At 45.3% G+C, this 57671-nt stretch carries 52 protein-coding genes, 3 tRNA genes and 1 other RNA gene (1 of these 56 running past the window's edge); 44 read left to right on the top strand and 12 right to left on the bottom strand.

The features are described 5' to 3' along the window. From tkt to mscS, 5 genes are all read left to right on the top strand, one after another. Positions 1–1289 carry the 3' portion of a transketolase gene (gene tkt / locus AB6E78_RS10735; RefSeq protein ID WP_372133410.1) on the top strand. The gene continues 706 nt to the left of window position 1, outside the view, so only the last 1289 of its 1995 coding nucleotides appear in the window; its start codon lies off the left edge, out of view; it ends in the stop codon at positions 1287–1289. Positions 1290–1500: 211 nt separating this feature from the next. After that, the gene (epd, locus tag AB6E78_RS10730; RefSeq protein WP_032545627.1) at positions 1501–2550 is read left to right on the top strand and encodes an erythrose-4-phosphate dehydrogenase; all 1050 of its coding nucleotides are present in this window, start codon (positions 1501–1503) and stop codon (positions 2548–2550) included. A gap of 166 nt (positions 2551–2716) precedes the next feature. After that, the gene (locus tag AB6E78_RS10725) at positions 2717–3880 is read left to right on the top strand and encodes a phosphoglycerate kinase (protein WP_017059064.1); all 1164 of its coding nucleotides are present in this window, start codon (positions 2717–2719) and stop codon (positions 3878–3880) included. A 155-nt stretch (positions 3881–4035) separates the two neighbouring features. Next, a complete protein-coding gene (gene fbaA / locus AB6E78_RS10720) occupies positions 4036–5112 on the top strand; it encodes a class II fructose-bisphosphate aldolase (RefSeq protein WP_010435694.1) in 1077 nt (358 codons plus the stop codon). A gap of 377 nt (positions 5113–5489) precedes the next feature. Beyond that, on the top strand, positions 5490–6356 hold the full coding sequence (gene mscS, locus AB6E78_RS10715; RefSeq protein ID WP_017063201.1) for a small-conductance mechanosensitive channel MscS: 867 nt from the start codon (positions 5490–5492) through the stop codon (positions 6354–6356). A gap of 96 nt (positions 6357–6452) precedes the next feature. Here mscS and AB6E78_RS10710 read toward each other — a convergent pair whose 3' ends face one another. Beyond that, complete coding sequence (locus AB6E78_RS10710; RefSeq protein ID WP_017059061.1) at positions 6453–7082, bottom strand: LysE/ArgO family amino acid transporter; 630 nt, start codon at positions 7080–7082, stop codon at positions 6453–6455. A gap of 142 nt (positions 7083–7224) precedes the next feature. Between AB6E78_RS10710 and AB6E78_RS10705 the strand changes: the two genes are divergently transcribed. Together AB6E78_RS10705 and AB6E78_RS10700 are read left to right on the top strand one after the other, a co-directional pair. Further along, positions 7225–8121: a LysR family transcriptional regulator ArgP gene (locus AB6E78_RS10705; RefSeq protein ID WP_017068706.1), complete on the top strand. Its 897-nt coding sequence runs from the start codon at positions 7225–7227 to the stop codon at positions 8119–8121. Between the two features lie 111 nt (positions 8122–8232). Continuing rightward, positions 8233–8946, top strand: a complete 714-nt coding sequence (locus AB6E78_RS10700) for an oxidative stress defense protein (protein ID WP_017059059.1) — start codon at positions 8233–8235, stop codon at positions 8944–8946. Between the two features lie 112 nt (positions 8947–9058). On the opposite strand, the gene serA is transcribed toward AB6E78_RS10700, so the two are convergent. The 5 genes from serA to zapA form a co-directional block, all read right to left on the bottom strand. After that, positions 9059–10288 (bottom strand): phosphoglycerate dehydrogenase, encoded by a 1230-nt coding sequence (gene serA / locus AB6E78_RS10695; protein WP_017059058.1) that lies wholly within the window; start codon positions 10286–10288, stop codon positions 9059–9061. Between the two features lie 261 nt (positions 10289–10549). Next, entirely contained in the window at positions 10550–11206 is a 657-nt protein-coding gene (gene rpiA / locus AB6E78_RS10690; RefSeq protein ID WP_048605825.1) for a ribose-5-phosphate isomerase RpiA, read from the bottom strand. A gap of 102 nt (positions 11207–11308) precedes the next feature. Beyond that, the gene (locus AB6E78_RS10685; protein ID WP_017059056.1) at positions 11309–11908 is read right to left on the bottom strand and encodes a 5-formyltetrahydrofolate cyclo-ligase; all 600 of its coding nucleotides are present in this window, start codon (positions 11906–11908) and stop codon (positions 11309–11311) included. 6 nt (positions 11909–11914) lie between these two features. Next, positions 11915–12097: non-coding RNA, 6S RNA (gene ssrS / locus AB6E78_RS10680), on the bottom strand. 11 nt (positions 12098–12108) lie between these two features. Then, a complete protein-coding gene (gene zapA, locus AB6E78_RS10675; RefSeq protein WP_004735366.1) occupies positions 12109–12417 on the bottom strand; it encodes a cell division protein ZapA in 309 nt (102 codons plus the stop codon). A gap of 308 nt (positions 12418–12725) precedes the next feature. Here zapA and AB6E78_RS10670 point away from each other — a divergent pair, with 308 nt between their 5' ends. Genes AB6E78_RS10670 through AB6E78_RS10660 form a run of 3 tightly spaced genes read left to right on the top strand, consistent with a single transcriptional unit; the run spans position 12726 to position 15739 of the window. Next, positions 12726–13301, top strand: coding sequence for a YecA family protein (locus AB6E78_RS10670; protein WP_017059055.1), 576 nt, complete (start codon positions 12726–12728; stop codon positions 13299–13301). A 24-nt stretch (positions 13302–13325) separates the two neighbouring features. Further along, on the top strand, positions 13326–14504 hold the full coding sequence (ubiH, locus tag AB6E78_RS10665) for a 2-octaprenyl-6-methoxyphenyl hydroxylase (protein WP_017059054.1): 1179 nt from the start codon (positions 13326–13328) through the stop codon (positions 14502–14504). 11 nt (positions 14505–14515) lie between these two features. Continuing rightward, positions 14516–15739, top strand: a complete 1224-nt coding sequence (locus tag AB6E78_RS10660; RefSeq protein ID WP_017063203.1) for an FAD-dependent 2-octaprenylphenol hydroxylase — start codon at positions 14516–14518, stop codon at positions 15737–15739. Between the two features lie 111 nt (positions 15740–15850). Here the strand turns inward: AB6E78_RS10660 and AB6E78_RS10655 are convergent, their stop codons facing one another. The 3 genes from AB6E78_RS10655 to ygfZ all read right to left on the bottom strand — a co-directional run bounded on the left by AB6E78_RS10655 (position 15851) and on the right by ygfZ (position 18052). Then, positions 15851–16057 (bottom strand): DUF1107 domain-containing protein, encoded by a 207-nt coding sequence (locus tag AB6E78_RS10655; protein ID WP_009847660.1) that lies wholly within the window; start codon positions 16055–16057, stop codon positions 15851–15853. Between the two features lie 557 nt (positions 16058–16614). Next, complete coding sequence (locus tag AB6E78_RS10650; RefSeq protein ID WP_048605859.1) at positions 16615–17076, bottom strand: aminoacyl-tRNA deacylase; 462 nt, start codon at positions 17074–17076, stop codon at positions 16615–16617. A 4-nt stretch (positions 17077–17080) separates the two neighbouring features. Beyond that, a complete protein-coding gene (gene ygfZ, locus AB6E78_RS10645) occupies positions 17081–18052 on the bottom strand; it encodes a tRNA-modifying protein YgfZ (RefSeq protein ID WP_102398276.1) in 972 nt (323 codons plus the stop codon). Positions 18053–18219: 167 nt separating this feature from the next. Between ygfZ and AB6E78_RS10640 the strand changes: the two genes are divergently transcribed. Together AB6E78_RS10640 and AB6E78_RS10635 are read left to right on the top strand one after the other, a co-directional pair. Further along, positions 18220–18480, top strand: a complete 261-nt coding sequence (locus AB6E78_RS10640; RefSeq protein ID WP_004735374.1) for a succinate dehydrogenase assembly factor 2 — start codon at positions 18220–18222, stop codon at positions 18478–18480. After that, entirely contained in the window at positions 18428–18847 is a 420-nt protein-coding gene (locus AB6E78_RS10635) for a protein YgfX (protein ID WP_372051302.1), read from the top strand. Before AB6E78_RS10640 ends, AB6E78_RS10635 begins: the two co-directional genes overlap by 53 nt. A 101-nt stretch (positions 18848–18948) precedes the next feature. On the opposite strand, the gene nadB is transcribed toward AB6E78_RS10635, so the two are convergent. After that, a complete protein-coding gene (nadB, locus tag AB6E78_RS10630) occupies positions 18949–20565 on the bottom strand; it encodes an L-aspartate oxidase (protein WP_017059049.1) in 1617 nt (538 codons plus the stop codon). A gap of 389 nt (positions 20566–20954) precedes the next feature. Between nadB and rpoE the strand changes: the two genes are divergently transcribed. The 11 genes from rpoE to acpS all read left to right on the top strand — a co-directional run bounded on the left by rpoE (position 20955) and on the right by acpS (position 30217). Further along, positions 20955–21533, top strand: coding sequence for an RNA polymerase sigma factor RpoE (gene rpoE / locus AB6E78_RS10625; protein WP_017068700.1), 579 nt, complete (start codon positions 20955–20957; stop codon positions 21531–21533). Positions 21534–21559: 26 nt separating this feature from the next. Next, positions 21560–22183, top strand: a complete 624-nt coding sequence (locus tag AB6E78_RS10620) for a sigma-E factor negative regulatory protein (RefSeq protein WP_017063205.1) — start codon at positions 21560–21562, stop codon at positions 22181–22183. Beyond that, the gene (rseB, locus tag AB6E78_RS10615) at positions 22180–23142 is read left to right on the top strand and encodes a sigma-E factor regulatory protein RseB (RefSeq protein WP_017059047.1); all 963 of its coding nucleotides are present in this window, start codon (positions 22180–22182) and stop codon (positions 23140–23142) included. Before AB6E78_RS10620 ends, rseB begins: the two co-directional genes overlap by 4 nt. Continuing rightward, complete coding sequence (locus tag AB6E78_RS10610) at positions 23139–23609, top strand: SoxR reducing system RseC family protein (protein WP_017059046.1); 471 nt, start codon at positions 23139–23141, stop codon at positions 23607–23609. Before rseB ends, AB6E78_RS10610 begins: the two co-directional genes overlap by 4 nt. A 137-nt stretch (positions 23610–23746) precedes the next feature. Beyond that, on the top strand, positions 23747–25540 hold the full coding sequence (gene lepA / locus AB6E78_RS10605; RefSeq protein WP_017059045.1) for a translation elongation factor 4: 1794 nt from the start codon (positions 23747–23749) through the stop codon (positions 25538–25540). Positions 25541–25637: 97 nt separating this feature from the next. Continuing rightward, positions 25638–26534 carry a signal peptidase I gene (gene lepB / locus AB6E78_RS10600; RefSeq protein ID WP_017068697.1) on the top strand — a complete coding sequence of 299 codons (897 nt, stop codon included), beginning with the start codon at positions 25638–25640 and terminating at the stop codon, positions 26532–26534. Positions 26535–26560: 26 nt separating this feature from the next. Next, positions 26561–27238 carry a ribonuclease III gene (gene rnc / locus AB6E78_RS10595; RefSeq protein WP_017066012.1) on the top strand — a complete coding sequence of 226 codons (678 nt, stop codon included), beginning with the start codon at positions 26561–26563 and terminating at the stop codon, positions 27236–27238. Further along, positions 27231–28202 carry a GTPase Era gene (gene era / locus AB6E78_RS10590; RefSeq protein ID WP_017059042.1) on the top strand — a complete coding sequence of 324 codons (972 nt, stop codon included), beginning with the start codon at positions 27231–27233 and terminating at the stop codon, positions 28200–28202. Before rnc ends, era begins: the two co-directional genes overlap by 8 nt. 102 nt (positions 28203–28304) lie before the next feature. Further along, the gene (gene recO, locus AB6E78_RS10585) at positions 28305–29033 is read left to right on the top strand and encodes a DNA repair protein RecO (protein WP_019826299.1); all 729 of its coding nucleotides are present in this window, start codon (positions 28305–28307) and stop codon (positions 29031–29033) included. Next, positions 29030–29767, top strand: coding sequence for a pyridoxine 5'-phosphate synthase (gene pdxJ, locus AB6E78_RS10580; protein WP_017059040.1), 738 nt, complete (start codon positions 29030–29032; stop codon positions 29765–29767). The genes recO and pdxJ overlap by 4 nt, the downstream gene beginning before the upstream one ends. 69 nt (positions 29768–29836) lie before the next feature. Continuing rightward, entirely contained in the window at positions 29837–30217 is a 381-nt protein-coding gene (acpS, locus tag AB6E78_RS10575; RefSeq protein WP_017059039.1) for a holo-ACP synthase, read from the top strand. A 125-nt stretch (positions 30218–30342) separates the two neighbouring features. On the opposite strand, the gene barA is transcribed toward acpS, so the two are convergent. After that, on the bottom strand, positions 30343–33156 hold the full coding sequence (gene barA / locus AB6E78_RS10570) for a two-component sensor histidine kinase BarA (protein WP_017059038.1): 2814 nt from the start codon (positions 33154–33156) through the stop codon (positions 30343–30345). 165 nt (positions 33157–33321) lie between these two features. Here barA and rlmD point away from each other — a divergent pair, with 165 nt between their 5' ends. From rlmD to rpoS, 13 genes are all read left to right on the top strand, one after another. Further along, entirely contained in the window at positions 33322–34641 is a 1320-nt protein-coding gene (rlmD, locus tag AB6E78_RS10565; protein ID WP_136978438.1) for a 23S rRNA (uracil(1939)-C(5))-methyltransferase RlmD, read from the top strand. Between the two features lie 134 nt (positions 34642–34775). Beyond that, positions 34776–36998, top strand: a complete 2223-nt coding sequence (gene relA / locus AB6E78_RS10560) for a GTP diphosphokinase (protein WP_017059036.1) — start codon at positions 34776–34778, stop codon at positions 36996–36998. A gap of 208 nt (positions 36999–37206) precedes the next feature. Then, entirely contained in the window at positions 37207–38004 is a 798-nt protein-coding gene (gene mazG / locus AB6E78_RS10555) for a nucleoside triphosphate pyrophosphohydrolase (RefSeq protein WP_102428520.1), read from the top strand. A 150-nt stretch (positions 38005–38154) separates the two neighbouring features. Further along, positions 38155–39795, top strand: coding sequence for a CTP synthase (locus AB6E78_RS10550; protein WP_372133416.1), 1641 nt, complete (start codon positions 38155–38157; stop codon positions 39793–39795). Positions 39796–39876: 81 nt separating this feature from the next. After that, positions 39877–41175 (top strand): phosphopyruvate hydratase, encoded by a 1299-nt coding sequence (gene eno, locus AB6E78_RS10545; protein ID WP_017059033.1) that lies wholly within the window; start codon positions 39877–39879, stop codon positions 41173–41175. 401 nt (positions 41176–41576) lie between these two features. Further along, entirely contained in the window at positions 41577–41858 is a 282-nt protein-coding gene (gene ftsB, locus AB6E78_RS10540; protein WP_010435786.1) for a cell division protein FtsB, read from the top strand. Further along, positions 41858–42559 carry a 2-C-methyl-D-erythritol 4-phosphate cytidylyltransferase gene (gene ispD, locus AB6E78_RS10535; protein ID WP_017059032.1) on the top strand — a complete coding sequence of 234 codons (702 nt, stop codon included), beginning with the start codon at positions 41858–41860 and terminating at the stop codon, positions 42557–42559. Before ftsB ends, ispD begins: the two co-directional genes overlap by 1 nt. A gap of 2 nt (positions 42560–42561) precedes the next feature. Beyond that, positions 42562–43041, top strand: coding sequence for a 2-C-methyl-D-erythritol 2,4-cyclodiphosphate synthase (gene ispF / locus AB6E78_RS10530; protein ID WP_004739053.1), 480 nt, complete (start codon positions 42562–42564; stop codon positions 43039–43041). 22 nt (positions 43042–43063) lie between these two features. Then, positions 43064–44110, top strand: coding sequence for a tRNA pseudouridine(13) synthase TruD (truD, locus tag AB6E78_RS10525; protein WP_017059031.1), 1047 nt, complete (start codon positions 43064–43066; stop codon positions 44108–44110). A gap of 81 nt (positions 44111–44191) precedes the next feature. Then, entirely contained in the window at positions 44192–44935 is a 744-nt protein-coding gene (surE, locus tag AB6E78_RS10520) for a 5'/3'-nucleotidase SurE (RefSeq protein ID WP_017059030.1), read from the top strand. Then, positions 44936–45562, top strand: coding sequence for a protein-L-isoaspartate(D-aspartate) O-methyltransferase (locus AB6E78_RS10515; protein WP_017059029.1), 627 nt, complete (start codon positions 44936–44938; stop codon positions 45560–45562). Between the two features lie 34 nt (positions 45563–45596). Next, positions 45597–46511, top strand: coding sequence for a murein hydrolase activator NlpD (gene nlpD, locus AB6E78_RS10510; protein WP_372103687.1), 915 nt, complete (start codon positions 45597–45599; stop codon positions 46509–46511). 98 nt (positions 46512–46609) lie between these two features. Continuing rightward, positions 46610–47590 (top strand): RNA polymerase sigma factor RpoS, encoded by a 981-nt coding sequence (gene rpoS / locus AB6E78_RS10505; RefSeq protein ID WP_017059027.1) that lies wholly within the window; start codon positions 46610–46612, stop codon positions 47588–47590. Positions 47591–47730: 140 nt separating this feature from the next. On the opposite strand, the gene mutS is transcribed toward rpoS, so the two are convergent. Next, positions 47731–50292, bottom strand: coding sequence for a DNA mismatch repair protein MutS (mutS, locus tag AB6E78_RS10500; RefSeq protein ID WP_372133419.1), 2562 nt, complete (start codon positions 50290–50292; stop codon positions 47731–47733). A gap of 124 nt (positions 50293–50416) precedes the next feature. Here mutS and pncC point away from each other — a divergent pair, with 124 nt between their 5' ends. The 8 genes from pncC (at position 50417) to AB6E78_RS10460 (ending at position 57522) form a co-directional block, all read left to right on the top strand. Then, entirely contained in the window at positions 50417–50911 is a 495-nt protein-coding gene (gene pncC, locus AB6E78_RS10495) for a nicotinamide-nucleotide amidase (RefSeq protein ID WP_029235458.1), read from the top strand. Positions 50912–51050: 139 nt separating this feature from the next. After that, positions 51051–52091: a recombinase RecA gene (gene recA, locus AB6E78_RS10490; RefSeq protein ID WP_017056586.1), complete on the top strand. Its 1041-nt coding sequence runs from the start codon at positions 51051–51053 to the stop codon at positions 52089–52091. A 332-nt stretch (positions 52092–52423) separates the two neighbouring features. Then, positions 52424–55006, top strand: coding sequence for an alanine--tRNA ligase (gene alaS / locus AB6E78_RS10485; protein ID WP_017063223.1), 2583 nt, complete (start codon positions 52424–52426; stop codon positions 55004–55006). A gap of 220 nt (positions 55007–55226) precedes the next feature. Further along, on the top strand, positions 55227–56408 hold the full coding sequence (locus AB6E78_RS10480) for an aspartate kinase (RefSeq protein ID WP_081090215.1): 1182 nt from the start codon (positions 55227–55229) through the stop codon (positions 56406–56408). Between the two features lie 92 nt (positions 56409–56500). Continuing rightward, positions 56501–56698 carry a carbon storage regulator CsrA gene (gene csrA / locus AB6E78_RS10475; RefSeq protein ID WP_004415691.1) on the top strand — a complete coding sequence of 66 codons (198 nt, stop codon included), beginning with the start codon at positions 56501–56503 and terminating at the stop codon, positions 56696–56698. Between the two features lie 474 nt (positions 56699–57172). Further along, positions 57173–57265 (top strand) — tRNA-Ser (locus AB6E78_RS10470). Between the two features lie 43 nt (positions 57266–57308). Beyond that, positions 57309–57385, top strand: a tRNA-Arg gene (locus tag AB6E78_RS10465). Positions 57386–57429: 44 nt separating this feature from the next. After that, positions 57430–57522 (top strand) — tRNA-Ser (locus AB6E78_RS10460). The last annotated feature ends 149 nt before the right edge of the window (positions 57523–57671 follow it).

Raw genomic sequence — 57671 nt, 5'->3', positions numbered from 1 at the left:
GTCCAACGCTTATCTGTACTAAAACTATCATCGGTTTTGGTTCTCCAAACAAAGCGGGTACGCATGACTGTCACGGTGCTCCACTAGGCGCTGATGAAATCACAGCAACTAAAGCAGCATTGGGTTGGGAACACGGTCCTTTCGAAATCCCAGCAGATATCGCAGCTGAGTGGAATGCGAAAGAAGCAGGCGCAGCGAAAGAAGCAGCGTGGAACGCGAAGTTTGACGCATACGCAGCGGCTTACCCAGAGCTAGCAGCTGAATTCAAACGTCGTACTAACGGCGAGCTACCCGCTGAGTGGGAAGAGAAAGCAAACGCAATCATTGCTGATCTTCAAGCTAACCCAGCAAACATCGCTTCACGTAAAGCATCTCAAAACGCACTAGAAGCGTTTGGTCAAATGCTTCCAGAATTCATGGGCGGCTCTGCTGACCTTGCGCCTTCTAACCTGACTATGTGGTCTGGTTCTAAGTCTCTTGAAGCAACTGACTTTTCTGGTAACTACATCCATTACGGTGTACGTGAATTCGGTATGACGGCTATCATGAACGGTATCGCTCTGCACGGTGGTTTCGTGCCATACGGCGCAACGTTCCTAATGTTCATGGAATACGCGCGTAACGCAATGCGTATGGCTGCTCTGATGAAAGTTCAGAACATCCAAGTTTACACGCACGATTCTATCGGCTTAGGCGAAGATGGCCCTACTCACCAACCGGTTGAGCAGATCGCTTCTCTACGTCTGACTCCAAACATGAGCACATGGCGTCCATGTGACCAAGTTGAATCTGCAGTGGCTTGGAAACTGGCTATTGAGCGTAAAGATGGTCCTTCATCTCTAATCTTCTCTCGTCAAAACCTTGCACAACAAGATCGTAATGCTGAGCAAGTTGCTAACATCGCTAAGGGTGGTTACATCCTGAAAGATTGTGAAGGCAAGCCAGAGCTAATCATCATTGCAACTGGTTCTGAAGTTGAGCTTGCAGTTGAAGCTGCTGCACAACTAACCGCTGAAGGTAAAGCTGTACGCGTAGTATCTATGCCTGCAACTGACGCATTCGACAAGCAAGACGCTGAATACCGTGAGTCTGTACTTCCATCTGATGTTACAGCGCGTATCGCAGTAGAAGCTGGCATCGCTGACTTCTGGTACAAATACGTTGGCTTCGGTGGCAAGATCATCGGTATGACAACGTTCGGCGAATCTGCACCAGCAGGTGAGCTATTCAAGATGTTCGGTTTCACTACTGAAAACGTAGTAAACACAGCGAAAGAGCTTCTTGCTTAATCATTGACTGATGGCCTGTGCTAACAGTTAAATGAAGGAAAAACCGAGCGCTGAGCTCGGTTTTTTGTATCTGGGATTTGTTTCTTCTAGGCTTATCTCTACAAGCAACAGATTAACCTGTCCTAACTAAACGGGGTTATTCAAGTAATGCCTTTTGGGTAGGATTCAGTTATCATCTGTTGCACGAAATTTTGGTTAGATGTACGGAAATATGCTAAAAGTCGCGATAAACGGATTTGGACGAATAGGGCGTAATGTATTACGCGCTGTCTATGAAAGTGGCAAAAGCCAACAAATCAAAGTAGTAGCTGTTAATGAGCTTGCTCAGCCTGACGCTATGGCTCACCTATTGCAGTACGACACCAGTCACGGCCGCTTCGGTAAGAAAATCTCTAACGATCAAGAGCACATTTATGTCCATCATGGCATTGGTGCTGAAGACAAGGGTGAGTTTGATACCATTCGTATCTTACATCTTGCTGATATTGAGCTGTTGCCTTGGCGTGACCTTGAGGTGGATATCGTTCTCGATTGTACCGGTGTTTATGGTTGCCGAGATGACGGCCTCGCGCACATTGCTGCAGGGGCGAAAAAGGTACTGTTTTCTCACCCCGGTGCCAATGACCTCGATAACACCATTATCTATGGTGTGAACCACGATACCATCGAAGCGGACCACCAAATCGTTTCCAATGGTTCGTGCACCACCAACTGTATTGTCCCTATCATTAAGGTTCTTGATGACGCCTTTGGTATCGAGTCCGGTACGATTACGACTATTCACTCTTCAATGAATGATCAACAAGTTATCGATGCGTACCACAGCGATTTGCGTCGTACTCGAGCAGCAAGCCAATCGATCATTCCTGTCGATACCAAGTTGCATAAAGGTATTGAAAGAATCTTCCCGAAATTTTCCAACAAATTTGAAGCTATATCTGTGCGTGTGCCGACGGTAAACGTAACAGCGATGGATTTAAGTGTCACAATTAATGCAAATGTGAAAGTTAATGACGTAAATCAAACCATTGTTAATGCATCCCAGTGTACATTACACAATATAGTTGACTATACTGAAGCGCCGCTCGTTTCCATCGACTTTAATCACGATCCCCATAGCGCAATCGTTGATGGTTCACAAACGCGAGTGAGCAACGGCCACTTAGTTAAAATGCTAGTGTGGTGTGATAATGAATGGGGCTTTGCGAACCGAATGCTGGATACGGTTCTTGCAATGCAAGCTTCTGAAGGCAAGAAGTAAGACCTAGAAGCAAATGTGCGGATTATTTATTTTTTAGCTTGAAATAAATACTAAGAGTCCACATATTATTAGTAGTGAAAGAATTACCAGTTGAATAATTTATAGGCTTAGCAGGGTTGCTGAGTTTCCAAAACTTTATATTTATTTAAATTTGAGAGGACAAATCATGTCTGTGATCAAGATGACTGACCTGGAACTTGCAGGTAAACGCGTATTTATCCGTGCTGACCTAAACGTACCAGTAAAAGACGGTAAAGTAACTTCAGATGCACGTATCCTTGCATCTCTACCAACTATCAAACTTTGCCTAGAAGCTGGCGCAAAGGTAATGGTTACTTCTCACCTTGGTCGTCCTACTGAAGGCGAATACAACGAAGAGTTCTCTCTAGCTCCTGTAGTTAACTACCTAAACGACGCACTAGACTGCGAAGTTAAACTAGCTAAAGATTACGTAAACGGCCTAGAGCTAAACGCTGGTGAACTTGTTGTTCTTGAAAACGTTCGTTTCAACAAAGGCGAGAAGAAGAACGAAGAAGCACTTTCTAAGCAATACGCTGCACTATGTGACATCTTTGTAATGGATGCATTCGGTACAGCTCACCGTGCTCAAGCTTCTACACACGGCGTTGGTACTTACGCTCCTGTAGCATGTGCTGGCCCTCTTCTAGCTGCTGAGCTTGAAGCGCTTGGTAAAGCAATGGACAACCCAGCTCGCCCACTAGTGGCTATCGTTGGTGGTTCTAAAGTTTCTACTAAACTAACCGTTCTAGAATCTCTTTCTAAAATTGCTGACCAGCTTGTTGTTGGTGGTGGTATCGCGAACACATTCATCGCTGCTGAAGGCCACAACGTAGGTAAGTCTCTATACGAAGCTGACCTAGTTGAAACGGCTCAAAAGCTAATGAAAGAGTGTGCTATCCCAGTAGCAACTGACGTTGCATGTGCTAAAGCATTCGACGAAAACGCAGAAGCTGAAATCAAGCACGTTTCTGAAGTTCAAGACGACGACATGATCTTCGACCTTGGTCCAGATTCAACTGCGGCACTAGCTGAAATCATCGGCAACGCGAAAACAATCCTTTGGAACGGCCCTGTAGGCGTATTCGAATTCAAGAACTTCGAAGCGGGTACAGCTGGTATCTCTAAAGCAATCGCTGAGTCTGCAGGTTTCTCTGTAGCAGGTGGTGGTGACACGCTAGCAGCTATCGATAAGTTCGGTATCAAAGCTGACGTTTCTTACATCTCTACTGGCGGTGGCGCTTTCCTTGAATTCGTTGAAGGTAAAGTACTTCCTGCAGTAGCAATGCTTGAAGAGCGTGCTAAAGCATAATTGATTTAGAAAGGCGAGATGTGAATCTCGCCTTTTAACGTTTGCTGCATATCACACTTTTTTGCTAGAATGGCATAAGTTGTGAGCAAACGATTGCAAGTTTTTAAACTTAAGTTTTTTAATCTTAAAACGATAGAATAAATAGGACTATTTCCATGTCTAAGATCTTCGATTTTGTAAAACCTGGTGTGATTTCTGGCGATGACGTACAGAAAGTATTTGAAGTAGCAAAAGAAAACAAATTTGCTCTTCCTGCTGTAAACGTTGTTGGTACTGACTCTGTAAACGCAGTACTAGAAGCAGCTGCTAAAGTTAAAGCTCCAGTAGTTGTTCAGTTCTCTAACGGCGGCGCTGCATTCTTCGCAGGTAAAGGCGTTAAACTTGAAGGTCAAGGCGCACAAGTTCTTGGCGCTGTAGCTGGTGCAAAATACGTACACGCTGTAGCTGAAGCTTACGGTGTTCCAGTTATCCTGCACACTGACCACGCTGCTAAGAAACTTCTTCCATGGATCGACGGTCTACTAGACGCTGGTGAAGAGTTCTTCGCACAAACTGGTAAGCCTCTATTCTCTTCTCACATGCTAGACCTTTCTGAAGAGTCTCTAGAAGAGAACATCGAAACATGTGCTAAGTACCTAGAGCGCATGGCTAAAATGAACATGACAATCGAGATCGAACTTGGTTGTACTGGTGGTGAAGAAGACGGCGTTGATAACTCTGATATGGACGCATCTGAGCTTTACACTTCTCCAGAAGACGTAGCATACGCTTACGAGAAACTAATGGCTGTTAGCCCACGTTTCACTATCGCTGCATCTTTCGGTAACGTACACGGTGTTTACCAAGCTGGTAACGTTGTACTTACTCCAACTATCCTACGTGACTCTCAAGCATACTGTGCAGAGAAGTTCGGTATCGCACCTAACGCTCTAAACTTCGTATTCCACGGTGGTTCTGGTTCTTCTGAAGCAGAAATCCAAGAGTCTATCGGCTACGGTGTTATCAAAATGAACATCGATACTGATACACAGTGGGCAACTTGGGACGGTATCCGTCAGTACTCTGCTGACAACTTCGATTTCCTACAAGGTCAAATCGGCAACCCAACTGGCGAAGCTGCTCCAAACAAGAAGTACTACGATCCACGCGTATGGCTACGTGCTGGTCAAGCTTCAATGGTTGCTCGTCTAGAGAAAGCATTTGCTGACCTTAACGCTGTAGACGTACTATAATTCTTTGAATTAAGTACTCTTTAAGTTTTAAAAACCCGCTCATTGAGCGGGTTTTTTTATATCTGATAAAAACTTGTACTAAATATGTGAAAAACCTAGCGTGCGGTGAATAAATTTCGTAGTCTTTTAGTTATCGGTATTTGTGTTTATCGGTAAGTTTTAATAATTCAAAAGCTTACATAAATATGACTTTGCAATCTGTCAAAGATAGGATATCGTGCCGAAAAACTGAACTTGGTTCAGTTTATAAAAAGGACTTGGCTTTAATTTACTTTTAACACAATGACTTAACGGTAATTACACTGTTTATTATATTGCAGAGTAAATGAGGCTTAAGGCAGTTTAGCCCATAGCATATTATATAGAGGATGCACATTATGGCTGATAGTTCGACAGCGATTGAGACTCCACTTGTGGATGGTTTGTCTCAAGCAGAGCAGTGGTTAACAAATAATTCAGATTTATTTATCCAATATGGCGTAAATATCATTTCAGCACTGATAATTCTATTTATTGGTAACCTTATTGTTAAAGCAGTAGCGAATAGCGTGTCTAAGGTTCTTCAGAAGAAGAAAATGGACCGAGCAGTTGTGGAGTTCGTCCATGGTTTAGTTCGTTACTTGTTGTTTGTGATTGTTTTAATTGCTGCACTTGGTCGTTTAGGTGTTCAAACGGCATCTGTAGTTGCTGTTATTGGTGCGGCTGGTTTAGCCGTTGGTCTTGCACTACAAGGCTCACTATCTAACTTTGCTGCTGGTGTACTTATCGTTGCATTCCGTCCATTTAAGTCTGGTGACTATGTGGAAATTGGTGGTGTGGCAGGTTCAGTTGATTCTATTCAAATCTTCCAAACGGTTCTAACAACGCCAGACAACAAAATGGTTGTAGTACCTAACGGTAGCGTTATCGGCAGCCCAATCACAAACTATTCTCGTCATGCGACGCGCCGTATTGATCTAATGATTGGTGTTTCTTACAACGCTGATCTTCAGAAGACAAAAGCGCTACTGACTAAGATCTGTGAATCTGATGAGCGTGTACTGAAAGAACCTGGCGTTCAAGTTGGTGTTCATACGCTTGCTGATTCTTCAGTTAACTTCGTTGTTCGTCCATGGGTTAGCACTGCTGACTACTGGAATGTTTATTTCGACCTGATGCAAGCAATCAAAGAAGGCTTGGATAACGAGGGTATCGAAATTCCATTCCCGCAAATGGATGTACACATGAATAAAGTAGAAGCTTAATTCCTAGTTAGTTTTTATAACTATAAGCTTTTATAAGGAAAGGCGGATAACTTAGGTTATCCGCCTTTTTTGTTGGTTTCATGAAGCTAAATAGATTTACCAGTATTGCTCAATAAGTCCATCGGTAAGCACCGTTGCTATGGCGAACATCATGGTTGCGACTGCGATATCAATGCCTTTCTTAACCTTAGGTTTAGATAGCGTCGGGCCTAGTTTTGCAGCGCCTAATGACAAAGAATAGAACCAGACGAACGAAGCCAATATAGTCCCCATAGCAAATGCAATTCTGTCGTTGCCTTCAAATTGCCCACCAATGGATCCAAGAATTACCACGGTATCCAAATAGAGATGTGGGTTTAATACTGTTACTGCCAATGCCCCTAAAATAACGGTGCGCTTGCCACGCGCTAATATCTCACCTTTCGACTCATCACTGGTGCGCACTTTGAATGCACTGCGTAGTGAGAGCAAACCATACACAGTCAGAAAAGCGATGCCACCTAGTGTCACTGAGGTAAGCAGTAATTCATTTTGCGACAAGATCGCTCCGCCGCCAAAAATGCCTAATGAGATAAACAGAGTATCGAGCAGGCTACAAATCGTTGCTGTCGTTAAATGATGATTGCGTTTTATCCCTTGATTTAGGACGTACGCATTCTGAGCGCCAATAGGGATAATCATACTTGCCCCTAGACCAAAACCTTGTAATAAAACCCAAAAACTCATTTTAACCTCCACTTATTTAACGATATTTACGTGCTATATGGCGAAGATACTCTGACCCTTTAAATAAGTATAATTAATGATTTTAATCCATTATTAGAGTTGCTAATGTGGTGATGAGTTAGCTTAAAAAGGAAGCAAATTGATGCGCGGATTGGATTATAAATGGATTGAAGCACTGGATGCTGTAGTAAAACAACGTAGTTTCGAAAGGGCTGCTGAGCAGTTATATATCTCCCAGTCGGCGGTATCTCAACGCATCAAACAGCTGGAAAAGTGGTTGGCTCAGCCAGCCTTGGTGAGAGAAAGCCCGCCTAGGCCAACGCCTGCGGGTAAAAAACTACTGGGCTTATATCGCCGTGTTCGTTTGTTAGAGCACGAGCTTGTGCCTGAGTTGATGAATGAAGAGGGTAATCAACCACTATCGATATCCATAGCCACCAACGCTGATAGTTTGGCGACATGGTTGCTACCAGCTTTGTCGGATGTGATTAAGTCTCGCCAAGTCGAGTTGAACCTCGCGATTCATGGTGAGTCGAGAACCATTGAAAAGATTAAAAGTGGCGAGGTGGCCGGTGCAATCAGTTTGGAGTCTCAAGCGATTCCTGGCTGCAGTGCTGACTATCTCGGTAGGATGGATTATGTGTGCGTGGCTAGCCCTGACTTTCATCAGCGTTACTTTGCAGAGGGCGTAAACTACGCCACCTTAAGCAAAGCACCTGCGGTTTCCTATGATCAATACGATGATCTGCATAAGAAGTTTCTGCATGATCATTTTAACGTCCCGAGAGACAGTGTGATCAATCATACAGTCGGCAGTTCAGAAGCATTTGTGCGCTTGGCATTATCGGGTGTAGCCTATTGCTTGATCCCCCGATTACAGATTATCGATGAGCTCGAGTCTGGTGCTCTGATTGATATTACCCCTGGCTTTCTGCTCTCTTATCGCATCTATTGGCACCATTGGCAGCTTGAGAGCGGAGTATTAAAAGAGGTATCCCAAGCAATATTGAGTTTTGCTCACAATCACTTACCTCAGTAAACTGTTGGTTTTTTCAGCGTCAAAGTTCTGTTAGAAGTGTGTGCTCTGGATTGGCTAAACGATAAATTGCTCTATGATGAAAGGACATTTGTTTAGCATAGGTCATACCTAATGAAGCTTGTACCAAAGATGTTAGCAACGTCTCTTACTCTTACTGCGGCGTTGAGTGCTGTGAGTTTTCCATCATTGGCTGACTCTCCATCCTTTCCTCATATTTCAACGACAGGCTATGGTGAAGTGATCGCTACACCTGATATGGCGACATTCTCTGTGAGAGTCGTGGAATCGACGATGACTGCTGAACAGGCTAAAAATACCGTTGATAAAGTCGTGACAGGCTTTCTAAACAAGCTGCATCAAGCTGGTGTTGATGAGGCGAGTGTACACAGCTCTAACCTGTATTTATCTCCTCAATATCATTACCCGAAAGATGGCAAACCGGAACTGGTTGGCTACCGCGCCTCACGTAATGTGACCGTTCAAGTGACTGAGCTAGCTAATCTTAATGAGTACATGGATATTGCGATTGGAGAAGGCATTAATCAGATCGACAACATCCAACTGCAAGTTCGCGACCAAGCTAAGTATCAAGAGCAAGCGCGCTTAGAAGCCATTAAAGATGCGACATCAAAAGCTAAATCATTGGCGAGTGGTTTTGAGCGCGAGTTAGGTGATGTATGGCGCGTGGATTACAACGCCCAATCTTCTCAGCCAGTACTCATGCGTTCAATGGCGATGGATGCAAGAACAGAATCGAACTCTTATGAAGACTCAACGATCACCATTCGTGATCGCGTGAATGTGATCTACCAGATCGAAGAGTAATGACAGTGCTATAGAAGGTTTTGGATCATGACGACCTAATTACCTACGATAGGCCAAATGCTAAAAAGGCTCTCATGATGAGAGCCTTTTTTATGCATTTTGAGTGCGATGATTAGTGAAGAAGACGAGCACGGATTGTGCCTTCGATCTCTTTCAGTTTAAGCAGTGCTTCTTCAGAGCGATCGGCTTCTACATCGATAACGACATAACCCATATCAGCCGCAGTCTGTAGGTATTGACCCGCGATGTTGATCCCTTCCTCAGCGAAGATGGTGTTGATCTGAGTTAGGATGCCTGGGCGGTTTTCGTGAATGTGTAATAAACGAGACGTTCCAGTATGCAGTGGTAGTGATACCTCAGGGAAGTTAACACTTGATAGCGTAGAGCCGTTATCAGAGTATTTCGCTAGCTTACCAGCAACTTCAACACCAATATTCTCTTGTGCTTCTTGAGTTGAACCACCCACGTGAGGCGTTAGGATCACGTTATCGAACTGCATTAATGGAGACTCAAACGGGTCTGCATTGGTTTTTGGTTCTGTTGGAAAAACATCAATAGCCGCACCTGCAAGGTGTCCAGACTCCAGAGCGCCACACAGAGCAGGAATATCGACTACCGTGCCACGAGCTGCGTTGATAAAGATAGAACCAGGCTTCATGCGCTCGAACTCTTCTTTACCCATCATGTCTTTTGTTTCGTTGGTTTCAGGTACATGCAAAGAGATTACGTCACACTTGTTCAGTAATTCCGTCATGGTATGAACTTGCGTTGCGTTACCCAGAGACAGTTTGTTTTCAATGTCGTAGAAGTAAACACGCATGCCAAGGTTTTCAGCAATAATACCCAGTTGAGTACCGATGTGACCGTAGCCAATAATACCTAAACGCTTACCACGGGCTTCGTAAGAGTTGTCGGCACTCTTTTTCCAGATGCCACGGTGTGCAAGCGCGTTCTTTTCTGGAATGCCACGTAGTAGCAATAGAACCTGACCAAGAACGAGCTCAGCAACGCTTCGAGTGTTTGAGAACGGTGCGTTGAACACAGGGATACCGCGTTTTGCTGCTGCTTGAAGGTTGACTTGGTTAGTACCAATACAGAAACAACCGACGGCAACTAGCTTTTCAGCTGCATCAATAACTTCTTGGGAGATATTAGTGCGAGAACGAATACCAATGAAATGAGCATCTTTTACTGCTTCAAGAAGTTCATCTTCCGGTAGCGAGCCTTTGTGGTACTCAATGTTTGTGTAACCAGCGGCTTGCAGTACTTCTACAGAAGAAGGGTGAAGACCTTCTAGAAGTAGAATTTTAATTTTTTCTTTTTCCAGTGAAACTTTGGCCATTGTTCTCGTCCTTAAAATGGAAAGGTTGGGCAAATGCGGCGCACGTGCTACAAAATGGCTGAAAGGGGAACAAATTCACCACTTTGTTAGGAGACAAACGTTTTCCCTGTGCGTCTTCTGAACAATAAAGTAACAAAAAAAAAATGTTTTGGGTAAGAAAATTACGGAATAAGACATAATTTTACAGCAATAAAGCAAAAAAAACGGCGCCCTAGGGCACCGTATGTAATGAAGTAACAGAAAAACTCAATCTTCTATTATTTATTCTTCGATTTTTGCACCTTCAGGCGTGCCGGTGATAACCACATCAGCACCACGGTGAGCGAACAGACCAACCGTCACCACACCAGCTATACCATTGATGATATCTTCTAGTTGTTTCGGGTTTTCGATCGCCATGCCGTACACATCTAGGATCACGTTGCCGTTATCGGTTGTGCAGCCTTCGCGGTAAACTGGGTCACCACCAAGCTTAACCAACTCACGTGCCACGTATGAACGTGCCATTGGGATTACTTCAACAGGCAGTGGGAATTTACCCAACACATCAACTGCTTTAGTGCCGTCAACAATACACACAAACTTATCAGAGATAGCCGCTACGATTTTTTCACGAGTCAAAGCAGCGCCGCCGCCTTTGATCATATCGCGTGAAGCGTTAATCTCGTCTGCGCCATCAACATAGATGTCTAGTTTGAATACGTCGTTGCACTCAAATACTTTGATTTCTAGTGCTTCTAGTTTTTCAGTAGAGGCTACAGAGCTTGAAACCGCACCTTTGATTTTGTCTTTCATTGTGCCAAGTGCGTCGATGAAGTGATTTACTGTAGAGCCAGTACCTACACCTACAATGCTGCCTTCTTCAACATATTGAAGTGCTGCCCAGCCAGCTGCTTTTTTCATTTCATCTTGAGTCATGCCATTCTCCTGAATAAGGTCTTGCGCTTTGAATTAATCGTTCGCGTATTGAAGTTAACGTTTAAATATCGAGGTTAACGTTTGCGGCGCGATTATAGCGCTTTAATGGTTGTTTTCCCATTGCCAAGTTTTACTCGGAGTCACGATTTTAGGTAACGGAATGTCCCATTCTTCAATCGGTAGCGTATCAACATGTTGGCAATCATGAGCCAAACCAATAGGAGCTGCACCTTCGCCCGTCTCGAACCACTTTGCCAAGGTGCGATCGTAATATCCGCCGCCCATACCTAAACGATGGCCATGGGAGTCAAAGCCGACAAGGGGCGTAAGAATAAGGTCGAGTTGCTGACAAGGTTTAACCAGCATTTGATTGAGCTGAGGTTCGACAATACCGTACTTATTCAAGACCGTCGGTGTGGTTGGCGAGTAGTGTAAAAACAGCAGGTGCCCGGCAGAGAAGGGGTGCAATACTGGTAAATAAGTTTGCTTACCTTGCGCCCATAACCATTCGATTAAAGGCTGAGTATCGAGTTCGCCATCGATAGAGATATAGAGGGCAATATGCTGAGCAGACTGAATTTCATCAAGCTGCATGCACTGCTTAACTAAGTCGATACCGGATTGAGTTTGTTGGTCGCCAGATAAGGCATTGCGTTTGATACGGATCTGTTTGCGAAATTCGCTGCGTGTGAGCGTCTTCATAAGAAGGGATACCCCAAAGTGCCGTTGAGAATAGATGGCCCTTGAACCAGCGAGTTCAAGGCGGATCAGCAATGATTACCGTAGGCTTCTCGGCGGACCGAGCATGCTCAATAGCACTCAAGTACTAACCCTTAGGGATTGCTTATCGGCTCGGGGACGTGAATCCTCTGACAAACACTCCAGGGTAAATTTTGTGTACGCTATTGCTGTCCGTGCTTAACTTTACTGAGGACATCTGAAAGTGATGTCGTGAGCTGTTCCATTCGCTCGGTCAGTGCGTTTTGTTCATCATTTGCTTCAAACTTCTTGGTTTGTAATTCGTAGCAAATATTCAGAGCTGCGATAGTCAGCAGCTTCACTTCATTGGTTACCTTAGTACGTTCAGCCATCTCTTTCAATCGATTATCAAGATCGGCCGCCGCTGCAATCAATGACTCTTCTTGCCCTGGTGGACAATTCACTCGAGTCAGTTTTCCTAATATTTCAACGTCTACCGCTTGATTACTCATGATGGATGAACTCTTTAACGCGCTATTTTAAGGCTGTTGCCCTTCGCCATTTTTTGAGAAAGAAAAAGTGCAAGTACCGATGAGGAAGCAATCTCCTCTGAGGGAGAAACTATAGGTAAACCGCTATTAAGATTCAAGCTTTTCAGAGTGACTGTTTGTAAATGAGAGCTTGAGCACACAGTAATTCAGCAAATTGAATAATTGGTAGTCAGTCATCCTTCAATTGCTGGGGATCGATGCTTACCAGAATTGGGGTGAAGTGGTACGATTATACTATCGATATAAAGAATAACTGAGCGAGCTATCTGATGAGCGAAACTACTTTACCTGACTACCTAACGGTTGCGACTGAACTTCAATCGGCAAGTCTAGCCGTAACCCCTGCTGAGATGCACGGTTTATTAACGGGTATGTTAAGCGGAGGCTTAAGCCTTGCAGATAAAAGCTGGCAACCACTGATCTTCGATTACACCAATGAAGGCATGGGTTGGCCAGATCGCGCATTAACGCTAGCGGAAGCGACACTGAAAGTAACGACCAGTGAAATCACAGGTTCGGGTATGGAATTGTCTATGTTGCTGCCTGACGAAGACGCAAGCGCAAGCCTATTTGACTTGGCTGATGGTGTGTCTGATTGGATTAACCATTTCATTACTGGTCTAGGCTTGGTTGGCGCTCAATTGAACAAAGCGTCTGACAGTACAAAAGAAGCATTAGCTGATCTAGAAGAGATGGCTAAGCTAGGCATTGACGAAGAAGATGATCTGGAAGAGCAAGCGCAGCTTCTAGAGCACGTTATTGAGCACGTAAAAGCGTGTGCACTAACGATTCATGCTGAATTTGGTGCTCGCCCATCTGAAGATGCGGCGCCTACCATTCATTAATTCGTTGGCCGGTTTGAGGTTATGATGGCTCAGTATGATGTTGTAATTGCTGGTGGCGCAATGGCAGGGGCAACCTTAGCCCTTGCTTTGAATCACCTAAGCCAAGGTTCACTGTCGATTGCGGTAGTGGAGCCTTATCAGGTTGATCATCAAGCTCACCCTGGGTTTGATTCTCGTTCGATTGCTTTGTCCTATGGCACGGTGCAGATCCTGGATTCTTTGCGCTTATGGCAATCTATCGCTCCGGTCGCGACCCCGATTAAAGATATCCATGTTTCGGATCGCGGGCATGCCGGAATGACAGACATCTACAGTGAAGAGCTTGCTGTAGATGCGCTTGGCTACGTGGTCGAGTTAGCAGATGTGGGTCGAATCTATCAGCAGAAACTTGAATCAGAAGCGGCAATTACCATGCTTTGTCCTGAGTCTGTTAGTAAAGTTGAACGTGAAGAAGCGTTGACGACGATTGAACTGACAAGTGGGCAAACAGTAACCACTAAGTTACTGGTTGCTGCTGACGGTGCAATCTCAACCTGTTGCCAACAGCTCAATATCTCATTGAGTGAGCACGACTTTGAGCAAGTCGCTGTGATTGCCAATATTGTGGCGAGTGAACCTCACCAAGGTCGCGCATTTGAGCGTTTTACCCATCATGGGCCAGTTGCTCTATTACCGATGAGTGACAACCGTTTATCGTTGGTTTGGTGTTTAACACCAGAGCAAGCACAAAAAGTGATGACGCTAAACGACAATGAATTTCTTGAGCAATTGCAGAATGACTTTGGCTGGCGACTTGGCCGATTAGAGAAGGTCGGCAAGCGCGCGAGTTACCCTCTGATTCTTCGTCACCGACAGCAAAATATCTCTCATCGATTTGCCATTGTTGGTAATGCTGCTCAAACGCTTCACCCAATTGCGGGGCAAGGCTTTAACCTAGGCATCCGAGATGTGGCTTCCTTGGCAGAAGAGTTGTGTACCCAGTTAGATGATGTAGGTCGTTACCGTGGTCTTGTTAACTTTAGAAAGCGTAGAGAACAAGACCGAGACGCAACGATCACGTTGACTTCAAGCCTAGTTCACCTGTTCTCAAACGATTATATGACCGCTCGCATTGGGCGTAATCTTGGGTTAGCCGTAATAGATAACCTTCCACCACTTAAAGGTCCACTTTTGCGTCATACGCTTGGCCTAGTAGAAAGATAAGGTAATAAATAATGATGCAAAGTGTTGATATCGCGATTGTTGGTGGTGGCATGGTTGGCCTAGCGCTTGCTGCTGCCCTAAAAGACAGTGACCTAAGAATCGCTGTCATTGAAGGCAGAGCGCCTAGTGAAGGGCTGAGTGAGCTGCCTGATGTGCGTGTATCCGCGTTGAGTCGTTCTAGTGAAGTGATTCTTCGTAACCTAGGTGCATGGCAAGGTATCGAACAAAGACGCGCTGCACCGTATCAAGCGATGGAAGTGTGGGAACAAGACAGTTTCGCTCGTATTGAGTTTGACTCGACACGCTTGGCTCAGCCGAACTTGGGTCATATCGTTGAAAACCGTGTGATTCAATTAGCGCTGCTTGATCAGGTTAAGAAACAAGACAACGTCAGCCTGTATATGCCCGCAACGTGTAAAACGATGGCGATTGGTGAAAGTGAAGCTTGGTTAACATTGGACAATGGTCAAGCACTGACAGCTAAGTTAGTTGTTGGAGCAGACGGCGCAAACTCTTGGGTTCGTAAGCAGCAAGATATCCCATTAACACATTGGGATTACGGACACAGTGCGATTGTCGCGAACATCAAAACCACAGAGCCGCACCACAGCGTTGCTCGTCAAATCTTCACGCCTCAAGGCCCATTGGCATTCCTACCAATGCAACCAAGCAACATGAGCTCGATTGTTTGGTCTACGGAACCAAATCGTGCCGAGAACCTCGTATCAATGTCGGATGCTGAATTCAACAAGCAGTTAACAGCTGAGTTCGATGCAAAGCTGGGCTTATGTGAAGTGGTTGGTGACCGTTTTGCCTTCCCACTGCGCATGCGTTATGCGCGTGACTTTGCGGTAGAGCGTGTGGCTTTGGTTGGTGATGCTGCTCATACCATTCACCCATTAGCAGGGCAGGGCGTGAACCTTGGCCTATTAGACGCAGCAAGCCTAGCGCAAGAGCTGTTAAAGCTATGGTCTGCGGGTGAAGACATTGGCACCAAGCGTAATCTTCGCGGCTACGAGCGCTGGAGAAAAGCAGAGGCGGCGAAAATGATTGCTTCAATGCAGGGCTTTAAAGATCTGTTTGAAGGCGATAACCCAGCTAAGAAGCTGATTCGTGGCATTGGTATGAAGCTTGCGGGCCAATTACCGGGTGCGAAAGATGAGATCATGAAGCGCGCACTGGGTTTGTCTGGCAATCTTCCTGACTTAGCTAAGCGTCCAGTGACTCATCGATAATGACATAGTGTTCTGGTGGTATATCGAATCATCATTGATACGAAAATTGGTACGAAAAAAGGGTTGGCATAATGCCAACCCTTTTTGTTTTTAATTCTGTAGATAATCAGGTCATGCGTACGCGCAGCGCAGTTTCATGATTTCACTATTTATTTCTTTCACTGTTTGAAAGTGACGTTTTTCTGCTCGGTCTGGTAGCACTAGCTTACCGTTATCAAACTCAAATTTTCCTACGCCGTAAATGTAGATTCGTCCTTTGAAAAGTCGACTTACATGTTTAGCAATCATACTCGGTGTATAGCGCTTAAACAGTCTCATTCTTAATTATCCTTATATTTACCTAGCCTGCATATTATAGAAAAATTCCGAGATAATAATTGTGATAAGCATGGAGTTATATGCAGTAGCGTTGACGTTAATTAGATATTTGTGCTGTTCTAAGCACTTTCTTCAGTAAATATCTATTTTTACGTGAGCTCCTCCCCAAAATAATACTGAGTAGTGAACTGCCGTGAACTTTTCTGTTCAGTATTAAGCAGTGATAATGTTACAAGTATAAGAATAGGCGGGATTTTTTTGTTTGTGTAATCAAATTGTAAATTTCGGACAAAAAAAAGCCCGTCTAAAACGGGCGAATAGTCACAGATGCATTACACAAAAGTGGATACTGATGTTACTCAGTGGATTCACTTGCACTGATTTGCTTAATAGCTAGTCAGTAAATTTACAATAACGCAAATTTAACTTTGTGACTACTTATGCTTTTATTTTGAGTAACTATTTATTAATGGTGTGTTCTTCTTATGACGAGGTTCACACTAAAAATGTACTCAATGAAATATTAAAATGAAGTTTGCGAAGCATGATCTAAACGATCATCGACTGATGTCCGCGACGGTCGGTGCACATAGCGCCATAAGATCATTGAGATCCAGCGCAACGCCAGCCATTCGGTCGCCGGAGCTAATGGTTACGGTCGAGTTGTTTTGAATGGAAGGATCAAAAATGATCGGCATGTGTCTCTTGAGAGCGAGCGGACCAACACAACCCACTTTAAAACCGGTGATCGCTTCAACATCAGCGAGCGACACACAGGTCATTCGACGGCAATTCAGTACCGAGCGTACTTTCTTGGGGTCGACAGAGCGATCGCCAGCAGTACAGGCTAACGCATACTGGTTGCCCATATCCTTGAGCAGGATGCACTTCACCATTTGAGAGGCGTCGATGCCTCGCTCTTGTGCGGTTTCTTCAATGCTGGTGGTTGGCTTGCTTTGCATCAGCAGGCGATAATTCACCTGCTGTTGATCCAGCCATTGTGTAATCAGCGTTTCCACGTGGTTACTCGTCGTCAAGGCTGTACGGCAGTGGCAGGATATTCCATGTTTGATCAGGCTGCGCGGTCAGTCGCAGCTGAACATCGTCATCAAGGTTGTTTGGCAGTACCATCAAACCAATCGCTCGGTTATCAGCAAATTGATAGACGTTTAATAGTCGGCCTGCGCCACGCCAGTTCTCACCCACACTACGTTCCAGTTCAATAGGGTTTTCTAACGACAGCACGTCCGCAGTTGTGCCCGACACAATGCGCATCTCACGCTTGTTCATGCCACGGTACTTAGCACGAGCAACCGTTTCTTGACCTGTGTAACAGCCTTTTGAAAAGCTGATACCGCCAATCGCTTGCAGGTTAAGCGCTTGAGGGATGTGCTCGTTTTGCTCTGCTTTCGATAGGTTAGGCTGAGCATCAAGAATTTCATGATATTGCCAAAGTGTTTCTGATACTTTCTCCGCAGCGCTGTTTGATACCAAGGCTTCAGCGGCTTCTTCTGTCACAAGTAGAGCCCAGCGGTTATCTGCAACTTGAACCGCTGTACCACCAGAGATAGCACGCACATTACCTTGGCTTTCTGAAATAGAATCAATGTATTGATTAGCTGACGAACCCATCACACCGATAACAACGTCAGACGTTTGCTCGATATCGACCTTAGAGAACACCGCGTACTTCTTGATTTCAACGAGCTCGACTTCAATCGCTGATTTAGGTTGCATGAGTGCGTAGCCACCGTTGTGGTGGAACAAACGAAAGATACTCCATACCTTTCCTTTTGCATCACAGTGCGCGCCTAATGTGGATTCATCATTAGGAAGAGTGACGACATCGCACGTTACTTGACCCTGTAGGTACGACTTTTTGTCATCGCCTATCATGGTAATTGCACTCCAGTCTGATACGTGTGTCATCATCAGTTCTGGAAGCGATTCATTTTGCGTATGAGCGAGTGGCTGAAATATGTTTTTCCAATCCATTTTATCTTTCCTAAGAATTTTATTTGGCTCTATGTTAATCCGGTTCTGTTTCTTTGTCAGCCTAGGTTTTTTTGTGAGCTTAGATAGGGACTGTGACTCACATAGTAGTTGCAGGGCGTATGACTTGTTACACTCCGAGAAAGAAAAATTATAGGTGAGGATAGCCAATGTACACTGCAGAGCAGAAAGCACGAATTAAATGGGGTTGCCGTCGCGGCATGTTAGAACTTGATGTAGTCATCATGCCATTTTTCGAAGAGTGTTTTGATTCATTGCAAGAGCAGGAACAGCGCGAGTTTGTTTCTCTATTAGAGTGTGATGATCCAGATTTGTTTACTTGGGTAATGGGCCACGGACGCAGTGAAAACCTAGGCCATGCATCAATGGTTGATAAAATTGTCGCACACAACCTCAGCAAGGTTCGTTAAGCTTCAGCTTAACCCTTCGTATTCCGCATTATTTGCAAAAGGCACTATTTTTGGGTGCCTTTTGTTTTTCATCGTCCTGTCTTCTATTCCACTTGCCGCCAGCCTTTATTGCTTAGCTTTAATGATCCGCTTGTTCAGAAACAATCATGTGATTCTAAATAGTGTCTATGGGCGTTTTGATTACAGAGAGGATGGTGATATTCGACTCAATGACCGAACTTACCGACTCAAGTCCGTTGATAAGATCTGGGCGCAGTTCTTCGTTAAATTGCAGTTTGAATGTGGGCACTCGGTACTGCTTTGGCGGGACAGCTGTTGCGAGCGCGAATATCGTCATTTTCTGGCGAACTTACAACGAACACGCTAGATAAAAGAAAGCGTTAGACAAAAGAAAAGGGAGCTCTCGGCTCCCTTTCGTTTAATCATTTTCCGCTGACGGCTAATTCGCTAAGCACGTTTAACCAATTATTATGATTGGCGTTTCTCTGGCGTCAGAATCGTTGGGCCACTGTCTTCTGCAAGTTCAGGGTAATCCAACGTGTAGTGGAGGCCGCGGCTCTCTTTACGTTGCATTGCACAACGAACCATTAGCTCTGCCACTTGTAGCAAGTTACGCAGTTCTAATAGGTTATTCGAAACCTTGAAGTAGCTGTAGTACTCATGAGTTTCTTGTTGCAGCATCTGAATGCGACGCAATGCTCGCTCTAGTCGTTTATCCGTTCGAACAATGCCCATGTAATCCCACATGAATAGGCGCAGTTCGTGCCAGTTGTGTTGAATGATAACTTCTTCATCACTGTTGGTGACCTGGCTTTCATCCCATGCTGGCAGTTCAGCGCACAGTTGAGATTGGTCGATGTTCTCAACGATATCTTTTGCTGCTGCCCATGCGTAAACCACACACTCAAGCAGTGAGTTAGAAGCCATTCGGTTTGCACCGTGTAAGCCGGTGTAGCTCACTTCGCCAATCGCATACAAGTTCGTTAGGTCGGTTTGACCCTGCTTATTCACCATGACACCACCACACGTGTAGTGAGCGGCTGGTACGATAGGGATCGGCTCTTTGGTCATGTCGATGCCCAAGTCCATCAAGCGAGTATGGATCATCGGGAAGTGCGCTGTGATGAATTCTTCAGGCTTGTGGCTGATATCAACATACATACAGTCGGCACCTAAGCGCTTCATTTCGAAGTCAATTGCACGAGCAACCACATCACGTGGCGCCAGTTCACCGCGCTCATCGAAGTCCTTCATAAAGCGAGAACCATCTGGACGACGCAAGTAAGCACCTTCACCACGCAGTGCTTCCGTTAGTAGGAAGTTACGCGCTTCTGGGTGGAATAAACAAGTTGGGTGGAACTGGTTGAACTCAAGGTTTGCCACACGACAACCCGCACGCCAAGCGATAGCAATACCATCACCTGAAGAAACATCTGGGTTAGAGGTGTATTGGTAAACCTTTGAAGCGCCGCCTGTTGCTAATACAACAAACTTAGCGCGCACGGTTTCAACATGTTCTTGGTTACGGTTCCAAATGTAGGCACCGATCACCTTGTCTTTTGAACCACCAATCTTATCTTCCGTGATCAAATCCAGCGCATTGTGGCGCTCGAAGATCTCGATATTTGGGTGGTTGTTGACGTTATCTTGTAGTGAGGTTTGCATCGCCATGCCAGTTGCATCGGCAGCGTGCAGAATTCTGCGGTGACTGTGGCCACCCTCACGAGTGAGGTGATATTTTGGTTGGCCTTCTGTGCTGTTCTCATCTTTATCAAATGGAACACCACCATCAATCAGCCATTGCACACACTCTTTCGCATTTTCAGCAATGAATTGAACTGTATCTTCTTCGCATAACCCAGCCCCAGCGATTTGAGTATCCTCTACATGAGACTCAATACTGTCCGACTCATCGAACACCGCGGCGATACCACCTTGTGCGTAATACGTCGATCCTTCGCTGCGTGGTCCTTTGCTTAATACAATTACTTTTGCATGTTCTGCTACGCGTAAGGCTAATGACAAGCCTGCCGCACCACTTCCTACCACTAATACATCACACTGATGTTCACGGTTTGCGTTCATAAAACTTATTAAATCCCGGGCTATAGTCGAGTTGTCCACTCTCAATTGACTTTGTCTTGTTTTAGGAGTTTGGCTAAGACTGTTATAATCTCTCCAGAGTCATCCTTAAACGCTATGCAAAATCAATATATAGACAGCTATCTAGAAATATTTAATTGCTCAATACCATTGCTTTTGCTCAAGTTTCCCCAAATTGATAGGGATAGCTATTTTTATTACATCACATTGTGAAACAATAATGGCAAATAATTTTAAGAAAGTTGGAACTTTCGGTATTTGGCTTAGTCACAATAGTGCTCTTGTAGACGGTGGTGTCAATACTACATTTCGCATAATTAGTACCCATATCTGTGAAGGTGAGGGTTATAACAATAGGAGTACCCGCTCGAATGAACGAGCAGCTAACCGATCAAGTGTTGATTGAGCGAGTTCAGAGTGGAGATAAGCAGGCATTTAACTTACTAGTGGTTAAGTATCAAAACAAAGTTTGTAATCTTATCTCTCGATACGTGAATAATTCCGGTGATGTACCTGATGTAGCACAAGAAGCTTTTATTAAAGCTTACCGCGCGATACCTAACTTTCGTGGCGAGAGTGCCTTCTATACATGGTTATACCGAATTGCCGTGAACACCGCTAAAAATCATATCGTTGCCCAAAGCCGTAGGCCGCCAGTAACCGATGTAGATGCAGAAGATGCAGAATATTACGAAACAGGCAGCGCGTTAAAAGAAATATCGAACCCTGAGAACTTAACGCTGTCTAAAGAATTGAAACAAGTTGTTTTTGGAGCGATTGAAGCGCTACCAGAAGACTTAAAAACTGCAATGACGTTGCGAGAGCTCGAAGGTTTGAGCTACGAAGAGATTGCAGAAGTAATGGATTGCCCTGTAGGAACCGTACGTTCGCGTATTTTCCGAGCTCGTGAAGCGGTGGAAAAGAAAATCAAACCTCTTTTGCAACGCTAGAACTTGTAATAATTATGGTGAAAATAATGGCTGATAAAGAAAAGCTTTCGGCACTCATGGATGGTGAAACGATCGATAAAGCTCTCATTGTAGATCTAGAATCTGATCAAGAAAGCATGGATACTTGGCAGAGTTACCATTTAATTGGTGATGTTATGCGTGGGGATTCGCCAGAAACTCCAGAGTGGAACATTGCTAATAGTGTAGCGGCAGCGCTTGAGAACGAGCCTGCACATGGTTCAATGTCGAACCTGCACCAAGTGAATGTTGAACCTACTGTTGCTCCAATTGAAGAGCAACCTAAACCTCAGCAAGCGAAGCGTCAGCTTCCGGCGTGGTTACAACAGTTTGGACAAGTTGCCGTGGCAGCGTGTGTTTCATTAGCCGTTGTATTAGGTGTTCAACAATATGGTGGTAGCGACCCTGCAGCACCAGAGCAGTTGCCTGTACTCCAGACGATTCCATTTGCCGGTTCTGCGGAACCAGTAAGTTTAACGCGTGACTCTGTTGAGAAACCAGCATCTGAAGCTAACTTGCAAGAGCAGCGCAAACGCGTTCATGCATTGTTAGAAGATTATGAGCTGCAGCTAAGATTAAACAGTGATGCATCGCCAATGCAAGATGCACATCTAGAATCGGACATTGAATGAAGAAAATCCTGGTCAGTGCACTGACACTGTTCAGCTTGATGTCTCCAACAGCCTTTGCAGAGGAAACCACTGCAAAGGCCTTGTTGCATCAAATGAACGAGGCCAGTCAGCATCTAAATTACGAACTCTCCTACATTTTGATAAAGAAGAGCAGTATTGAGCCTCTTGTTTATCGCCATGCGGTTAACGACGACCAACAACTTGCACACCTTGTTTATCTAAGCGGCCCTGTTCGTGAAGTCATTCGACGTGGCAACGAAGTTAGCTACATCGAGCCGGGTACAGAGCCATTTACGATTCAGTCAGGCAGCATGGTTGCGCCTGTTATTCCGATGATTAATCGAGATATCGAATCTCTGAATCAGTACTACGACTTTGTGAAAGTTGGTCGCTCTCGTGAAGCAGGTAGCACCACTCAAGTGCTGCGTGTCGTGCCGAAAGATGGCCTTCGCTACTCTTACGTGGTTTGGGTAGACGAAAAAACGAATCTTCCTTTGCGTGCCGACCTTTTGGATCGTGATGGCGAAGTGCTTGAACAGTACCGCACTATCTCTTACGTGGTGAACGATAAGATTGCTGAGGCTATGGGTGGCTTGAGCCAAGCTCAATTGCCGAAAGTTTTATCATTACCGGAAGGCTTAGTGAGTGAAACTAACTGGCAAGCGTCGTGGATTCCTGAAGGGTTTAAATCAAAAGAGCTTAGCCGCTATCAAATGGCTGCGACCGATAAAATGGTTGAAAGTCAGCTTTTCAGTGATGGACTGTTTAACTTTTCGGTTTATATCGCGGAAAAAGATGAGCATTCATTGAAAGGGCAGCTGGTGCGTCAAGGGCGTAGAACCTTGCACAGCTTAGTGATTGGCGATAAAGAGATCTCTGTGGTTGGTGACATTCCGCCGGCAACTGCAAAACGTATTGCTCAGTCAGTTACATTTAATAAATCGGTACAAGCGCAATGATGACCGCGCTGGCGACCGTTAGCTCGGTTGAACAAAAAGGTAAGCAATACTTTGTTCAATTGAGCTGCGAACAACAAACCAGTTGTAGCAGCTGTTCTTCTCAAAAAAACTGCGGTACGGGTATTGTGACCAAGGCTGTTGGCAATAAATCTTTGTTTTGGCAGCTTAAAACCAAAAGCTTAGTCAAAGCTGGACAAATCGTAGAAATTGGCTTTCCAGAAAAAAGCCTACTTCAGTCGGCGGCGATTGTTTATCTCATCCCACTTTTCATGTTGATGATTGGTGCTGGTTTTGGGCAACTCTTGTTACAACCCTTACTCCAGGGGGGCGAGGGCATTGTTATCTTAAGTGCAGCACTGTTTACTGCTGGTGGGATTGCCTTAGCGAAGCGGTTAGCCAAACCCATGGAAGACAAATCCAAGCAAGAAGTCGTCTTGATTCGAATCCTAGGTGAGTCTCTCGTCTAATTTATGATGCTTCTTGCCCTTAAATTGGGTAGAATCTGCCAACTTGATTGAAATGCCGCCACCAATGCTGACTGTAGATTGGACGCGTCGCGGCTTTCTTATTATCCCTATTCAAAGAGTTTAGTCACACCAAGCCTATGAAGCACATTCGTAATTTTTCGATTATCGCCCACATCGACCACGGTAAGTCGACCCTTTCTGACCGCTTAATCCAAGTTTGTGGAGGATTAAGTGAACGTGAGATGGCAGCTCAAGTCCTCGATTCTATGGATATAGAACGCGAGCGTGGTATTACAATTAAAGCGCAGAGTGTGACTTTAGACTACAAAGCTAAAGATGGTGAAACTTACCAACTTAACTTTATCGACACTCCTGGACACGTAGACTTCTCTTACGAAGTATCTCGTTCTCTAGCGGCTTGTGAAGGCGCACTACTTGTAGTGGATGCTGGCCAAGGTGTTGAAGCACAAACTCTAGCAAATTGTTACACAGCAATCGAAATGGAACTGGAAGTAGTGCCAATCTTGAACAAGATTGACCTACCAGCTGCTGAACCAGAACGTGTTGCTGAAGAAATCGAAGAGATCGTTGGCATCGATGCGATGGAAGCGACTCGCTGTTCTGCGAAAACAGGTTTGGGTGTTGATGATGTTCTAGAAAACATCGTGACGGCAATCCCGCCACCGGAAGGTGATCCTGAAGCGCCTCTACAAGCGTTGATCATTGACTCTTGGTTCGATAACTACCTTGGCGTAGTTTCTTTGGTTCGTATCAAAAACGGTAAGCTGAAGAAGAACGATAAGATCAAAGTAATGTCGACAGACCAAGTATGGGGTGTTGACCGTCTAGGTATCTTCACGCCTAAGCAAATCGATACTACAGAGCTAAATACTGGCGAAGTAGGTTGGGTTGTTTGTGGTATTAAAGACATCCTAGGTGCACCGGTTGGTGATACGTTGACGCTTGCAAAAGGCGGCAGCACTGAACGTCTACCTGGTTTCCAAAAAGTGAAGCCTCAGGTATACGCTGGTCTATTCCCTGTATCATCTGATGACTACGAAAACTTCCGTGACGCGTTAGGCAAATTAAGCCTGAACGATGCATCACTGTTCTTTGAACCAGAAAGTTCAGCAGCACTTGGTTTTGGTTTCCGTTGTGGCTTCTTAGGAATGCTTCACATGGAGATCATCCAAGAGCGTCTAGAGCGTGAATACGACCTAGACCTAATCACAACTGCTCCAACAGTAGTGTATGAAGTTGTAAAAACAGATAAAACGGTTCTTTACGTTGATAGCCCGGCTAAACTGCCAGCGGTTAATGACCTAGAAGAAATTCGTGAGCCAATTGCACGCTGTAATATTCTGGTACCTTCGGATTACCTAGGTAACGTAATCACACTGTGTGTTGAGAAGCGTGGCGTACAAGTAGACATGGTCTACCACGGTAACCAAGTTGCTGTGACGTACGATCTTCCTATGGCAGAAGTAGTTCTAGACTTCTTCGACCGTCTGAAGTCAACGTCTCGCGGCTATGCATCATTGGATTACAACTTCCAACGTTACGAGCCATCAAACATGGTACGTGTAGACGTACTGCTGAATGGCGAAACAGTTGATGCACTAGCTATCATTACGCACAAAGATATTGCTCAGTCTCGTGGTCGTCTACTGGTAGAGAAGATGAAAGAATTCATCCCTCGTCAGATGTTCGATATCGCGATTCAAGCAGCGATTGGTAACCACATCATTGCTCGTTCTACAGTGAAACAACTGCGTAAGAACGTAATCGCAAAATGTTACGGTGGTGATATCAGTCGTAAGAAGAAACTTCTTAAGAAACAAAAAGAAGGTAAGAAGCGTATGAAGCAGATCGGTAACGTTGAACTGCCTCAAGAAGCTTTCCTTGCAATCCTTCATGTTGGCAAAGATTAACTTTATCCAGCATTAAACGAATAATTGAAAGTGAAAGAGTAGCTCGCTACTCTTTCACTTTCGTTATTTTTAAAGAAATGAAATTTAAGGGATATCAATGGCTAATACATTTTCGCTTATCTTAGTGATCGTAACTCTAGTGACCGGCATTGTATGGGCGTTGGAAAAGTTTGTGTGGGCGAAGAAGCGCCAGCAAAAGCTTGCTGACGTTGAAGCACAATCGAATGGCCTAGACGCTGAAACTAGCGCAAAAGTTACGGCTCAACCTTGGTGGGTTGAGAACAGTGTGTCCATTTTCCCGGTAATTGCATTTGTTTTGGTTCTGCGTTCATTTATTTATGAACCGTTTCAAATCCCTTCTGGCTCGATGATGCCAACGCTTTTGGTTGGTGACTTCATCTTGGTAGAGAAGTACGCGTACGGTCTAAAAGACCCAGTATGGCGCACTCAACTGGTAGAAACGGGCAAGCCAGAGCGTGGTGATTCAATCGTATTTAAGTACCCACCTCAGCCTAACATCGACTACATCAAGCGTGTTGTTGGTATGCCAGGTGACACCATTCGCTACAGCAGTCGTAAAGAGATCTGCATTCAGGCGAAGGGTACAAGTAGCTGTGAACCAGTGAAACTAAGTAATGTTGAAGAGAGCCAATTTATTCAAGATGGTGTGCCTCTGATTCAGCTGAACGAACAGCTTGGAGACGTAGAACACCAGATTTTAGTTAACCCATTGCGCCGCGATCGTGTGCAAGCATATCAGCCTCGCAATGGTGTTAACGAATGGGTCGTTCCAGAAGGCCAGTACTTTGTGATGGGTGATAACCGTGACAACAGTGCCGATAGCCGTTACTGGGGCTTTGTCCCTGAAGCAAACCTTGTTGGTAAGGCCGTTGCTATTTGGATCAGCTTCGAATTCGAACGCGGTTCAGACAGTGTACTTCCAACATGGATTCCTACTGGTGTGCGTTTTAATCGCATCGGTGGGATTCATTAATCGATCACATAACACATCGAGAGAGCATGAATTCTCCAATTGATAAACTAGAGAGAAAGATTGGCTATCAGTTTAATGATGCCGATCTTATCCACTTGGCGCTGACTCACCGCAGCGCCGCAGGTAAACATAACGAACGTCTTGAGTTTCTGGGCGATTCAATTTTAAGTTTTGTTATCGCTGATGATCTTTACCACCGTTTTCCTAAGGTAAACGAAGGTGATATGAGCCGCATGCGCGCAACATTAGTACGTGGTCATACATTGGCAGAACTAGGTCGTGAATTCGAACTAGGAGATTACTTAAAATTAGGTCCAGGTGAGTTGAAGAGTGGCGGTTTCCGTCGTGATTCTATTCTAGCGGATGCGGTTGAAGCGGTCATCGGCGCTGTCTATTTAGATAGTGATACCGAGACGGTTCGCGGCATTATTTTAAGCTGGTACCAATCTCGCCTAGATGCTATTCAGCCTGGAGTATCTCAAAAAGATCCGAAAACTCGCCTACAAGAGTTTTTGCAAGGTCGAAGAAATCCTCTACCTGTCTACACAGTAACTAATATTAAAGGTGAAGCACACAACCAAGAGTTTACGGTTGAGTGTGAAGTGGCAGGTGTGGATAAACCTGTTATCGGTAAAGGCACTAGCCGCCGCAAGGCAGAACAAGCGGCTGCTGAAACAGCATTAGAGCAACTAAGCAATGTCTGATAACAACCAAGATTTCGATATCGATGCATTCTTTTCATCTGATAGCAAAAAAACAGGCCTACCGGAAAACCAACACTGTGGCTTCATCGCTATTGTCGGTCGCCCAAATGTAGGTAAGTCGACGCTTCTGAACCATATTCTGGGTCAGAAGATTTCTATTACATCACGTAAACCACAGACGACACGTCACCGTATTATGGGCGTTGAAACTGAGGGTGATTACCAAGCGATCTTTGTTGATACTCCTGGACTTCATATTGAAGAAAAGCGTGCCATCAACCGCTTGATGAACCGTGCGGCGAACAGCTCATTGAGTGATGTAAACCTAGTATTCTTCCTTGTCGATGGTACTCACTGGACTGACGACGATGAGATGGTTCTGAACAAACTGAAGAAGACTGACTTCCCAGTTGTACTTTGCATCAACAAAGTAGATAACGTTCAAGACCGTACTAACGTGATGCAGCACATGATGGAAGTCTCTAAGAAGATGGACTTCATTGATGTAGTGCCAATCTCAGCGAAGCAAGGTAAAAATATTGATGTACTGCGTAAGCACGTACGTGAACATTTACCTAAAGCGACACACCACTTCCCTGAAGAATACGTGACTGATCGCTCGCAACGTTTTATGGCCTCTGAAATTATCCGTGAAAAGCTGATGCGCTTTACGGGTGACGAGCTACCTTACTCGGTAACGGTTGAAATCGAACGTTTCGATTACAACCCAGATAACGATGGCTTCCACATCAATGCACTGATTCTTGTTGAGCGTACAGGCCAGAAGAAAATGGTGATTGGTAAAGCGGGCGAGAAGATCAAAACGATTGGTCGTGAAGCGCGTATCGATATGGAAGAGCTATTCGGCCGTAAGGTTTACCTAGAGACTTGGGTCAAGGTTAAATCTGGCTGGGCTGATGATGAGCGTGCACTTCGCTCGTTAGGCTACATCGACGATCTATAATATATTGAACGTCACTTTCTGAGATTAAGAAAGTTGAACTGAAGATAAATCCAAGAGAGAGTGCGAACTCTCTCTTTTTGTATCTGTAATAAGGGTAAGTGATTGAGCGAAGGGTTACAGCGATGCTTTGTGTTGCACCGTCGACCATACAGTGAGTCGAGCCTGATCTTGGACGTCTTCAGCGAAGAGTTCGGTCGGGTGACGTTGATGTCTAAAGGCGCTCGCAGCAAGCGTTCCAATTTGAAAGGTGCATTACAACCTTTTACGCCGCTATTGCTTAAGTGGTCTGGTAATGGTTCGATGAAAACCTTACGCCAAGCTGAACCCATCAGCTTGGGGCTCCCTCTCGCCGGTATTAATCTGTATTCAGGCATGTACGTGAACGAGCTTATCGGTCGGGTATTGATGGCGGAAGTACCGATGCCTGCACTTTTTCACGACTATCTTCATGCTTTAACAGAGCTGGCGCATAATGATAATCCTGAGCCAGCACTGCGTCGCTTTGAGCTGGCTCTATTATCTGCTATGGGTTACGGCGTCGACTTTTTACACTGCGCGGGCACTGGCGAAGCGATTGATCCGAGCATGACTTATCGCTATCGAGAGCAGAAAGGTTTCATCGCTTCAGTACGTCGAGATAACCTGACTTTTATGGGCGATGAACTTATTGCAATCAGCGAACGTAGGTTTATCACTAAAGAGCAGTTAAAAGCGGCAAAACGCTTTACACGCATAGCCTTAAAGCCGTATCTTGGCGGCAAACCATTAAAAAGTAGAGAGCTATTTATGCCAACAATAGCCCTCTCCAGAGCACGGAGTATTGGAAAATGAGCTCAATCCTTTTAGGCGTTAATATCGACCATATTGCAACACTACGTAATGCACGTGGTACTAAATACCCAGATCCAGTACACGCAGCTGAAATCGCTGAACGTGCTGGTGCAGATGGCATTACTATTCACCTGCGTGAAGACCGTCGTCACATCGTTGATCGCGATGTGCGTATTCTGGCTGAAACACTTCAAACTCGCATGAACTTGGAGATGGCCGTAACGGACGAGATGGTTCAAATTGCACTCGATACTAATCCTGAGTTTGTTTGTCTGGTTCCTGAAAAACGTGAAGAGCTAACCACTGAAGGTGGCTTGGACGTAGTTGGTCAACTAGAGAAGATCAAAGCGGCGACACAAAAACTGTCTGCAGCAGGTATCAAGGTATCTCTGTTTATCGATGCTGACCGTGAGCAAATCGATGCTGCAAAAGCGTGTGGCGCACCGTTCATTGAACTGCACACGGGTCACTATGCTGATGCTAAGACAGAAGAAGATCAACAAGACGAGCTTAAGAAGATCGCAGCAGGCGCAAGCTATGCAGATGACTTAGGTATCACAGTCAATGCGGGTCATGGTCTGACTTACCACAACGTAGCACCGATTGCGGCACTTCCAGAGATCTACGAGCTGAACATCGGTCACTCGATCATGGGACGTGCAGTGTTTGATGGCTTAAACAAAGCCGTTGCAGACATGAAAGCAATCATGGAAACAGCACGTAACAACGCTTAGTTCGGCAAGTCGTCGGCACTAAGCGATGTACAGTTAATCATTAGACAGAAGTTAAGTAGTAGAGGAAACATGGCAGTTGTTGGATTAGGTACAGATATCGCAGAAATCGAACGTGTCGAGAAGGCGCTGTCGCGAAGTGGCGACGCTTTTGCTCAGCGTATTTTGACGGATTCTGAGTTTGAAGTATTCCAACAGTTGAAGCAAAAAGGCCGTTACCTTGCAAAACGTTTTGCTGCTAAAGAAGCTGCATCTAAGGCGTTAGGTACGGGGATTGCGCTGGGTGTTACCTTCCACGACTTTGAGATTTCAAACGATGAGCATGGTAAGCCAGTATTGAGCTTACACAAGAAAGCGCGTGAAATCGCAGAGGCGAATGGCACAACATCGATTCATCTGACTATCTCGGATGAGCGTCACTACGCTGTGGCAACGGTGTTACTCGAATCGTAAACAGATTATCGCGACTTTATATCTAGTGCTCTTGGCTCTAGACAGAAAAAAGCAGAGCTCATGAGCTCTGCTTTTTTATTGGCGGGTAAACCCTCTAAAGAATACTAGTGAGTAACAAGTACCCGCTAGGCCTTCGCCTGTTTCAAGTAGTGAATCGCGGTTGCTTGAACCTTATCTAATTCATCCTGAAGCTCGAAAAGCTCAGGTTCAATGTCTTCAACAGAAGTACCTGAACGCAGCTCTTTCTCTATTGTCGCACATACCGATTTTAGCCTTGGTACGCCGCTGTACGAGCTGCTGCCATGCATCTTGTGAATGATGTGTATCAGCTCTTCAACTGGATAGTCACTGTCTTCTATCGCTTTGTCTGCTGCCTCATACACCTCTGGAATAAAGTCGACGAGCATTTGCAGCATATCGCGTGCGAGGTCTTCTTTATTGGCGGCTTGTTTCATCGCAGCTTGCCAATCAATGATGATGTTTGTGTGCACGCTGGCTTCAGTTTCTGACACCGGACCGTTGTCGACTTCAGCAGAGACCGCTGGGTGGTCTGGATCTATTTTTTCGATGAGCTCAACCTCAGAGGTCGAGCTCCAATGAATCAGAACCTGCTGTAAAACATGCTCTTCAATAGGTTTGGTTAGGTAGTCATCCATGCCCGCTTCAAGCAGTCGATCTCGTTCGCCAATCATTGCATGTGCGGTCACGGCAATTACAGGTGTATTCGCATTGTTCGCCAGTTTTTTGATGTTCTGACAAGCGGTTACACCGTCCATCTGTGGCATTTGAATATCCATGAAGATGATATCAAATGGCGTCTCTGTCGCTTTGTCTATCGCCTGCTGACCACTGGTACAACTGATGACGGTTTCTACACGCTCTTTAAGCAGCGCGGTAATCAACTTAAGGTTGGCTGGGTTGTCGTCTACTGCCATCACAGTAAGCGGTAACTTCTCTTCAGAATGCGTTTCAATCGCTGGTGCAATCAAGGTAGGTGCCTGATTCGATACCAGAGTTTGCAGCAACTTCTTACGAGAAAGAGGCTTGGTGATGCACTGAACATCGACCTCTTTCATTAGTTGCTCACCCAACGCTAGCTCGGTACTTGGTGTACCAATAATCACGTTTTGAGCAATCTTCTTCGCACCGATCGCCCAACCACTCACAGTATCAAATTGATACTCTTGGTTGGCGGCTAGGTTAAGCAGAACGTAGTCATACGAGGTCGTCTCATCTGGCATCACCGAACGATACGTTACCACTAAGCCTTCTTGGGTTAGGATTTGCTGAGTAATCGATGCCGCTTGCATGTTTGGCTCGATAAGCAGCAGTTGTTTGTCTTGCAGACACTGCGTCTCAATCAGCTCTGTCATCGGCATATCAGTCGTTGATAGTCTCAAGGTGAACCAGAAGGTAGAGCCTTGGTGAAGACGACTGGTTAGGCTGATCTCTCCGCCCATTTGGCTGACCAGTTTTTGGGTGATAACCAGACCTAAGCCTGTACCACCATAGCGACGAGAGATACTTGCATCGGCTTGGCTGAAGGCTTGGAACAGCTGAGCTTGTTGACGCTCCGAGATACCAATACCCGTATCGCGAACCATGAACTGCAGCTCGATGTTGTCTTCGCTTTGTGAACGCAGCTCAACGCTGATATCAATATTGCCGCGCTCGGTAAACTTGATTGAGTTACCCACTAGGTTGGTTAGGATCTGCTGAATACGCAGTGGATCGCCCACCACACCTGGCGGTACTTTAGGGTCGATCTTCAGTGTCAGTTCTAGGCCTTTCTCATGAGCGTTGGTTGCTTGAAGGTTTACTACCTCTTCAAGGCTGGCTTGGAATTCAAATGGGATGTTCTCTAGGGCTAATTTACCGGCTTCAAGTTTCGAGAAGTCCAAGATATCGTTGATGATGCTAAGCAGGTTGTTTGCCGAGCGTTCAATGGTTTGCAGGTAATCGGTTTGACTGTTCGATAGGTGAGTCTTGAGCATTTGACGAGTAAAGCCAATCACACCGTTCAGCGGCGTTCTCAATTCGTGAGACATATTCGCTAAGAACTCAGACTTAACACGAGCCGCTTCTTGAGCGCGTTTCTTCGCGATGTCTAACTCAACGTTTTGAATCTCTAGCTGTTCAAGAGTTTCACGCAAATCTGATGTGGCCTGGTCGATACTGTGCTGCATCTCGACGTGATACTCTGATAGCGATACCGCCATCGCATTGATACCGTTTTTCAGCGAGTCTAGCTCACCATGCATCTTACCTTCGATACGCACATCTAGGTGACCTCGACGAATTCGGTCGACCATGTTTTTCATGTGTGTGATCGGTTGAGTTACATCGTGCATTAAGCGGAACGCAAACACGCCCGATAAACCAAGCCCGAGAATCAACACTAAGAATGCAGAGAACACTTCTTGATATTGCTGCAATCGAAGTGATGAAAGATCTAATTCAATCGCAATGTAGCCGATCGCTTGATTAGCTTGAGACTGACCGTTGGCTGAATTGATGTACTGGCCTTCGGCGATGATAGGTGTCCGCAGAATCAGCGTATTATCGAGAAGGTTCGATGAGCTTAAATGCGGGATCGGTTTATCTTTGGGGTAGGTCAGGCTTTCAAAATCGGGGTGGAAGTTTGAGGTTACAAACAACTCATGACGCTCATCAAACACCGCGATACTGCGCACTAGCTTAGAATTCTTTCGATGCGCATAGCTAATAAGCTGACGAACAGACTCTCGACTTTCGAGCTTCATGCCTGATTCACTCGTAATCGCAAGTGGCTCAATGATGCTAGTACCAGTGTTAACCACTTGACCTTCAAGGTCTTGATAGCGGTTAAATGAGAAAAATGCACTCAATAGCAACCCAATAATCAGGGTTGGAGCTAGAGTTAAGGTAATTACACGGGCTCTTAAGCCATATCTGGTCATGTTCTTTAATTACATCGAGGTCTGGATATGGGAAAATAACGCACACAATGGCGGTTAAGTGAACGGTAAGCTTAATCAAAGCCGTGACGTTCGACAATGATTCCAAGACATAATAGTGAGTCCTGGATACCAATTACTTATTAAAAGATACATTAGGCACAAGCAATGGCACGTTTTTTCCAACCAAAAAAGAAAACTCAACTCGAGACCAAGCATCAATCGGTTTTGGTTGAACGAATGGATCACAATGGCGCTGGCATCGCTTATCAAAAGAATAAACCGGTTTTCATTGATGGCGCATTGCCCGGTGAGCAGGTGGTTATTCAACTTACTGAGAGCAAAAGTAAGTTTTCGCGAGCTAAACTCATCAAGTTATTGAAGCCGAGCGAGCAGCGTTTAAAGCCGTTTTGTAAGCACTTTAATCAGTGTGGTGGCTGTCACCTTCAACACCTAGGTTACTCTTCTCAGGTTGAGCATAAATCGCAATCTCTGACGCACCTGATGAGCCAATACCAAACGGCGAACACTGAAGTTGCACAACCTATTGTCGGTGATGAAACCGGTTATCGACGTCGCGCACGTATCAGCCTATTTGTTGATAAGAAGACACAACAGCTTCAATTCGGTTTCCGTAAGAAGCAGAGTAAGCAGATTGAAAACATCACCGACTGTGCCGTGCTTGATCCTCGCCTTAATGTGTTGCTGCCAAAACTGAAAAATTTACTGAACACTTTCAACAGCCTTACGTCTTTAGGACACGTTGAATTGGTGTTGGGCGATACTGGCCCTGTTATGGTTCTACGTCACCTTAAGCCTTTAGTTGAAAAAGATGAGCAAGCGCTGATTGCGTTAGCAAAAGAAGAAGGCGCTACGCTGTACTCGATGCCTGAAACCGATAAGTTGGCCCGTCTGGTTGGTGATGCGCCTAGCTACAGCGAAACTGGCGTGACGTTACCGTTTGAGCCAAACCACTTTATCCAAGTAAACCAGAAAGTGAATCAGCAGATGGTGGCTCAAGCGATTGAGTGGCTAGAACCTCAAGCGGATGAGCGAGTGCTAGACCTGTTTTGTGGTCTCGGTAACTTTAGTCTGCCTATCGCGCAACAATCGGCGTTTGTGGTTGGTGTAGAAGGCGTTGATGAAATGGTTCAGCAAGCCGCATCTAATGCAGCGTTAAACCAGTTAAGCAATACGGAATTTTACCAAGCTAACCTTGAAGAAGACTTATCTTCACAGCCTTGGGCAAAAGAGAAATTCGATAAAGTATTGCTTGACCCGGCACGTGCGGGAGCGAGTGGGATCGTTGATCAAATTTCAGCGTTAGGAGCGAAGCGTGTGGTTTATGTTTCGTGTAATCCTGCTACTCTAGCTAGAGATTCTGAGAGCTTAGAAAAACAAGGCTATCAATTAGCCAAACTGGGTATGTTGGACATGTTCCCACACACCAGTCATCTAGAATCGATGGCTCTCTTTATCAAGGCTTAGAGGCCCTTAAACAAGGCTTCAAATGAATCACAAAGGCGCAGGGAAGCCTGCGCTGATATCAATATGGTCGAACTAACTTGGAACCAGTTAGTCATATTGAATTGGGTATAAAACATAATAACTAGGAAGGCATGATGGTTGCGGTACGAAGCGCACATTTAAACCCAAGCGAACAGTTTGAGCTAGAAAGTTGGATTGCGTCATTGAATCAAGACGCAAAAACCTCGAATAAACTGATTAAAGTTTATCGTCACTGTGAAGAACTTTTAAAAGATCACGAGCAAGCATCGCTCTTGCTTTGGCGTGGCCGTGAGATGATCGAAATCTTGGTCACCTTGTCCATGGACCGTGCCACTTTAATTGCTGCACAACTTTTCCCCGTCGTCTCAAGCGGCGTTTTTGAGCGCGAAGCGTTTGAAGAAAGCTACGGTAAAGAAACCGTAAAGTTGATCGATGGCGTTGAAGAAATGGCGGCCTTAGGCCAGTTAAACGTGACCCTTGAAGGCAGTGCTGCCTCGGGTCAAGTTGATAACGTTCGACGCATGCTACTGGCTATGGTCGATGATTTCCGCTGCGTAGTCATCAAACTCGCTGAACGAATCTGTAACCTTATCGAGGTAAAAAAAGCGCCTGATGCTGTGCGTCGCGCGGCCGCAAAAGAGTGTTCTAACATCTATGCCCCACTGGCAAACCGTTTAGGTATCGGCCAACTTAAGTGGGAAATCGAAGATTACGCATTCCGCTACCAACAACCAGATACCTACAAGCAGATTGCAAAACAGCTGTCTGAGCGTCGTATCGTTCGTGAACAATACATCACAGATTTCGTTGATGATTTAACCGCAGAAATGCAGCGTTCAAACATCAATGCTGAAGTGAGTGGCCGACCAAAACACATCTACAGTATCTGGCGCAAAATGCAGAAGAAAGGCTTAGCCTTCGATGAGCTTTTTGACGTACGAGCAGTACGTATTATCGCTGACCAGCTGCAAGACTGTTACGCCGGCCTTGGGGTGGTACACACTAAATACAAGCACCTCCCGAGCGAATTTGATGACTATGTGGCGAACCCTAAGCCAAATGGTTACCAGTCGATTCATACCGTAGTACTTGGCCCTGAAGGCAAGACCATTGAGATTCAGATCCGTACTAAGCAAATGCACGAAGACTCTGAGCTTGGTGTGGCGGCGCACTGGAAGTACAAAGAAGGAGCTTCAAGCGGCCGTAGTGGCTACGATGAGAAAATCACTTGGTTGCGTAAACTTATCGACTGGCAAGAAGAGATGTCGGACTCTGGCGAGATGCTGGATGAGGTACGTAGCCAAGTCTTCGATGACCGTGTATACGCATTTACTCCACGTGGTGACGTGGTCGACTTACCAATGGGCGCAACCCCGTTGGATTTCGCCTACCACATCCACTCGATGGTCGGACACCGCTGTATCGGTGCCAAAGTAGCGGGGCGTATCGTACCGTTCACTCATAAACTATCGATGGGCGATCAAGTTGAGATCATCACGCAGAAAGAGCCGAACCCATCTCGTGACTGGTTAAATCCAACCACAGGTTTTGTTCATTCTGGTCGAGCTCGAGCGAAAATCAACGCTTGGTTCCGCGCACAAAGCCGTGAGAAAAACCTAGAAGCGGGTCGTGATATCCTGGAAGTTGAGCTAGCGAAAGTAGGCGCAACCCTAAAAGATGCTGATCAATACGCACTAAAACGCTTTAACGTGAATACGCCAGACGAACTCTATGCAGGTATTGGTAGTGGCGACTTGCGTATTAACCAAGTGGTTAATCACATCAATGCGCTAGTGAATAAGCCAACGGCGGAAGAAGAAGACAAGAAAGCGCTAGAGAAACTGCTTGAGTCGGAAAACAAGCCGGCACAACAGAGTCGTCCGAAGAAAGATGCGGTAGTGGTTGAGGGCGTTGATAACCTAATGACGCACCTAGCGCGTTGCTGTCAGCCAATCCCAGGTGATGTGATTAAAGGTTACATCACTCAAGGTCGTGGTATCTCAGTGCACCGCGCTGACTGTGAACAGCTAGGCGAGCTAAGCGTGCATGCGCCAGAACGTATCATTGATACCGTTTGGGGTAATGGCTTTGTCGGTTCATACATCCTAACGCTGCGTGTTGAAGCGCTAGAACGTAATGGCTTGTTGAAAGACATCACCTCACTGTTCTCGAATGAAAAGATCAGCGTGACCACAATGAAGAGCCGCATCGACTACAAGCGTCAGCTATCGGTAATGGATTTCGATTTGGAAGTGACCAATATTGAAATTCTGAGTCGCGTTACCAGCCGAGTAGAACAAATCAAAGATGTAATGAGCGTTAAGAGACTTGGATGATCCTTTTGTGTCATTTATGTCATTCCCTACAGTGAGGGACGAACGTGATAGGGAATCTCGCCAAGCGGTTTGAGATCCCCAACTCGCTCATACTTCACTCTTGGAGATGACGAAAAATAGAAAGGTGAGTGGTTTTGGCTGCTCACCTTTTTTAGTTTTAAGAAAAGAATTAGATTAAAACAATCAAACAGAATAATAGGAAAGCACCATGAGCCACCCGATTGAACAACTAGAACAAATTATGACTAAGCTGCGCGATCCAGAAGGTGGCTGTCCTTGGGATTTAAAACAAAATTTTGAAACAATTGTCCCGCATACTATCGAAGAGACGTACGAAGTGGTGGATGCGATTCACAACAAAGATTGGCCGAACCTACAAGAAGAGTTGGGTGACTTGTTGTTTCAGGTGATCTTCTATAGCCAGTTAGCGAAAGAACAGGGGTTGTTTGAGTTCTCTGATGTGGTTGATGGCATTAACGAAAAGCTAACACGCCGTCACCCGCATGTGTTCTCTGATACTGAGTTTGCCAGTGATGAAGAAATCAATGCCAATTGGGAAGCGGAAAAAGCCAAAGAAAAAGCACAAGCAGGCAAAACTCAAGAAAGTATTCTAGACTCAATACCAAACTCTCTACCTGCACTTTCGCGTGCTACAAAAATTCAAAAGCAGGTCGCGAAATATGGCTTTGATTGGGACTCTATTGGCCCAGTGGCTAATAAGGTTTTAGAGGAAGTCGATGAGGTGCTCGAAGAGGCACTTCAAGTGACGCCAAATGAAGATTTGGTTGAAGAAGAGTTGGGAGACTTGCTGTTTGCGACGGTCAATTTGGTACGACATTTAGGTAAAAACCCAGAATCGGCACTCAATAAAGCCAATCTCAAGTTTTCGCGTCGCTTTAAAGGGGTGGAACAAAAAGTTCGTCAGCAAGGTAAAAATTTGACCGATTTTTCACTACAACAGCTTGATTCCATGTGGGGTGAAGTCAAAGTGGCGGAGAAAAGATAACCAAAGCTTTTATCATGAATTGATTTGAAGCAAAAAATAAAAAATAGCAGTGTGATAGATTTCACGTTGTGGCGATAAGGGGCTTCTGGTATATTTTCATCCCGTCCAGAAGTAGTCCATTTCCCTCATTCAACCAATTTCAGGTTAAACATGACGACAAATTACATTTTTGTTACTGGCGGGGTTGTATCCTCTCTAGGTAAAGGTATTGCTGCAGCATCTCTTGCGGCTATTTTAGAAGCTCGTGGTCTTAAAGTGACTATGATGAAGCTTGACCCTTACATCAACGTTGATCCAGGCACTATGAGCCCGACTCAGCACGGTGAAGTGTTCGTTACGGAAGATGGCGCTGAAACAGACCTTGACCTTGGTCACTATGAGCGATTCATTCGCACCAAGATGACTAAGCGTAACAACTTCACTGCAGGTCGTGTTTACTCAGACGTACTAGCAAAAGAGCGTCGCGGTGATTACCTAGGTGCAACTATTCAGGTTATCCCACACATCACTAACTCTATCAAAGAGCGTGTAATTTCTGGCGCAGCTGGCCACGATATCGCGATCGTTGAAGTTGGTGGTACGGTTGGTGATATCGAATCTCTACCATTCATGGAAGCGATTCGTCAGCTAGCAGTAGAACTAGGCCGTGAACGCGCAATGTTCATGCACCTTACTCTAGTGCCATACCTAGCAGCTGCGGGCGAAGTGAAAACTAAGCCAACGCAACACTCTGTAAAAGAGCTACTGTCTATTGGTATTCAGCCAGACATCCTAGTTTGTCGTTCAGACCGCAACATTCCTTCGAACGAGCGTAAGAAAATTGCTCTGTTCTGTAATGTGCAAGAAAATGCAGTTATTTCTATGCGCGATGTTGACTCTATCTACAAGATCCCTCAGCTTATTAAAGCTCAAGGTACTGATGAACTTGTATGTAAGCGTTTCGGCATCACAGCTCCAGAAGCAGACCTGTCTGAATGGGAACAAGTAATTTACGAAGAAGCTAACCCAACGGGTGAAGTGACGATTGGTATGGTTGGTAAGTACATTGAACTACCAGACGCATACAAATCAGTAAATGAAGCGCTAAAACACGCGGGCTTGAAAAATCGCCTAAGCGTTCATATTAAATACGTAGATTCACAAGACGTTGAGTCTCGTGGCGTAGAAGTTTTAGAAGGCCTAGATGCAATCCTAGTTCCTGGTGGCTTTGGTGACCGTGGTGTTGAAGGTAAGATTCTTGCTGCTCAATACGCTCGTGAAAACAAAGTACCGTACTTAGGTATCTGTCTAGGTATGCAAGTAGCACTTATCGAGTACGCTCGTAACGTTGCGAAAATGGAAGGGGCACACTCTTCTGAATTCTGTACTAAAACTAAGTACCCAGTTGTTGGTCTTATCACTGAGTGGACTGATGGCGAAGGTAAAGTTGAAGAGCGTACAGAAACATCTGACCTTGGCGGCACAATGCGTCTTGGTTCACAGCTTTGTCACCTAGCGAAAGGGACGAAAGCTTACGAATTATACGGTAGCGCGACGATCCATGAACGTCACCGTCACCGTTACGAAGTGAACAACAATCTTCGTCCACAAATCGAAAAAGCGGGCCTAAAAGTATCGGGTCTATCTGCGGACAAGAAACTGGTTGAAGTTATTGAGAACCCGAACCACCCATGGTTCGTTGCTGCTCAATTCCACCCAGAGTTCACTTCAACACCTCGCGATGGTCACCCATTGTTTGCAGGTTTCGTTAAAGCGGCTGGTGAGTTCCAGCGCGGCGAGTTAGAGAAGTAAAAAGGAATACAGGTAGCTGCGTAAGTTGTGCTGCTACCTTTAAATTTGACATTTATATATTCAACGAGAAGGAAACATTCAATGTCTAAGATCGTTAAAGTTCTAGGTCGTGAAATCATCGATTCACGTGGTAACCCAACTGTAGAAGCTGAAGTACACCTAGAAGGCGGTTTCGTAGGTATGGCTGCTGCTCCATCTGGCGCATCTACTGGTTCTCGCGAAGCTCTTGAGCTACGTGACGGCGACAAATCACGTTTCCTAGGTAAAGGTGTTCTTAAAGCTATTGAAGCTGTAAACGGCCCAATCGCTGAAGCTCTAGTTGGTACTGACGCTAAAGCACAAGCTGACGTTGACCAAATCATGCTTGACCTAGACGGTACTGATAACAAGTCTAAGTTCGGCGCGAACGCTATCCTAGCTGTATCTCTAGCTAACGCAAAAGCTGCTGCTGCTGCGAAAGGCATGCCTCTGTACGAGCACATCGCTGAGCTAAACGGTACTGCTGGTCAGTTCTCTATGCCTCTACCAATGATGAACATCATCAACGGTGGTGAGCACGCAGATAACAACGTTGACATCCAAGAGTTCATGATCCAACCAGTTGGCGCTAAAACTCTTAAAGAAGGTCTACGTATCGGCGCTGAAGTATTCCACAACCTAGCTAAAGTTCTTAAGTCTAAAGGCTACAGCACTGCAGTTGGTGATGAAGGTGGTTTCGCTCCTAACCTTAAGTCTAACGCTGAAGCTCTAGAAGTTATCGCAGAAGCTGTTGCAGCTGCTGGTTACGAACTAGGTAAAGACGTTACTCTTGCTATGGACTGTGCAGCATCTGAGTTCTTCGACAAAGAAGCTGGCATCTACAACATGAAGGGCGAAGGTAAAACTTTCACTTCTGAAGAGTTCAACCACTACCTAGCTGAGCTAGCGAACAACTTCCCAATCGTTTCTATCGAAGACGGTCTTGACGAGTCAGATTGGGATGGCTTCAAGCACCAAACTGAACTTCTAGGCGACAAGCTTCAAATCGTTGGTGACGATCTGTTCGTTACAAACACTAAGATTCTTGCTGAAGGTATCGAGAAAGGCGTAGCTAACTCTATCCTTATCAAGTTCAACCAAATCGGTTCTCTAACAGAGACTCTAGCTGCTATCAAGATGGCTAAAGACGCTGGCTACACTGCAGTAATCTCTCACCGTTCTGGCGAAACTGAAGATGCAACTATCGCTGATCTAGCGGTAGGTACAGCTGCAGGTCAAATCAAAACTGGTTCTATGAGCCGTTCTGACCGTGTTGCTAAGTACAACCAACTTATCCGTATCGAAGAAGCTCTAGGTTCTAAAGCTCCTTACAACGGTCTTAAAGAAGTTAAAGGTCAATAATTCGTCCTATTTGGCACTGTAGCTGCGTTAACTGCAGAAGATTCACTAAGTCACATAGGAAACTATGCTCCATAGCTGAATCTTCTTTGTTGCCTTGCTACAGCACCAACTAGTTAGAATTATGCACTAATACTTTTGAATGCCTCGCTTATGCGGGGCATTTTTTTGTCTGTAGAAAACTGAATGAAAGAAGCTCTAGGCTCTAAAGCTCCTCCTTGTCACATATAAAGTTCGTCATTCCCTAGACTGACGAAGGAAGGAGTAGGGAATCTCATTGTTTTCCTGACAATGACTCCCCGACTTATTGATTCCCTGACACCACATATCTCGCACCAATAAGCTCATTATGGTATATATGTGCCTTATTCTAGTTCCTTCTTTTTCAACCGGCGAAAGGTGTTATGCGAATTTTTGCTTTAGTACTGCTCATAGTGTTTGGCTGGCTACAACACACACTGTGGCTCGGTAAAAATGGTATCTCTGATTACTACGGTGTGAACAACGAAATCCAAGTTCAACAGCAAGTAAATGAAAAGCTGCATATTCGAAATGCAGAAATGTTTGCTGAAATTGACGATCTACGCCAAGGCTTAGACGCGATAGAAGAACGCGCACGTCATGAACTTGGAATGGTCAAAGAAGGTGAAACGTTTTATCGCATCATTGGTGAGGAATCCCATTAATGTCGACTCAACTTCAAAGCGTGATTGCCGTTGTACCTGCGGCGGGCGTCGGTAGCCGAATGAAGGCAGACCGCCCTAAGCAATATCTCAAGATTCACGACAAAACAATTTTAGAGCACACCATTGAGAAATTACTGTCTCACCCACAAGTCGCTCAAATTGTCGTTGCGATCAGCGATGATGACCCATACTACCCTGATCTAGCACTCAACCTGAACCCGCAAGTGATCAGAGTGTCAGGCGGAAGCGAGCGAGCGGACTCTGTACTCTCTGCGCTAAACTATATCGCTGAGCAGCAGCTTAGTGATTGGGTAATGGTTCACGATGCGGCAAGGCCGTGTGTTCAGCTAAGTGATATCGACAAGCTAATTTCCGGCGCGATGAGCCATGATGTGGGCGCTATTTTAGCGGCTCCAGTTCGTGACACGATGAAGCGCGGTGCCCAAGGGCAGATCGAGCATACCGTTGAGCGTGCCGATTTATGGCATGCACTTACGCCGCAAATGTTCAGAGCAAAGCCTCTGTGGAAGGCATTAAGTGAGGCGTTGCAACAAGGCGCTTCAATTACTGATGAAGCCTCAGCCTTTGAATGGAAAGGTTTATCGCCCGCTTTAGTGGCAGGGCGTTCAGATAATTTTAAGATTACTCAGCCTGAAGATTTAGCGCTTGCTGAGTTCTATTTAAGTCAGAATAAGGAATAATGATGATTCGTATTGGCCATGGCTTTGATGTACATAAGTTTGGTGGTGAAGGCCCGGTAATTATTGGTGGTGTAAGCATCCCTTACGAGCAAGGTCTTATTGCACACTCAGACGGTGATGTTGCCCTTCATGCGTTGTGTGACGCTCTATTGGGTGCGATTGCTGCGGGTGATATTGGTCGTCATTTCCCTGATACCGATGACGAATGGAAAGGTGCGGATAGCCGTGAGCTACTGAAAGATGTTTACCGTCGAGTAAAAGAACAAGGTTACGTGATTGGTAATGCCGATATTACTATCATGGCGCAAGCTCCAAAGATGGCGCCTCATATAGACTCTATGTGCCAAGCTATTGCTCAAGACCTAGAAACCAGCATTAGCAATGTGAATGTAAAAGCGACGACCACTGAGCGTTTAGGTTTTACAGGTCGCAAAGAGGGCATCGCATGTGAAGCGGTGGTCCTAATTACTAAAAGTGCGTAAGCACCAACACGAAAAGAACAGCATGTCAGATATTTTATCTTCATTGGCTTATCTAAACGGTAAACCAACTGCGAAAGCAAAACTAAAAGCAAAAGCCGAACACTTTGTCGTTAATGAAGACTTGGGTTTTGAGTTTGCTGGTGAAGGCGAGCACCTAATGGTTCGTATTCGTAAAACTGGTGAAAACACGAGCTTCGTAGCAAACGAGCTGGCTAAAGCTTGCGGTGTTAAGTCGAAAGACGTGAGCTGGGCGGGTTTGAAAGACCGCCACGCTGTGACAGAGCAGTGGTTGAGCGTTCACCTACCGAAAGGTGAGCCTGACTTTTCAGGGTTCTTAGCACAATACCCAAGCATTGAAATCTTAGCGACAGCGCGACACAACAAAAAGTTACGTCCAGGCGATTTAGTTGGCAACCAATTTGAGTTGACCTTGTCTGAAGTAACGGATTGCGATGATGTGGTCAAGCGTTTGGAAAAAGTCGCTCAAGTGGGCGTGCCAAACTACTTTGGTGCTCAGCGTTTTGGCAATGAAGGTAACAACCTATCTGAAGCTCGTCGTTGGGGCCGCGATAACGTTCGTACTCGTAACCAGAATAAGCGCAGCTTGTACCTTTCTGCTGCTCGTTCGTGGATTTACAACCTGATCCTTTCAGACCGTATTGAGCAAGATGCGTTTGCATCAGCATTGGTTGGCGATATCGTGGTGAAAGACGGTGCTCAACTGGCAGTAACAGCAGACAACATTGAAGCTGTAAACCAAGACATTGCGAACGGTTCTGCTTTGATAACTGTTGCTTTGGCTGGCGATAATGCCTTACCAACGATTGATGAGTCTCAAGCTCTAGAACAGAAACACCTTGATGCTGAACCGGATCTAATGGCTCTGATTCGTGGTAACCGTATGCGTCATGATCGCCGTGAAGCGTCACTGAAACCAACAGACTTAACTTGGGAAGTGAACGAAGATAATGTCACGCTTAAGTTCTCTCTTGATGCGGGTTGTTTCGCAACAGCGATCGTTCGCGAATTGGTTGAAGAAGTACACGTAGAGAGAACCTACGAGCAATAACGATTCTGCTTGGAGCTGAGTCACTTGATATTGGAATTTAAGTGACTTGGCTTAGCATGGGAACAAAAGAAAGGATACAAGATGAAGATTTTACTCAGCAATGATGATGGTGTGCACGCTCAAGGTATTCATGAGCTGGCAAATGAGCTACGTGATCTTGCTGACGTTATCATTGTTGCCCCTGACCGTAATCGCTCGGGTGCGTCAAATTCATTAACTTTAGAACAGCCTCTGCGTGTTCAAGAGATTACTGAAAATACCTATTCGGTACAAGGAACACCGACCGACTGTGTGCATTTTGCGTTAAACGAACTGCTAAAGAATGACATGCCTGATCTGGTATTAACGGGCATTAATCACGGTGCTAACCTGGGTGATGACGTGCTTTATTCCGGCACGGTGGCTGCAGCAATGGAAGGGCATTTTCTAGGCGTTCAATCGGTAGCGTTTTCTCTGGTGGGAAAAAAACATTTTAAGACAGCGGCAGCGATTGCTCGTCGTATTGTCGAACAACATTTAGCAAACCCAATCCCGACCAACCGCTTGTTGAACGTAAACGTTCCTGATTTAGCCTTAGAACAATTGTCTGGTACTCAGGTGACGCGCTTAGGTGCTCGTCATCACGCTGAAGATATGATCAAGCAAAAAGACCCGCGTGGTCACGATATCTATTGGCTTGGCCCTCCGGGTAAAGAGCAAGATGCCGGTGAAGGTACCGATTTTTACGCGATTGAGCATGGCTTTGTGTCGGTAACACCGTTGCAGGTTGATCTGACGGCGCATGAGTCGTTGGGTGCGATGGCAACATGGTTAGGGGAGAAGTAAGTGAGTAATCCGCAAGCTGAGCGTTTAATTACTTTCCTGATTGAAAATGGTATTCAGGATCAAAAGGTTCTTGATGCGATTTACCAACTGCCGAGAGAGAGCTTTTTATCACAGGCGATGTATCACCAAGCCTATGATAATAATGCGCTGCCTATCGGTCAGGGGCAAACCATCTCGCAACCATATATTGTTGCTAAAATGACAGAGTTACTTGAGTTACAACAAGATAGCCGCGTTTTGGAGATTGGAACGGGTTCTGGTTACCAAACCGCAGTATTGGCTCAGCTTGTTGATCATGTGTATTCGGTTGAAAGAATAAAGTCGCTACAATGGGATGCCAAGCGTAGGTTGAAGCAACTCGATTTCTACAATATCTCAACTAAGCACGGTGATGGTTGGCAAGGTTGGTCTTCAAAAGCCCCTTTTGATGCGATTATTGTCACCGCCGCTGCAGAGTCGATTCCTCAAGCGCTTCTGCAACAGCTGAAAGATGGCGGTCGTTTACTGATTCCTGTCGGTGATGACGAACAGCAACTATTGAAGATCGTTCGACACGGCGATGAGTTTTTATCGAGTGTTATCGAGATGGTGAGATTTGTACCTCTTGTTCCTGGTGAGCTAGCTTAATAAAAGACTAATGGTGTAGGTGGATAGAGAGTCGATGCGTTCGAAGTTGTTAAAAGGAAGTACTTTACTGCTTAGCTGTGCCCTTGTTGGGTGTGCAGCGAATTCGCCTGCGCCGGTTTCAAACCTAAACAAGAATTACTCATCGATTGATCGTGGTAGTTATCGTGGCAGTTACTATGAAGTTAAAAAAGGCGATACCCTTTACTTCATTGCTTATGTCACCAATAAAGACGTTAAAGACCTCATCGGTTATAACAAGTTGTCTGCTCCTTACACTATCCACCCAGGGCAGAAGCTTAAGTTATGGCGTCCTAGCTACAACGCGCCAGCGTATGGTAAGTCAACGGTAGCGGCAGCAGCAGTTGCTGCGCCTGTCGCCGCATCCACAACGTCATCTACGGCAAGTAAACCGAAAACCACACCACAAAAGAGCAAAAACTCTAAACTGGCTCCAGCTCAAACTACCACCAAAGTGGTGAAAAAAGATCCACCAAAGAAGGTTGAACAATCCAAATCAAAGGAGTATGTTGGTTCTAAAGGTAAACAGAATGTTACACCGTCCACCAAACCAACAAGTGATAAAGTATCCAAATGGTTATGGCCAACTAAAGGGAGAGTAATCGAGAATTTCTCTGTAGGCGAACAAGGAAATAAAGGCATAGACATAGCAGGACAGCGAGGTCAGCCAATAGTATCTACTGCAGGGGGAACGGTTGTTTATTCGGGTAATGCACTACGAGGCTACGGCAATCTAGTGATTGTGAAGCACAATGATAATTACTTAAGTGCATACGCGCATAACGACCGACTATTAGTATCTGAAGGGCAAAGTGTGAAACCAGGGCAGAAGATTGCAACAATGGGAAGCTCTGGAGCCAGCAGTGTTAGGTTGCACTTTGAGATTCGTTACCAAGGTAAATCCGTTAATCCAAAACGATATTTACCTTAAATACAATATGCAAAAATTACGTATTGTATGGAGTGACATAGTCATTTAGCGACATATGAAGTTGTAATGTCATGCTAATTTCGCCAGGGGGAGGCGTTATGAGTATAAGCAATGCAGTAACCAAAGAAGAGTTCGATCTTGACCAAGCAACCACGGAACCGGAAGCTCTTGGAAAAGCAAAACGAACAGTCACTAAGAAAACCGAAGCAAAAGAAGAAGTTGAAGTTACGTCTAAAAGTTTAGATGCCACTCAACTCTACTTAGGCGAAATTGGTTTCTCACCACTACTAACCGCTGAAGAAGAAGTGCTATATGCACGTCGAGCTCTACGCGGTGATGAAGCAGCACGTAAACGCATGATCGAAAGTAACCTGCGTTTAGTGGTAAAAATTTCACGTCGTTATAGCAACCGCGGCCTTGCACTTCTCGATCTAATCGAAGAAGGCAACCTAGGTTTGATTCGCGCCGTAGAGAAGTTTGATCCAGAGCGTGGCTTCCGCTTCTCAACTTACGCGACATGGTGGATTCGTCAAACCATTGAACGTGCGTTAATGAATCAGACTCGCACTATCCGTTTGCCAATCCATGTTGTGAAAGAGCTGAACATCTACCTACGTACTGCAAGAGAGCTATCACAAAAGCTTGACCATGAACCAACGGCAGAAGAAATTGCTTCTAAGCTAGATAAGCCGGTTGGTGATGTGAGCAAGATGCTTCGTCTAAACGAAAGAGTGAGCTCTGTTGATACGCCAATTGGTGGTGACGGTGAGAAAGCTCTGTTGGATATTATTCCAGACATCAATAATTCAGATCCTGAGGTTTCAACTCAAGATAGCGATATCAAGAACTCGTTGATTTTCTGGCTTGATGAGCTGAATCCTAAGCAGAAAGAGGTGCTTGCGCGTCGCTTTGGACTACTGGGTTATGAACCGTCAACATTAGAAGAAGTGGGCCGCGAAATCAGCCTGACTCGTGAACGTGTTCGTCAAATCCAAGTTGAAGGTCTTCGCCGTCTACGTGAGATTCTTATCAAGCAAGGTCTGAATATGGAAAACCTGTTCAACGTAGAAAACGACTAATTGAACGGATGATGCTTCTCTAAATAGAAGACAAATAAAAACGCTGACTTTAAGTCAGCGTTTTTTTGTTTGTGGCTTTGGTATTTCATGCCGTCTAATCAAAATAGCAGTACGGCCATAACAAGCTACTTGGTAAGAAACTAAAGCAGCTTCTTCAAGCGGTAAAGTTCTTCTAATGCTTGGCGAGGAGTTAGATCATCAGGATCAACATTCGCTAGCGCTTGCTCTACTTCACTCGGTTCTGGGATCAGGCTCAGTTGGTTTGCGATATCGACACCGCTTGGCTTCGATGTTGGCGACTCCATACTTAACGCTTCTAACTGAGTCAGCTTCGCACGAGCATTCTTGATCACTGCTTTCGGTACGCCAGCTAAACCTGCAACCGCTAGACCATAAGATTTACTTGCAGCACCTTCTTGAACTGCGTGCATAAAGGCAATGCTATCACCATGCTCAACCGCATCTAAGTGTACGTTTGCTAAAGTTGGAAGTTGGTTAGGTAGTTCAGTTAGCTCAAAGTAGTGCGTTGCAAACAGTGTCATCGCATTGATTTGATTGGCTAGCCACTCTGCACTTGCCCAAGCCAGAGACAGGCCATCGTAAGTACTGGTACCACGACCGATTTCATCCATTAGCACAAGGCTGTTTGGTGTTGCATTGTGCAGGATATTTGCGGTTTCTGTCATCTCAACCATGAAGGTTGAACGGCCAGAAGCCAAATCATCGGATGCGCCAATACGCGTAAAGATACGGTCGATAGAGCCGATGGTTGCGCTTTCTGCAGGAACATAACAACCGATATGAGCCATCAATGCGATGAGTGCCGTTTGGCGCATGTAGGTCGATTTACCACCCATGTTGGGACCCGTGATGATCAGCATCTTACGTTGATCATTCAGGTCGATAGGGTTAGCAATGAAAGGTTCGCCCATCACTTGTTCAACAACAGGGTGACGACCGGCCTGAATTTGTACGCCAGCAGACTCTGTCATGGTTGGACGACAGTAATCAAGGGTATCTGCACGCTCAGCCAAGTTCTGTAGAACATCAAGCTGAGATACTGAAGAGGCGATATTTTGTAGGCGCTCTAGATACGGCAGTAGTAAGTCAAACAACTCTTCCCACAGCTGTTTCTCGATAGCGAGTGCTTTCGACTTAGAGTTAAGTACTTTGTCTTCGTGCTCTTTTAGCTCAGGAATGATGTAACGCTCAGCATTTTTCAGCGTTTGACGACGAACATAGTGTGGCGGCACAAGATGGCTTTGCCCACGGCTTACTTGAATGAAGAAACCATGTACGTTGTTGTAGCCAACTTTTAGCGTGTCGATGCCATGACGTTCACGCTCTTCTTGCTCAAGCTTATCAAGAAATTCAGTTGCGCCTGCTGCAAGGTCGCGCCATTCGTCTAACTCGGCATTGTAGCCTTCTGCAATCACACCACCGTCACGGATAACCACCGGTGGGTTCTCTTTGATTGCACGTTCAAGCAGCTCAGAAACCTCATCCACAGGAGAAGCATATTGAGCAAGTTGAGTTAGGTATGGGTGCTTCAGTTGCGTCAGTGTTTCAGCAAGCTCTGGCAAATATTCCATTGCTTGGCGAAGACGCGCCATATCGCGAGGGCGAGCAGAGCGAAGTGCTAATCGAGCGAGAATACGTTCGATATCACCAATCTGTTTTAAGGTTGGCTGTAGTTCTGTGAATAGAGCCAAATCTTTCATTTCACCAATTGCATCTAAGCGCTGATCGAGTGCAGATATATTGCGCATTGGTTGATGTAACCAACGCTTAAGCATACGGCTACCCATTGCTGTCGCAGTGTGATCAAGTACTTCGGCAAGGGTGTTATCAGTACCACCCCCAAGATTTTGCGTGATCTCCAAATTACGACGAGTTGCAGCATCAAGGATCACCGAGTGATCTTGTTTATCCATCGTGAGTGAACGGATATGAGGGAGGGCAGTACGTTGGGTATCTTTCACGTATTGGATCAAACAACCAGCCGCACATAGACCCAGTTTCGCGCTTTCTACGCCAAAGCCAACCAGATCGCGAGTACCAAACTGCTTATTCAATTGCTGCTTAGCGGTGTCTAATTCAAATTCCCATACAGGGCGGCGGCGGTTGCCATTACGGCTTGCCATTAAATCGACGGGTTCGAAATCTTCAGGGAACAGCAGCTCACGCGGAGAGGTTCTTTGTAGCTCAGCGGCCATCGCTTCTTCTGTTTCTGGCTCGCAAAGTTGGAATCGGCCAGAGGTAATATCAAGTGTCGCATAACCGAATTTACCGTTGTGGTGATAAATGGCTGCAATTAGGTTATCAACGCGTTCAGAAAGCAAGGCTTCGTCGGTTACGGTACCCGGTGTCACGATACGCACTACTGCGCGCTCAACAGGGCCTTTTGAAAGAGCTGGATTACCAATCTGTTCACAAATTGCTACGGACTCACCAAGTTGCACTAACTTTGCAAGGTATCCTTCAACCGCATGGTATGGAACACCTGCCATCGGAATCGGTTCACCATTTGATGAGCCACGCTTAGTCAGTGAAATATCGAGGAGTTGAGAGGCTTTTTTAGCGTCATCGTAGAAAAGCTCGTAGAAATCGCCCATGCGGTAGAACAGCAGAATTTCTGGGTTTTCTGCTTTCAGTTTTAGATACTGCTGCATCATGGGAGTATGTTTTTGATCGGCTTTCACAGTTAACTTCTTTCGTTTATTTCTATTGCGGCTTAGGATACGTGAAAGCGTTTCGTGCGAAAAGCGGCTGATGCGAAAAGATGCGAATCCAAATGATATGACAGTAAATAAAGGGAAGCAGATGATGCAGATGACTCAAGACCTTAGTGAGCAGCTTGGACATTTACTCGCTAAACACAAACACGTGTTAGTGACGGCTGAATCTTGCACTGGCGGAGGTGTCGCGAGTGCAGTCACCGATATTGCGGGCAGCTCTGGATGGTTTGATCGCGCTTTTGTTACGTACAGCAATGAAGCCAAACAAGAGATGATCGGTGTACAGCTTAAAACCTTAATGGAGTTCGGCGCCGTGAGTGAGCCTGTCGTAATAGAAATGGCGAGCGGGGCATTGCAACATTCAAACGGGACGATCTCTGTATCAATCAGTGGCATCGCTGGCCCAGGTGGCGCGACCGAAGATAAGCCTGTTGGTACAGTATGCTTCGCGTGGAAAGCGCTAAATGGCTGGGATAAAGTAGAAACGCATGTATTTACAGGCGACAGATCACAAGTACGCCAACAAGCCACGCACCATGCCCTGCAAGTTATTTATGATTACCTATCAATGGAAGGTAAGTAACATTTGTACAAATTATTTTCATACAGGTATAGACACTGTATGAATCAACAGTATAATGAAAGCCAATTAGTCACCCCTATGTGGGTTAGAAATAGATTCTAGATCGCTTGTTGAGACAACCGATTATGTGGAGATAGAAATGGACGAGAATAAACAAAAAGCGTTAGCCGCAGCCCTTGGTCAGATTGAAAAGCAATTTGGTAAAGGTTCTATCATGCGTCTTGGTGATAACCGCACAATGGACGTAGAAACTATTTCTACAGGTTCTCTATCTCTAGATATCGCACTAGGTGCTGGTGGCCTACCGATGGGACGTATCGTAGAAGTTTACGGTCCAGAATCATCAGGTAAAACAACGCTAACGCTTGAGCTTATTGCTGCAGCACAGAAAGTGGGAAAGACGTGTGCATTCGTTGATGCGGAGCACGCACTAGACCCTATCTACGCTCAAAAGCTTGGTGTTGATATCGATGCACTTCTTGTTTCTCAACCAGATACTGGTGAGCAAGCGCTGGAAATCTGTGATGCACTGGCTCGTTCAGGTGCAATCGACGTTCTTGTTATTGACTCAGTAGCAGCCCTAACACCAAAAGCAGAAATCGAAGGCGAAATGGGCGACAGCCACATGGGTCTTCAGGCTCGTATGCTTTCTCAAGCAATGCGTAAGCTGACGGGTAACCTTAAGCAGTCTAACTGTATGGCTATCTTCATTAACCAAATTCGTATGAAAATTGGTGTGATGTTCGGTAATCCCGAAACAACAACAGGTGGTAACGCACTTAAGTTCTACGCATCTGTTCGTCTTGATATTCGCCGTACTGGTGCGATTAAAGATGGTGATGAAGTTGTTGGTAACGAAACTCGTATCAAGGTCGTTAAGAACAAGATTGCTGCACCATTCAAACAAGCTGAAACTCAAATCCTTTACGGTAAAGGCTTCAACCGCGAAGGTGAGCTTATCGACTTAGGTGTTAAGAATAAGCTAGTAGAAAAAGCAGGCGCTTGGTACAGCTACAAAGGCGATAAGATCGGCCAAGGTAAAGCTAACGCTGGTAAATACCTACGTGAAAACCCAGAAGTTGCTCTAGAGATCGATACTAAACTTCGTGAGTTACTACTGACTCCTGCTGTTCTTGAAGAGAAAGACGTAGAGAAAGAAGAAGAAAACGAAGAGCTATAAGCTCACGTTTTATAGAGTGGATGTTTGAAAGAAGCATCCGCTTTGAAAGAATTTAAAGCCTCGCATATTTTATGCGGGGCTTTTTTATTGGATCTGCTCCGTCGAGCATGTCTTTGGTCAAATCTCTCTCGTTGACTGAGTTTCTTCGGTACTAGGTCGTCAATTTAGTTCTGCTTTTCCACGGCAAGATATAGTGGAATATTCTTCATTTTATCGAATTCCCACTAAAATCCTGCCCAAGGGTGTCTTTTCTACAAGAAAACTAGTCGAAGCCTTAACCATGATCTACAATACGGCAAAATTCTAACTCGACTATTTTCAGGAAGAGCTGCATGTACATGAGCACTGATGAGGTTCGCAACGCGTTCCTTAAGTTCTTTGAGAGCAAAGAACACCAAATCGTAGACAGTTCATCGTTAGTTCCACATAACGATCCAACCCTGCTATTCACTAACGCAGGTATGAACCAATTCAAAGATTGCTTCTTAGGCGCCGAAAAGCGTGCCTACACTCGAGCAACTACGGCTCAGCGTTGTGTACGTGCGGGTGGTAAACACAATGACCTTGAAAACGTAGGTTTCACGGCTCGTCACCACACGTTCTTCGAAATGCTAGGCAACTTCAGCTTTGGCGACTACTTCAAAGAAGAAGCGATTGGATTTGCTTGGGAATTCCTGACTGAAACTCTTCAACTGCCAAAAGATCGTCTACTGGTAACGGTATACGAGACAGATGATGAAGCATTCGATATCTGGAACAAGAAAGTAGGTGTTCCTGCTGACCGTATCGTTCGCATTGGCGACAAAGAAGGCGGTAAACAGTTCGAGTCTGATAACTTCTGGACGATGGGTGACACAGGTCCTTGTGGTCCATGTACTGAAATCTTCTACGATCACGGTGAGCACATCTGGGGCGGCCGTCCTGGTACACCTGAAGAAGATGGTGACCGTTTCATCGAGATCTGGAACAACGTATTCATGCAGTTCAACCGTCACGCTGACGGCACAATGGAACCGCTACCTAAGCCTGCTGTAGATACAGGTATGGGTATTGAGCGTATTTCTGCAATCATGCAGGGCGTTCACTCTAACTACGAAATTGATGTATTCCAAAAGCTAATCAAAGCGACTGCGGAAGTTGTTGGTCATGACGATCTATCTAACCAATCGCTACGCGTTATTGCTGACCACATCCGTTCTTGTTCATTCCTAATTGCTGACGGTGTTATGCCTTCAAACGAAGGTCGTGGCTACGTTCTACGTCGTATCATCCGTCGTGCAGTTCGTCACGGTAACAAGCTTGGCGCACAAGGCGTGTTCTTCCACAAACTTGTGGGCGTACTGGCTGAAGTGATGGGCTCTGCGGCAGATGAACTTAAGAAACAGCAAGAGCTGGTTGAAAAAGTACTTCGCATTGAGGAAGAGAACTTTGGTCGTACGCTAGAGCGCGGCATGGTTATTCTTAATGACGCACTAGATGCACTTGAAGGCAAAGAGCTTGACGGCGAAACAGTTTTCAAACTTTACGATACATACGGCTTCCCAGCTGACCTTACTAACGATGTAGCTCGCGAACGCGATTTTACTATCGATGAAGAAGGCTTTGAGAAGGCGATGGAAGCACAGCGTAAGCGTGCACGTGAAGCAGGCCAATTCGGCACGGATTACAACGCGACAATCAAAGTAGACACCAACACTGAGTTCTGTGGTTACACAGCAACTGAAGGTGCTGGTGAAATCTCTGCGCTATTCGTTGACGGCGAAGAGGTTGCTTCACTATCGGCTGGCGACAAAGCAATCATCATCCTTGAAGAGACACCATTCTACGCTGAGTCAGGCGGTCAATGTGGTGATGCTGGTACACTAAAAACAGCGTCGGGTCTTTTCAAAGTACAAGACACTCAGAAGCTAGGTAACGCATTTGCGCACCACGGTGAGCTAGTTGAAGGTGTATTTGCTAAGGGCGATAAAGTAGAAGCAACGGTTGACGCTGAGCGTCGAGCTGCTATCTCACTAAACCACTCTGCCACTCACTTACTTCACTCTGCATTGCGTGAAGTGCTAGGTGAGCACGTTGCTCAGAAAGGTTCTTTAGTTAAGCCAGACAACCTACGTTTTGACTTCTCTAACCTTGAAGCGGTAACACCAGCACAGATTAAAGAAGTAGAGCGTCTAGTTAACGCACAAGTTCGTAAGAACCATGTGATTGAAACGAACATCATGGACATCGAGTCAGCGAAAGAAAAAGGTGCAATGGCACTGTTTGGCGAGAAGTACGATGATGAAGTTCGCGTTCTATCTATGGGCGATTTCTCTACTGAACTTTGTGGTGGTATCCACGCTTCAAACACAGGTGATATCGGCCTATTCAAGATCACTTCTGAAGGTGGTATTGCTGCGGGTATTCGTCGTATTGAAGCGGTAACAGGTGAAGCTGCACTAGATGCAGTAGAAGCTCAAGCTAACGCTTACGAAGAGAAACTGGCTGAGTCAGCTAAGAAAGCGAAATCGCTAGAGAAAGAAATCCAACTGCTTAAAGAAAAGATGGCTGCTGCAGAAAGCGCAAACATCATGGGCAAAGTAGAAGACATCTCTGGTACTAAAGTTTTGGTTGCTGCAATTGAAGGCGCAGACAACAAGAACCTACGTACTATGGTTGATAACGCTAAAAACCAAGTAGGTAGCGGCATCATCCTGATCGCGAACGTAGCAGACGGTAAAGTTGGCTTGATTGCTGGTGTAACCAAAGACCTAATCGGCAAAGTAAAAGCGGGTGATCTCGTCAAGATGGTTGCTGAGCAAGTTGGCGGTAAAGGCGGCGGTCGTCCAGATATGGCTCAAGCGGGCGGTACAGACGTTGCAGCACTGCCAGAAGCGCTTAAATCTGTGCGTACTTGGCTAGAAGAGCGTCTTTAAGCTTAAGTAATTGATACAAAGATGCCCAATCAGTTGATTGGGCATCTTTTATTTTGCCTATTGGAAGTGTGTTTAAACAAGGTTTGATTGAGATTAACCAAGAAGTCTAATGGTGGCGTTAGACTCCTTGGTTAATTTTTTATTGCTTCGCCCTGACGCGGAGTATGTGTTTTTTTGTCATATATAGACATTGGTCTTGGGAAGGTGAGGACGGGTGAAAATGCCTCTTATCGTGCAGAAATTTGGTGGAACGTCGGTGGGTTCAATTGAACGAATCCATCATGTAGCAGAAAAAATCATTGAAGCGAAAAATGAAGGGAACCAGATCGTGGTTGTCGTTTCTGCTATGTCTGGTGAAACAAATCGGTTAGTTAATTTAGCCACGCAAGTTGATAGCGTACCAAACGCTAGAGAACTGGATGTGTTGTTAACGGCTGGCGAGCAAGTTTCCATGGCCTTGTTAGCAATGACGTTACACAAGTTAGGTTATGAAGCGACATCGATGACTGGCTATCAAGCCAAGATACACACGGATTCTAATCATAATAATGCAGCGATTGAGCGTATTGATACTGCTCCGATTCAAGCTCTGCTAGATGACAACCAGATTGTTATTGTTGCAGGCTTTCAAGGATTCAATGCGAAAGGTGATATCACGACATTAGGCCGCGGTGGTTCAGATACTACAGCGGTCGCGCTTGCAGGTGCCTTGCAGGCGAAAGAATGCCAGATCTATACTGATGTAGATGGTGTTTACTCTTGTGACCCTAGAGTCGTAAAACAATCTCAGAAATTAGATACTTTAGACTTTCCTTCTATGGAAGAGATGGCTCGCCGAGGCGCTAAGGTATTGCACCTTCCTTGTGTTCAGTATGCATGGCAGCACAACGTGCCATTGCGAGTGCTTTCAAGCTTTGAACAAGGCGAGGGCACATTGATCGCGGGTAATCAGTGTTTGAATGATATTGCTGGCATCGCCATCCAAAGAGATATGGTGCGTATCGAGTGTTTGAATGAAGATTTACCGTCTTTCATTTCACATTGCCAACTGTTGGGGATCGAAGTCTGTAGTGTGATCGAGGAAACAGAACGGGCAGCACTCATTATTAAACAAGACATAAGTGCCAAATTAAAACTAGTTTTTGCTGAGAAAATCCGTAATAGTGAACAGGTTAGTTTGTTAACTGTGGTAGGAAGCCGAACACAAGAAATTGTGGTCAGTTCACATGGATTGTTGTCTGAAGGCGAAATTGATGTACAGCATCACTTATTGCAGCAGCAGTCTTTAACTTTGGTGATATCACCAACGCAAGTCGATATGGCTGCTAACATATTACACAATGCATACATCGTAGCGCGTGAAACACAGGGTTATCCTAAAAAAGAAGTGCATTTTGGTTAAATAAACTCAATCGATAGTTTACGAAAATATAACTTTTGTTGGATAATGCTCTCGTAGCTAGATAAATTTAGAGATTACTCAAGGAGCAAAGAATGCTAATTTTGACTCGCCGCGTTGGCGAAACACTGATGATTGGTGATGAAGTAACAGTTACTGTACTAGGCGTTAAAGGTAACCAAGTACGTATCGGTGTTAACGCACCTAAAGAAGTATCTGTTCACCGTGAAGAGATCTACATGCGCATTCAAGCTGAAAAAGGTAATGGTAACGTTGCATCTGGCAACTACTAATACTTTTGCGTAGAGAAGAGGCTAGCATTGTTGCTAGCCTTTTTTGATCTTGGGGAACCGAAACACTGATTGGGACATAGATGGGTTGGATAACGGATCGGTCTCAAAGTGGTGAAGTGAATGCTTTGTGATGCTGCGAGATACAGACAAGGTTGAACAGAACTGTTGCTCTGTATTTTGTTTGGCAAAACTCAAGATTTATTCGCTTCCCCTATGGCGAAAATACGCATCCCGTAGTATTGTGCCATCAGCGGTAGCACTTGCTGCTGGAGAAATTAGATAATTGTTTTCGGCTGTTTATTATTGCCAATCTTTCACCTTAATTTTTAAGGGAAAAAGCGCGATTTGAATCTTATAAGTTCAATTTGCAAGCGCTTTGATTAAATAGCAAACGGTTGAGTGTTTTTGTCCAATTTTTTTCAATAAAGTGTTTGACATATTTTCGGTAAAACGTAATATGTGCCTCCGCAAGACGGTGAGGTGGCCGAGAGGCCGAAGGCGCTCCCCTGCTAAGGGAGTATGTGGTTTGTAGCTGCATCGAGGGTTCGAATCCCTCCCTCACCGCCATTTCTTGCGAGTCTAAAATTAGCAATTTAGACAATGTAAATGTGCGTCCTTAGCTCAGCTGGATAGAGTACCTGGCTACGAACCAGGCGGTCGGAGGTTCGAATCCTCCAGGACGCGCCATTCTCTTTTCTCTTACTTGTAAGTGATTTGAGAATAATGAATTAGGTGAGGTGGCCGAGTGGCCGAAGGCGCTCCCCTGCTAAGGGAGTATGTGGTTTGTAGCTGCATCGAGGGTTCGAATCCCTCCCTCACCGCCATTCATTACAGGCCGATGGCCTTTTTTTTTCTTCGTAGCAAGAAGAATGTGATATATTTCACAACTTCATTCTTAATGAATGAACACCGTGCGTCCTTAGCTCAGCTGGATAGAGTACCTGGCTACGAACCAGGCGGTCGGAGGTTCGAA

This window comes from Vibrio sp. 10N.247.310.98 (genome assembly GCF_041467395.1).
Taxonomy (GTDB): Bacteria; Pseudomonadota; Gammaproteobacteria; order Enterobacterales; family Vibrionaceae; genus Vibrio; species Vibrio crassostreae_C.
The sequence above is the reverse complement of the archived record's forward strand: the minus strand, read 5'-3'. Positions and strand labels throughout refer to the sequence as shown.

What these genes read in the sequence shown, in the direction of transcription:
- mazG (WP_102428520.1), top strand. Translation starts at nt 37,207, where the DNA reads ATGAGCCACCCGATTGAACAACTAGAACAAATTATGACTAAGCTGCGC.
- pdxJ (WP_017059040.1), top strand. Translation starts at nt 29,030, where the DNA reads ATGAGCTCAATCCTTTTAGGCGTTAATATCGACCATATTGCAACACTA.
- AB6E78_RS10640 (WP_004735374.1), top strand. Translation starts at nt 18,220, where the DNA reads ATGTACACTGCAGAGCAGAAAGCACGAATTAAATGGGGTTGCCGTCGC.
- AB6E78_RS10705 (WP_017068706.1), top strand. Translation starts at nt 7,225, where the DNA reads ATGCGCGGATTGGATTATAAATGGATTGAAGCACTGGATGCTGTAGTA.
- rpiA (WP_048605825.1), bottom strand. Translation starts at nt 11,206, where the DNA reads ATGACTCAAGATGAAATGAAAAAAGCAGCTGGCTGGGCAGCACTTCAA.
- barA (WP_017059038.1), bottom strand. Translation starts at nt 33,156, where the DNA reads ATGACCAGATATGGCTTAAGAGCCCGTGTAATTACCTTAACTCTAGCT.
- AB6E78_RS10670 (WP_017059055.1), top strand. Translation starts at nt 12,726, where the DNA reads ATGAGCGAAACTACTTTACCTGACTACCTAACGGTTGCGACTGAACTT.
- acpS (WP_017059039.1), top strand. Translation starts at nt 29,837, where the DNA reads ATGGCAGTTGTTGGATTAGGTACAGATATCGCAGAAATCGAACGTGTC.
- fbaA (WP_010435694.1), top strand. Translation starts at nt 4,036, where the DNA reads ATGTCTAAGATCTTCGATTTTGTAAAACCTGGTGTGATTTCTGGCGAT.
- AB6E78_RS10685 (WP_017059056.1), bottom strand. Translation starts at nt 11,908, where the DNA reads ATGAAGACGCTCACACGCAGCGAATTTCGCAAACAGATCCGTATCAAA.
- rnc (WP_017066012.1), top strand. Translation starts at nt 26,561, where the DNA reads ATGAATTCTCCAATTGATAAACTAGAGAGAAAGATTGGCTATCAGTTT.
- rlmD (WP_136978438.1), top strand. Translation starts at nt 33,322, where the DNA reads ATGGCACGTTTTTTCCAACCAAAAAAGAAAACTCAACTCGAGACCAAG.
- ispD (WP_017059032.1), top strand. Translation starts at nt 41,858, where the DNA reads ATGTCGACTCAACTTCAAAGCGTGATTGCCGTTGTACCTGCGGCGGGC.
- pncC (WP_029235458.1), top strand. Translation starts at nt 50,417, where the DNA reads ATGCAGATGACTCAAGACCTTAGTGAGCAGCTTGGACATTTACTCGCT.
- AB6E78_RS10660 (WP_017063203.1), top strand. Translation starts at nt 14,516, where the DNA reads ATGATGCAAAGTGTTGATATCGCGATTGTTGGTGGTGGCATGGTTGGC.
- AB6E78_RS10635 (WP_372051302.1), top strand. Translation starts at nt 18,428, where the DNA reads ATGCATCAATGGTTGATAAAATTGTCGCACACAACCTCAGCAAGGTTC.
- alaS (WP_017063223.1), top strand. Translation starts at nt 52,424, where the DNA reads ATGTACATGAGCACTGATGAGGTTCGCAACGCGTTCCTTAAGTTCTTT.
- AB6E78_RS10550 (WP_372133416.1), top strand. Translation starts at nt 38,155, where the DNA reads ATGACGACAAATTACATTTTTGTTACTGGCGGGGTTGTATCCTCTCTA.
- csrA (WP_004415691.1), top strand. Translation starts at nt 56,501, where the DNA reads ATGCTAATTTTGACTCGCCGCGTTGGCGAAACACTGATGATTGGTGAT.
- rpoE (WP_017068700.1), top strand. Translation starts at nt 20,955, where the DNA reads ATGAACGAGCAGCTAACCGATCAAGTGTTGATTGAGCGAGTTCAGAGT.
- ispF (WP_004739053.1), top strand. Translation starts at nt 42,562, where the DNA reads ATGATTCGTATTGGCCATGGCTTTGATGTACATAAGTTTGGTGGTGAA.
- eno (WP_017059033.1), top strand. Translation starts at nt 39,877, where the DNA reads ATGTCTAAGATCGTTAAAGTTCTAGGTCGTGAAATCATCGATTCACGT.
- AB6E78_RS10610 (WP_017059046.1), top strand. Translation starts at nt 23,139, where the DNA reads ATGATGACCGCGCTGGCGACCGTTAGCTCGGTTGAACAAAAAGGTAAG.
- AB6E78_RS10725 (WP_017059064.1), top strand. Translation starts at nt 2,717, where the DNA reads ATGTCTGTGATCAAGATGACTGACCTGGAACTTGCAGGTAAACGCGTA.
- ubiH (WP_017059054.1), top strand. Translation starts at nt 13,326, where the DNA reads ATGGCTCAGTATGATGTTGTAATTGCTGGTGGCGCAATGGCAGGGGCA.
- ygfZ (WP_102398276.1), bottom strand. Translation starts at nt 18,052, where the DNA reads ATGGATTGGAAAAACATATTTCAGCCACTCGCTCATACGCAAAATGAA.
- surE (WP_017059030.1), top strand. Translation starts at nt 44,192, where the DNA reads ATGAAGATTTTACTCAGCAATGATGATGGTGTGCACGCTCAAGGTATT.
- AB6E78_RS10620 (WP_017063205.1), top strand. Translation starts at nt 21,560, where the DNA reads ATGGCTGATAAAGAAAAGCTTTCGGCACTCATGGATGGTGAAACGATC.
- nlpD (WP_372103687.1), top strand. Translation starts at nt 45,597, where the DNA reads ATGCGTTCGAAGTTGTTAAAAGGAAGTACTTTACTGCTTAGCTGTGCC.
- lepA (WP_017059045.1), top strand. Translation starts at nt 23,747, where the DNA reads ATGAAGCACATTCGTAATTTTTCGATTATCGCCCACATCGACCACGGT.
- era (WP_017059042.1), top strand. Translation starts at nt 27,231, where the DNA reads ATGTCTGATAACAACCAAGATTTCGATATCGATGCATTCTTTTCATCT.
- truD (WP_017059031.1), top strand. Translation starts at nt 43,064, where the DNA reads ATGTCAGATATTTTATCTTCATTGGCTTATCTAAACGGTAAACCAACT.
- epd (WP_032545627.1), top strand. Translation starts at nt 1,501, where the DNA reads ATGCTAAAAGTCGCGATAAACGGATTTGGACGAATAGGGCGTAATGTA.
- AB6E78_RS10480 (WP_081090215.1), top strand. Translation starts at nt 55,227, where the DNA reads ATGCCTCTTATCGTGCAGAAATTTGGTGGAACGTCGGTGGGTTCAATT.
- relA (WP_017059036.1), top strand. Translation starts at nt 34,776, where the DNA reads ATGGTTGCGGTACGAAGCGCACATTTAAACCCAAGCGAACAGTTTGAG.
- zapA (WP_004735366.1), bottom strand. Translation starts at nt 12,417, where the DNA reads ATGAGTAATCAAGCGGTAGACGTTGAAATATTAGGAAAACTGACTCGA.
- AB6E78_RS10655 (WP_009847660.1), bottom strand. Translation starts at nt 16,057, where the DNA reads ATGAGACTGTTTAAGCGCTATACACCGAGTATGATTGCTAAACATGTA.
- recA (WP_017056586.1), top strand. Translation starts at nt 51,051, where the DNA reads ATGGACGAGAATAAACAAAAAGCGTTAGCCGCAGCCCTTGGTCAGATT.
- mscS (WP_017063201.1), top strand. Translation starts at nt 5,490, where the DNA reads ATGGCTGATAGTTCGACAGCGATTGAGACTCCACTTGTGGATGGTTTG.
- lepB (WP_017068697.1), top strand. Translation starts at nt 25,638, where the DNA reads ATGGCTAATACATTTTCGCTTATCTTAGTGATCGTAACTCTAGTGACC.
- serA (WP_017059058.1), bottom strand. Translation starts at nt 10,288, where the DNA reads ATGGCCAAAGTTTCACTGGAAAAAGAAAAAATTAAAATTCTACTTCTA.
- rpoS (WP_017059027.1), top strand. Translation starts at nt 46,610, where the DNA reads ATGAGTATAAGCAATGCAGTAACCAAAGAAGAGTTCGATCTTGACCAA.
- AB6E78_RS10700 (WP_017059059.1), top strand. Translation starts at nt 8,233, where the DNA reads ATGAAGCTTGTACCAAAGATGTTAGCAACGTCTCTTACTCTTACTGCG.
- ftsB (WP_010435786.1), top strand. Translation starts at nt 41,577, where the DNA reads ATGCGAATTTTTGCTTTAGTACTGCTCATAGTGTTTGGCTGGCTACAA.
- rseB (WP_017059047.1), top strand. Translation starts at nt 22,180, where the DNA reads ATGAAGAAAATCCTGGTCAGTGCACTGACACTGTTCAGCTTGATGTCT.
- nadB (WP_017059049.1), bottom strand. Translation starts at nt 20,565, where the DNA reads ATGAACGCAAACCGTGAACATCAGTGTGATGTATTAGTGGTAGGAAGT.
- AB6E78_RS10710 (WP_017059061.1), bottom strand. Translation starts at nt 7,082, where the DNA reads ATGAGTTTTTGGGTTTTATTACAAGGTTTTGGTCTAGGGGCAAGTATG.